Below are 57,671 nucleotides of genomic sequence, written 5' to 3' on the forward strand. Positions count from 1 at the left end.
CCGTGGTGTAGTTGGCCTAACATGCCTGCCTGTCACGCAGGAGATCGCGGGTTCGAATCCCGTCGGTTCCGCCACTTTTATGATTTTGCCGGTGTAGCTCAACTGGTAGAGCAACTGACTTGTAATCAGTAGGTTGGGGGTTCAAGTCCTCTCGCCGGCACCATGATTTTCTTTTAGCGGTTTGAATAGAACCGGGTCCGGTTGGACAAACTATAATGTTCCTACATTGCGTTGGAACAACGTATGGCGGTCGTGGCGAAGGGGTTAACGCACCGGATTGTGGCTCCGGCACTCGGGGGTTCAAGTCCCCTCGATCGCCCTTTATCTTAACTTTATAGGGGATTAGCCAAGCGGTAAGGCAACGGACTTTGACTCCGTCATGCATAGGTTCGAATCCTATATCCCCTGCCATTATTTTTTCGGTGAGAGCCATTAGCTCAGTTGGTAGAGCACCTGACTTTTAATCAGGGTGTCGAAGGTTCGAGTCCTTCATGGCTCACCAGTTATATTATGCGGTCGTGGCGGAATTGGCAGACGCGCACGGTTCAGGTCCGTGTGGGCTAACCCCCCGTGGAGGTTCGAGTCCTCTCGACCGCACCAATCATATGCGGACGTGGCTCAGCGGTAGAGCATCGCCTTGCCAAGGCGAGGGTCGCGGGTTCGATTCCCGTCGTCCGCTCCAAATATGCGCCCTTAGCTCAGCTGGATAGAGCGTTTGACTACGAATCAAAAGGTCGGGAGTTCGAATCTCTCAGGGCGCGCCATATTTACTCTCAAGTATCGGGATGTAGCTCAGCTTGGTAGAGCACCTGGTTTGGGACCAGGGGGTCGCATGTTCAAATCGTGTCATCCCGATTTTTTATAAGATGCGGGTGTAGTTCAATGGTAGAACTCCAGCCTTCCAAGCTGGTAGCGTGGGTTCGATTCCCATCACCCGCTTAACGAATCGCAAAATAGCTCTTGCCTTGTGCAGGGCTATTTTTTGTTTTGTATCGAAAATATATGGTCATCCGATCAACGATTTGAATTTGATAACAGACGTGATCTTTGATTAAATAAATGAAGTGAATTATGAACAACGATCAGGGGGGATTCGAAGGATGAAGCGGGCACTTGTTATTGGAGGACATGGAACATTGGGCAAGGCGGTTGTTGCCAAGCTGCAGGAATGGTCAGTGGAAGTTGTAACTGCAGGCAGAAATTCGGGGGATTATACCGTCGATATGACTTCAACCGATAGTATCAAGACGCTTTTTGAAACGGTTGCCAATATTGACTACGTCATTGTGACAGCAGGCCAGACTCATTATGCCAAGCTGGCTGACCTCACGCCCGAGAACAACATGATCAGCGTGCAGAGCAAGCTGCTTGGTCAAGTCAACATTGTGCTCATCGGTCAACACTACATTAACGATAAGGGAAGTTTTACACTGGTCAGCGGAATTATCAAGGACCATCCGATCGAACAGGGTGCTTCCAGCGCGATGGCGAACGGGGCTATTGATGCATTTGCCAAGGCGGCTGCTTATGAACTGCCAAGAGGTATCCGTTTGAACTCCGTCAGTCCGAATCTGTTTGTGGAATCGGCCGAGAAATACCGTGATTTCTTCATTGGGTTTAACCCGGTGCCCGTTGAGCGCGTCGCCAATACGTTCATTCAAAGCGCGCTTGGCATTGAAACAGGGCAAACATTCAAAGTGTATTGATACTGCCACATTTATATAGGAAAAAGAACATCTGAAAAGGATCGTTTATCTCACCGCAAAGTGCTAGTGGACAAATAAAGGCCTCATTTCATTGATCTTAAGGATCAGAAATGAGGCCTTTATTTCATGCTATTTTTACCAGCCAGCAGGGGGTAATCGTTCCGGCTGTTCTGTCAAAAGTGGAGATGTATCAGAAACGCGATGCTCAAACAACATACCCCGTAGATTCCATTAATAACGTTCCAAAATAAGTTGGGTTTTCAGGCCGTCTCCCGGAAGAAGCCAGTTTTCGTTCTCCAGCAGCTGCATCAGTTGGGCACGGAGGCCGGATACCGTAGACGCGTCGTCTGTCTTGAAGGAGACCTCCACGATGTTTTCAACCCCCGTGCCAGCTTCATTCAGAATCGGCCACACTTCAAGCGTCATTTCTTGACCGTTCCAAGTCCCTTCATAACGCTCGAACGTAATCGGGCCGTAGGCACGGGAAGCGGACAATTGTTGTTTGCCCCAGTTGGAAGCAGACCAGTTTTTCAGTTTGCCCGGCAGTTTGTCGAGCAGCATTTCCAAAGCCTTGCTATCGGAAGGAAGCTGCGCGCCGCTTGTTATGGCATCGACTTTTTTGGTATTGGAGAAGCTCAGGGTCTGTTTGCCGTAGCCCCAATCGATTTCAGCCTCGTAATTATCGTCAGATGCGTCAAATCCCTCCTGGTTAGCCAGCGTCAACGCTGCTTCGACATCACCATCAATGATCGGGTAGCGCTTTTTATAGGTCAGCTCGTAATTGTTTTTATCCTCCTTCTTGCGGAAGCGTACGTTCCAGCCCTGCTCGTCCAATCCAAGGGAATCGGTGTCAAAATATTCTACGCCAATGGCTCGTGGCGAGCTGTCCAATCCAAGCGTTTGCAGTACGTCGCTGTTTGGTTTGCCGTCGGCATTCAGCACGGCTTCCGGCTTGGCCAAAAACTTGACTTCATAAGCGGGTACCGCGTTGGCCGCAGCCGATGCCTGAGGAGTTTCGAGCACCGTCAGTCCACTTCCCAGCGTCATGATGCTCAGCATGATTGAAGCGGTGACCTTTTTCCATGTTTTCAAAACATTCACTCTCCCTAAACTTGGATTAACGTACAGAACCAATGTAGCGTTCTAATATCTTGAATCCATCAAATGGAGGGCCTGTTTGCGTTAATCCTGCATAGATTTGATGAATGGTCCCCGATAGTTTTTATTCATAAGATCAAAAACGGACAGGCGGAAAGTGGGTGCTCATCTCGCGCAGCATTTCCTTAAAACGGTTCACCTGCACGGAGGGATGGCGTTCTTTATTATGCACGGCATAGATATGGCGGGAGGCCTGTTCTCCTGGAATAGGGAGCACCTGGACAAGCCCTTGCCGTTCCTCCCACTGCACGGCCATCCGCGACATGAAGGACACATGCCCGCCGAGTAGAACCAATTGTTTGATCGCTTCGAGCGAATCCATCTCCACGGCAGTGCGCAGACGGACGGCATGCTGCTCCAGCCATTGGTTGGTCAAACGGCGCGTGCTGGATTCATCCCCATGCAGGGCAAAAGGAATCCGCGCAATATGCTCGGGCTGCAATTCTTCCAGCTGCGTTAACGGGTGCTGCGGGGCACAGATCAACACCAGGTCATCCGCACACAGTGGCTCTGCGTGCAGTAAAGGTCTCACGAACGTTTCGGAAGAGATGATGCCGAGATCGATCTGGTGCCCGATGAGCATGTCGCGGATGGCGGACGAAGGTTTGACCGACAGCACGATGCGAATGCCCGGGAATTCCTGCGAAAATGCATTGAGCATGGCCGGCAGCAAGTAGGTTGCAGGCACATAGCTTGCCCCAATATGCAGACTGCCCCGATACAGGCTGTCATATTCCCGTACGACGCGGCGGGCTTCCTGGGTAAGGGCATTGATTTTGACGGAATAGTGCAGCAGGGCCTGTCCTGCCTCGGTCAGAAAGGTTTTGCCATTGCGCGATTCAAAAAGCCGCACGCCCATTTCTTCCTCCAATGATTTCATATGAAACGTGACAGTGGGCTGTTTAATGCCCAGAACTTCGGCGACGCTCGTCATGTGGTGATGTTTGTCGATCAGTTCGACGATTTGCAGTTTGATCAGATTCAAGCGAAAAGCACTCCTTCCATATTACATATCTCCTCTATAGATTTAATCTATGAACATCAACAGAATTCATCTAAAAAGTTAATTCCAATTTTACATTCGGCTCATACAAACCGCGAAGGCAGGCGTTAGACTAAGATCAGAACAGAGGACAGGCAGGGGTGCTCATGAAACTAGAAATCAGAAACGTGCAAAAATCGTTTAACCGGACGCCGGCGCTGTTTCCCACCGATCTGACGCTGGAGCATGGTCAGTTCACAACACTGCTCGGCCCGTCCGGCTGCGGCAAAACGACGCTGCTGCGTATACTGGCCGGATTGGAGCAGCCGGATGCGGGAGAGATTTATGCCGACGGCGAGTGTATCTATTCCGCAGACAAGCGAATCGATGTGCCTACGCATAAGCGAAATCTCGGCATGGTGTTTCAGGATTTTGCCTTATGGCCCCATATGACGGTATATGAGAACGTAGCATTTGGACTGCGGGCCGGCAGGCAAAAGGGCGAACTGCATCAGAAGGTCACTGAAGCGTTGGAGATGGTACGTTTGCAAGGCATGGAGGATCGTTATCCTCACCAATTGTCGGGCGGACAGCAGCAACGGGTCGCTTTTGCCCGGGCGGTGGCAGTCAAACCAGGCGTCATTTTGTTCGATGAACCACTGAGTGCGTTGGATGCGGTACTACGGGAGGAAATGCGGCTGGAGATGATGGCCCTGGTACGCGACATGGGATTGACGGCGTTGTACGTCACTCACGATCAGGTCGAGGCGATGTCCATGTCGGATGAAATCGTTGTGATGCAAAAAGGGAGGATTATGCAAAAGGGCGCTCCTGAAACGATCTATTCCTCGCCAAGCAATGCATATGTCGCTTCGTTCATCGGCAAATCGAACTGGCTCACCACAGATCAATCCATGATTCGTCCGGAACATGTATTTTGGAGCAAGAGCGAGCATGATGACCTGTGCTATCAGGGCGAGGTGATCGATGTCAGTTATGTCGGTGAACGCTACGAAATTCGGGTACAGATCGACGGTCTTGGCATCTGGACGACCTACTCAAACAAAAGAGTGAAAGCCGGTGAGCGCGTCAAGCTGTATGTGTCGCCGGACCGGATTTGCCGTATGGGTGAAGAGCCTGCGGAGCGCAAGGTAGAACGCAGCGCTAGCGGGGCTAGCGCATAGAGCGACAGTACGGTAGCCATGCAATGTTACATTTTCGCTGAAATCGATAAAAACAAATTGAACAAAACCAAAGGAGAGGTATTGCAAATGATGAATGTTAAAAAACGCAAAAAAGGCGCCATGCTGCTGCTGACGGCAGTAATGAGCATCAGTTTGTTCGGCTGCAGCACGGGGAACGGGGCAACGGGCACAAGCGCACAGGGCTCTGGGGAGAGCAGCACGGCGGCGGCAGGGGCAGAGGCACCAGCCACATCGACTACCGGTGGGAAACTCGTATTGTACAGTGCCGGCCCGCAGAAACTGGCAGATAACATCATCCATGGTTTTACAGAGAAAACGGGCATTGAAGTCGAGATGTTCCAAGGAACGACAGGCAAAATTTTGATCACCGGTTATTTGAGCGCAAACGGGGATAAAGGCTGGGACTTGTTCAGCCAATACAAAGCGAACGGCGTTGCCATGGCTGGTGCCAACCAAGAGGCGCTTGATCCGGTCATCACCGGAGCGAAAAGCATCGTAGCGGCAGGCGTGGATTACATGGCGTATTCCTCCAAAGCGAAAGGCGAACCGCTGGATATCGTATACCCATCGGAAGGAACCGTGGTCAGCCCTAGACCGGCAGCGATCCTGAAATCGAGCAAAAACGTAGAGAACGCGAAAGCATTCATCGATTATTTGTTGTCCGACGAAGCACAGAAACTGGTTGCAGATGCTTACCTGATTCCAGGACGCGAAGATGTGGAAGCGACTAACCGTGCCAATCTGAAGGATATTCCTCAGCTTAAAGTCGACTGGAACTGGATGAGCGAGAATGGCGACGACACAGCGGCACGCTTCTCGGAGATTTTCAAATAAACGGCTTCGCGATCTGAGGTGAACAAGCAGTGAGACCTGTTGCAGTGGACAACAACCGTATTTTTCGGAGAGTGGGCGTCATTCTCGCCCTCTTTCTGCTAACCGTAAGCATTGGCGTGCCGCTGCTGCTGATTTTCTGGCAGAGCGTGTACGTGGACGGGCAGTGGGATTGGATGGCCCCGCTAAGAACTATTGCCGGACACCAATTGTCCGGGGTGCTGTTGAATTCTGTTTGGCTGGGCATATGTGTAGCGGCGGGTACGACGCTCTTGTCGCTGCCGCTGGCTTGGATGATGGCAAAGACGCGCATGGGACGGCATCGCTGGGTCGACGTCATATTGATGATTCCTTTCATGACCCCGCCGTATATCGGCTCCATGGGCTGGATTCTTTTCATGCAAAAAGGAGGCTATCTGCAGCAATGGTGGCCTTCGTCCGCAAGCTGGACCGAGCATTTCTTCAGCTTCTGGGGCATGGTGCTGATCATGAGCTTGCATCTGTTTCCTTTCTTGTACCTGCTGCTCAGGGATGCGCTGATCCGCATCGGCGGAAACCTGGAAGAAGCGGGAGCCGTGCATGGCGCGCCGGCAGGGTACCGGTTCAGACGCATTATTTTGCCGCTGCTGCTGTCATCTTACGGCATGGGGATCATGCTTGTGTTTGTCAAAACGATTGCGGAATTCGGAACGCCGGCGACGTTTGGCCGCAAGATCGGGTATTACGTCATGACTTCGGAGATCCACAAGTATATCTCCAGTTGGCCCATCGATTTCGGCAAGGCGACCTCGCTCGCTTCGATCCTTTTGTCGGTATGTCTCGTGATGTGGTATATGCAATCGGCCATGAGCCGTAAGTTCACGTACCGCTTGGTCGGAGGGAAAGGCCAGCGTTCCAAAACCTATTCCCTTCGCGGGGGTGCCGGCTGGTTGTGCGGTTTGTATATGGCGGCATTGCTCATATTGTCGGTCGGCATTCCCTATTTCTCGATCATTGCCGCTTCGACGATGAAACTGCGCGGCGCGGGGCTCTCCTTCAACAATCTCACGTTGGAGCATTACGGCACCCTGCTCACATGGGGTTCGGTCAGTATGAAAGCGATCCTGAACAGTCTGGGATTGTCGCTCGCGGCTTCTACGGTGGCCGTTATTTTCGGCACGGGTTTTGCGCTGGCCATTGGCCGCTCGTCAACGCGCATGCAGCGTGTCATCGACCTGTTCAGCTTGTTGCCCAACACGGTACCGGGCATCGTTATGGTGGTGGGACTTATCTTGTTGTGGAACGCACCGTGGATGCCGGTTAATCTGTACAACACGTACGGTATGGTGGTGCTAACCTATGTGGTATTGTTTCTACCCTATACGGTACAGTACGTCAAGTCGAGCTTTACCCAGATTGACGGCACATTGTTTCAGGCTGGTCAGGTGTTCGGCGGAAAGCCGCTATATATTTTGCGGCGGATTCTGGTTCCGCTCATCATTCCGGGCATGCTGGCCGGATGGATGATGACCTTTACGATCGCGGCGCGGGAGCTGGTTGCTTCGCTGCTGATCCTGCCACCTTCGATGCAGACGTCAGCTACCTATATTTTCGCTCAGTTCGAGCAGGGGCAAGTATCGCTTGGCATGGCGATGGCCGTTGTTTCGGTCGGCATGACGGTGTTGATGCTGCTGGGCATTGAGATTTTGAATTCAAAGAGAAAGTGGAATGCATCATGATGAAGTTGAAGGTATGGGGCGGAGCGGGCGAACATGGACGTTCTGCCTACCTCCTGAGCGGAAGCCATGTTCACCTTTTATTGGATTGCGGGGTGAAGAAGGAAGGAGCCGGGGAATACCCGCTGATCGATCCGGAAATGGTTCCGCAGCTTGGAACGGTATTGTTGTCCCATGCCCATGAGGACCATTCGGTGGCGATTCCCCTGTTGTACCGGATGGGTTATACGGGAGAAGTATGGACGACCCGGGAAACTCGTGAACAGCTGAAATCTTATTTTCAATCATGGCGAAATAACATGGAACGTGCGGGGAATGAGCTGCCTTATACCGAAGCCGATGAGCAGGCCATACGTTATCGTTACTTGGAAGACGAATCGGAGAGCGCGCAATGGTTCGAAATTCTTCCCGACGTTCAGGTCATGTGGGGAAAGAGCGGGCATCTGGCCGGTTCGGTATGGCTGGGCCTACGGATGGAGGGCAAACGTATTTTCTATTCGGGGGATTACACCTCCGAATCCATGTTGCTGCAGGATGACTGTCCGGCAGACACGTTACTTATGCATGATGATCAATGGATTCATGAGCAACGAACGGGTACAGAACATGGTGAACGTTTGGGCCGGGAAGGAGTCGCTGTATCGTCCAAGCATCGCCTCAAAACGCTGGAGCATGTCAAACCGTCGACGGAAATTGCGAGCTTATCGCACGAGGCATTTATCCCGCATGTCATGGATTTGACCATCATGGATGCCGCTTATGGGACCGATTCCGAAACGCAGCAGGACAAACTGATGCAGTTGCATGAGGCTTTGCGGCAAACGTTGGACCGCGGCGGCAAAGTGCTTCTCCCCATGCCTGCGGTAGGGCGCGGACAAGAGCTTGTGCTCTGGGCACGGCAGCAGTTTCCGGGCGTACCCCTAATTGTGGAACCGAAACTGGCTGCAGGCATGATGCAGTTACTCCACTCCCCATACTGGTTGAAGAAATCCGGGGACTTGGGGCCAGGAACGGCAGTGGATGTCATCAAAAGGTTCCTGAACGAAGGCGGCTGGAGCTCGCCAATCACGAATGAGGAGCGCCAGCAGCTGCTGGAACGGACAGGACCGTCCTTATGGTTCATCTCCGACGGCATGCTGCAGTCCACGCTGGCACGGTGGTATTACAAGCAGTTTGCCGATGACAGCAAAAATCTTGTGCTGATTACCGGGCATGCCGCGAAAGGGACTTTTGCCCACCGGTTGTTGGAAAACCCCAAGGGGTACGGTGCTTGCGAAGTGCGGAAAATACGCTACAAGGTGCATCAAGGCGTGCGAGATGTCAGAGATATGCTGAACCGGATCCCTGCCAAACACACGGTGCTTGTGCATGCGGATCGTGCCGAAACCGATCGGTTGAAGCAGACGCTGCTTAAAGAGCGTGACGGCTTGCAGCCGGAGAAGGGGCTTTTGCATTCATTGGGCCCTGGAGAAGAACTGATTCTATGAACCAATGATATGCTGTGAATGGAATGACCTGCTGGGTGCTGGATGCACCTAAGCGGGCATTTTGCGTTATGTGCGGTTCGCCATACTTTTTGGGCGTTTTATGATATTGCAGCACAAAAAAACAACCTACATACGACCATCCATTTAGGTAAACCAAAACATATCGCTGAAATGATCCATTATTTACAGAAGGATCAAGAGCTTTGGGTTAATGGAAAGCAGCATATGATAGACAATGCTTGGGAGCTGCTGCAAGTCATGGGTTACTCCGATATGGAACCAATTTGGATCAAGCAATGATAGTTGGAGTAAATCTAAGAACAATGCAGATTTGCCTCATTTTCGATGATAAGCGGTACATAAAGGAGTTGTTCCGATGTTTGGTATGAGTGTAATATAATTTCATAATATTATTGACTTGTGAAATTTTATATCATATACTGAGTAAAATTTGTTCGAGAAATCGGATTCAATCGGCTTGCGGGAGGTATGGGGGAATGGATCGTGGCAGTTTTCCGATGTGGGAACAGTATCGCAAGAAACGGGAACATGTGGTGATCGGCCTGATGTCGGGCACGTCACTGGATGGGACGGATGCGGCACTGGTGCGAATCCGGACGGATATAAGCGGTGCCTTGCAACAGATCGAGCTCGTTGATTTCATTTGCGTTCCGTATTCGGACACATTAAGAGAGCGGTTAATTCGGCTGTGTTCGCCCGAAACGGCCCGCATCGATGACCTTACGACCGCGCATTTTGGCGTTTCCGAGTGGTATGCGCACAGCGTGAGCGAGCTTATTCGTTCAGCAGGCATATCCCTTGCCGATGTCGACGTAATCAGCATGCATGGTCAGACGGTGTGGCACGCGCCGGAGGAAGCGGCTTTTCCCGGCCCGGCGGACACACTCCTTAACGTCAAATCGACTCTCCAGATCGGGGAGTGTGCCGTCGTTCGTGAACGGACCGGACTACCTGTCATCGGCAACCTGAGAGCCAGGGATATGGCTGCCGGAGGTGAAGGTGCGCCGCTGACGCCGTATGCGGATGCGCTGATGTTCCGAAGTCCAGCCGAAGGAAGGCTGGTACAGAACATCGGGGGAATCGGAAACGTAACTGTTTTGCCTCCGCTTTCTTCAATGGAAGAGGTATCGGCTTTTGATACGGGACCCGGAAATATGGTCATCGACGCGATTGTTCGACAAGCTACCGAAGGACGGCATCTTTATGACCCGGATGGCAGCATCGCTGCCAGAGGGAAGGTGGATACAATATTACTGGAGCAATGTCTGGACGATGAATATTTCCGCAAAATGCCTCCAAAGAGTACGGGCCGTGAAGTTTACGGGGCTGCTTACGCCGAACGTATCATGCAATGGGCACGGCAGCATTCATTATCGTTGGAGGACACACTAGCCACCACGACTTACCTTACCGCAGAGACCATTGTGCGGTCTGTGGAGAATTTCGTTCTGCCTAGAATGAACGTAGCTGCTATGCTGGCTTGTGGCGGGGGGACTTCCAACGCTACCCTGATGCGCATGATCCGCGAGCGCCTTCCCGCGAGTATTCGCCTTGAGCGTACAGCTGATCATGGCGTCCCGGATGACGCACGTGAGGCGATGGGTTTTGCGTTGCTAGGACATGAAGCGCTGATGGGAAGGACGAATACTCTTCCAGCTGTGACAGGAGCGTCAGCCCCCGTAATTTCGGGCATCCTGACGTTATGACTCAGGTGGAATTTTACTCTTTACACTCAGATTAGACTTTTAAGAAAGCATAAGACAAAATGAATGTACATGAATCAGTACGGAAGGGAGGCGCAGATGGAAGGCATGAAAGGCGGGCTTGTGCGTTTGCGCGCTATATTGGATGATTTGACCCCATCGGAACGGAAGATCGGGGCTTATATTTTGGAGCACCCTGAAGAAACGGTGCAGTCTTCGGTTGCGCAGCTGTCGGAGCGCAGCGGGGGCAGTCCGGCGGCGATCATCCGCCTGTGCAAATCGCTGGAGGTGACAGGCTTTCAGGAACTGAAGCTGAAGATTGCCGGGGATTTGCAGACAGGGGAGTCGTATGAATATACGGAGATACGTCCACAGGACTCCATGGAAAGCATCATTCAGCACGTCTCGGCGAACAACATTCAATCGATCAAGGACACGGTTCACATTTTGGATCCTCGCATGGTGGAGCAGGCAGTGGATGTGCTGCAGAAGGCAAACCGTATCTTTTTCTACGGCGTGGGAGCGTCCAATCTGATCGCTTTGGATGCACACTACAAATTTATGCGCATCAACCGTACGAGCTTTTCGTTCGCCGATCCGCACATGCAGATTTCATCCGCTACGACGCTCCGGGCAGACGACGCCGTCGTCTGCATCTCGTATTCGGGCGAAACGGGCAGCGTCGTGTCTTGCTTAAAGCATGCACGCGAAGGCGGAGCAGCAACGATCAGCATTACGAAATGGGGCAGCAATACGTTAAGTTCGCTTGCGGATGTTCCCCTGATGATTACCTCCATGGAGAGCAATATTCGCAGCGGAGCCACCTCTTCGCGCATTGCGCAGCTTAACGTGATCGATATCCTGTATCTGGCGGTCGCCAGCAGGGACTATAACCAATCGGTTCAGTATTTGGAGAAGAGCCGTCAGGCCATCCTGGAACACAAATAAGTTGCAGTCAACCGGACGCTTGATTCCTAGGGCAACAACACACTTCGGCAAGCCACGGCCAATAACCCTTTTCTAACGTCCGTACCGGCACGAACGCTAGAAAAGGTTTTTTTGTATTTTTGCCATATTGCGAAGCTGACCCATAGAGTTGAGTATTGGTCTACTCTATAAAAAAAGAGCCCGGACCATGCCGGACTCCAAGCTGCAAGCTTCATCCTTCAGCCTGCAGCTCGCATGCGTATAAACGATTGCATGCCCGCTTGCGGCACGCCGCGCGTTCTGTATTGCCGTCATGAAGAGCCGGCAATGGCGCTGCGGACAAACCCGCCAGCCGTATCCAGCCTTTTCACAGCTTCCGTCGCGTCCACATTGGCCATCAGCATGACGATGGCCGTTTTGACGTGTCCGTTTGCTTCAGCGAACGCCTGCTCCACTTGAGGTTCGCTGGCATCCGTTGCCAATCGGATCATACGCTTGGCCCGATGGACAAGCTTTTGGTTCGACGGGTTCAGGTCGACCATGAGATTGCGGTATACCTTGCCGAGCCGAATCATGGCGGTGGTGGTCAGCATATTCAAAATCATTTTTTGTGCCGTTCCAGCCTTCATGCGGGTAGAACCCATCACTACTTCCGGGCCGACAACAGCTTCGATGCTAATGTCCGCCAAGCTGGACATGGGGGAGCCTGCGTTATTGCTCAGGCTGATCACTCCGGCCCCCAATTCGCGCGCCCGTTTCATGGCACCCAGCACGTATGGCGTTCTGCCGCTGGCAGCGATGCCGACTACAACGTCATGATCATTCACGCCATGGTCATCGAGATCAGCCGCACCGGTTGATTCGCTATCTTCGGCCCCCTCGACCGGGTCCTTCACGGCACGGAAGCCTCCGGCAATAATACCTTGCACCATGCTGGGCGGCGTGCCATAAGTCGGCGGACATTCCGAAGCATCCAGAATGCCGAGCCTGCCGCTGGTGCCTGCGCCAACGTAGAACAGTCTGCCGCCGGAATGGAAAGCTTCGACGATGCGATCGGCCGCTTGGGCAATGACTGGAATAAGCGGCTGAATCAGCTCGGCAATGCGGCGATCCTCCCGATTGATCAGTTCAACGATCTCCGCAGAAGGCAGTACGTCGATCTGATCCGTTAGCGGATGGGGTTGTTCGGTCAGCAATGAGTTAAGCATGTGATTCATCAGTATGGCCTCCTTGTCTCTTCTATCTGGTATCGTGCAGGGAGCGATGGAACCGTGCCAAGCGTGCCGCGCCAATGGCCGGAGGTGGAGCATGCTCCGTCTGCACGTATTCGAGTCCTTCGTAGTACCGGGAAAGCTGCTGCATAAAGGCCTCTCGGTACAATGGAGAATGACGAAATAACGATCCGGACAATACGACGGGTGCTGCAGGGAACTCCGGGTCTCGGGCAATCAGCGCTCGTGCGGTCTCGGCGAGGTGCCTTGCCTCGTCAGTGACCAAGTCGCTCGCGACAGGGTCTCCCGCTTCAGCCGCCGCGATGGCGAGGCGGGCGAGCGAAGCGGTCTCCTTTTTTCCCCAACCGTTGTGATATACGCGATCCTTGAGCTCTGTTGGTTCCTTGAGCCCCAGTTCTTGCAAGAGAAGCGAAGTCAACCGGGTTGGTGGCAGAATGCCGTCATGGCTCTGCATGACCGATTGAAGTGCGCGCTGCCCGATGCGATAACCGCTGCCTTCGTCGCCCAGCAAATGTCCCCAACCACCCGTGCGATAACGGGTGCCTTCAGAGTTGAATCCATAGACGATGGACCCCGTGCCGGAGATGCAGAGAACGCCGCGCGTACTACCCAAAGAGGCCATAAGAGCCGTTTCTCCTTCAGTCACAATCCAGACAGGGCATGTGTTAAACGCTTCCGGTAAACGTCTTTTCATGTATTGAATCACGACATCACTGATCATCTGACGTTCTTGCATTTTGTCTATACCTGACATACCAAGACATATACCATCACATTTTGTCAAAAGCTCATGATTTGTGCCAAATAGTCGATCCAATACTCTTTCCAGCTCGGGAACGGCTTGCTCCAGCGACACGCTATATGGGTTGCTTGGTCCTCCGCTGACTTGAGCAACAATATCTCCCGTATCGGAAATCAGCGCTGCATCTGTATTGGTACCGCCTCCATCAATACCCGCATAGACACGCAAAGTGAATCACCTCGCTTGCTTCATTTTTCTTTGTTCATAGTATAGTGGCAGGGAACGAAAAAGTAAAATTAAATTTTATGATTAAAAATATTGTTGAATTTTTATTTCACAGCTCATATAATGAACTCAATCTACAATTTTGGAAGGAATTAATACTGTTAATGTCATCTAAATTGACGTTAAACTTTCATTAAAAAGATTTGATTAGCAAAGGGCGGGTCGAATCTGAAGGGGAGGATGCGGAGAGGTTTCAAAGGGTCAGCACACAGATTGGAATTGGCTCAGATATTTACCAAAGGTAGATGACATGCGAAGGAGATGAAAGCATGAAGAAGAGAAGTCTGGTTTGGTCCATGCTGTTAATGATGATTCTGGTAACGGCCTGTGGCAATGGGGGGAGCAGCGCGACGGAGAACGATCCTGACGCAAACGATACGGTGACGGTATGGACGTATCCGGTTCATGGCACTTACGAAGACGAGCTAAAGGATCTCATTGCAGATTTTAATAAAGAGCATCCGAATATCACGGTGAAGACCGAAGTGCTCTCATGGGCTGAGGGACCGAAAAAATTCGATGTTGCGCTGAACGCGGGGAATCCGCCTGATCTGTATTTCCACAGCGTGGACGGAACTTATGTGAATACCGGGCTTGCCCTGGAGTTGGACTCTTATCTGACGCCGGAGATCAAGGATGATTACCTGCCGGGAACGCTGGAGCTAGGCCAGATTCAAGGCAAGCAATATGGTCTCCCTTTATACCAATTCCAGTGGGCGTGGGGCGGAAACAAGCGCATTCTGGAGGAAGCGGGCATTGACTGGCAATCCATTCAGGCGAACGGCTGGACCTGGACCGAATTCAAGGAAGCCGCCGCGAAGTTGACCAAAACGTTGGATGGCGGCAAAGCTCAGTATGCTCTCGTTACCGATGGCACGTCGCTTGACTTCATTGAAATGTTGACGCGTAATAACGGCATGATCGACGTATTGGACAAAGACGGCGTGTTCCAGTGGAACGATGGCCGCATTCTGGATACGCTTGGTTTCGTCAAAGAACTGATGGATCAAGGTTACATGCCGAAGGAAACGGCCGCAATCGCTCCGGCGAAACGCACGGACATGTTCTATGCCGGCGAAGCGGCAATCATCTCCAAGGCGATTCCTTATTACGACGTGATGATCCAGAATCGCAGCAAAGACATCGATGCGGGCAACGTGCAAGGTGAAAAAATCGATTTCGTGTTGTTGCCTGTGCCTCACAATGACGACCAGCCGGCTCAGACGACGATGGGTGGCGAAGGTTATGTCGCGTTCAGACAGAAAAACGACAAAGGCGAGCAGCATGCCAAAAATACATTCCTGGTCATGGAGGCGCTTAGCGGCGCGAAGGCGGGCAATTCGGCCAATGAGTTGGCACTGCCGTTCGTAAGAAAGTCCCAGGCGGACCTCTTCAGAGGCAAGGAGCTGGGCAAACCGGAAAATATCGCTGCTGCCAACCTTATGGCTGAGAACATTGCAATGCCGGTTGTACTGGAACTGGATATCGACAAGGCTGCCCAAATGAAACAGTTTAAGGAGCAGGTTGTGAAACCGAATATTCAGGCTTTGTTCTCGGGGGAGAAAACGCCTGAGCAGATCGCTGAAGACTTCAAAGGCAAAGGCCAGCAAATGTTTGGCCAATAAGCATCCAGGCATCATCATCTCGGAGAGGAGGATTCGCCATGCAGACCGCCCTTGCGCCAAAGCCGTCCGCGGCCCGGACTTCCCGGTTCGCCCGGTTTTGGCGGGATTACGGGTGGGCGTATTTGTTTATTTTGGCGCCTGTCCTGCTGTTTCTTGTGTTCACGCTGTACCCGGTACTGTCGGCACTGGTCATGAGTTTCCAGAAGTACAATATTATGAATTCCACGTGGGTCGGGCTGGACAATTACGAGCGTTTGGTCAAGGACGATACGTTCTGGAAATCCATCCGCAACACGATCATTTTCACGGTGGGCACCGTGCCGGTCAACATTCTGATTACGTTTGTGCTGTCTTATTTCATCTTTCAAATGAAAAGCAAATGGCAGACCTTCTTCAAAGCTACGTTATATCTGCCTGCCGTGGCATCCGGAGTAACGATTTCCATCGTCTGGCTTGCCATTTTCGATCCCACCGACTCCGGTTTGCTGAACCGTTTCCTGAGCCTGTTCGGCCTGGACCCGGTCATCTGGCTGGGGCAGTCGGGAACGGCGTTATTTTCGCTTATTCTGATGAACTGGCTCGGTTCGCATGGCGCGGGCATCATCCTGTATTTGGCGGCGATGGGCGGCATCCCGAAGTCGCTGTATGAAGCGGCGGACATTGACCATGCCAGCGGCTGGACCCAATTCAGCAAAATCACGTGGCCGCTCCTCAAACCGACGACGCTCTATCTGCTTGTTACCGGAGTCATTACGTCTTTTCAGGTATTCATTTCGGTATATCTAATGACACAAGGCGGCCCGAACTTTGCCACAACGACGATTGCTTACCTGATTTATGAGACGGCCTTCAAGTTCTACGAATTCGGATTGGCGTCGGCGCAGTCGTTCGTGCTCGCGGTGATCATCATCGTCATCTCCGTGATTCAATTCAAGTACTTCTCGAGCGATATCGAGTATTAAGCAATCGGAGGTGAATTTCATCCATGAAAACATCACGCCATAAGCTGCTGCTGATCATAGCTGCCGTTCTGCTAAGCGTGTGGACGATCGTGACGGTCATCCCCATGTACTGGATGTTGGTAGGCTCGGTGCAGGATAGCGCAATGTCGGCATCCTTTCGGCCGCAGATGCTGCCGAATCAGCTGTCCTTGTCGCCGTATGAACGCTTTTTTGCCAAAACGGACGCCTGGCGCTGGCTCTATAACTCGCTGTTGATTTCGGCTATCCTGACCGTGACCAACGTATTCTTTGCTTCGCTGGCAGGGTATGCGTTTGCCAAACTGAAATTTCCGGGCAGTCAGGCTGTCTTCTGGACGCTGCTCGGCACGATGATGATTCCTGCTCAAGTTACGCTGATCCCGCTCTACATTTTGATGGTCAACGTGTTTAACCTCGGCGACACATACATCGCCATTATTCTGCCTGCCGCGGTAAGCGTAGGCAACATCTTTTTGATGAAACAGTTCATGTCCACGCTGCCAACCTCGCTGATCCATGCGGCGCGCATCGATGCATGCAGCGAATTCGGCATCTTCTGGAAGGTGATTCTGCCTATGGCGAAGCCGGGGATCGCGGTGCTTGCGATTTTTACCTTCGTCGCTTCGTGGAACGAATTTTTCTGGCCGTTTCTCATTACCAATTCCAACGAAATGCGCACCATTCAGGTGGGGCTTGCATCATTCGTCTTTGCCGAATCGACCGATTTCGGGGCGATGATGGCAGGAGCGACGATCGGCGCGCTGCCGATGATCATACTGTTCTTCTCGCTGCAGCGTTACTTCCTGCAGGGAATTACCATCGGCGCGGTTAAGGGATAACCCCTCTAATCGGGCTATAACACATGCGACAACGCAAAGGGGGATCTGCCAATGGCACGCGTGGAGTTTCGCCAAGTACGCAAAGAATTCAAAGATGATCATAAAGGAACGTTCACGGCTGTCGCCGGGTCGGACTTTGTCATAGAGGATAAAGAGTTCGTGGTGTTCGTCGGTCCGTCGGGATGCGGCAAAACCACGTCGCTGCGAATGATCGCCGGGCTGGAAAAACAAACGAGCGGAGATATCGTCATCGGCGACCGGATCGTGAACGAGCTGCATCCGAAGGATCGCGATATTGCGATGGTGTTCCAGGACTATGCGCTGTATCCACACATGACGATCCGGGAAAATTTATCCTTTGGACTGAAAAACTTGAAGAAACCGAAAGCTTACATTGATGAAAAGGTAAACCATGCCGCAGCCATCCTGGGGCTTGAGGCGATGCTGGAGCGCAAGCCGCGCGAGCTTTCCGGCGGCCAGCGTCAACGGGTTGCCGTGGGCCGCGCCATCGTGCGCGACCCGCAGGTATTCCTGTTCGACGAGCCTTTGTCGAACCTCGATGCCAAGCTGCGCGTGCAGATGCGTGTGGAACTGGGCGAGCTGCACAAGCGCTTGGGGGCGACGATCGTATACGTGACGCACGATCAGGTCGAAGCAATGACGCTGGGAGAGCGCATCGTGGTCATGAACCACGGCGACATTCAGCAGATCGCTTCGCCGAAGGAATTGTACGCAAGTCCGCGCAACATGTTCGTGGCCGGATTCATTGGCTCGCCGGCGATGAACTTTATCGATGCGCGGCTGGATGGTGCGCAGTTGGTTTTGGAGGGCACGTCGTTTGCTTTGCCGGAGGATGTGCTTGAGCGTTTGCGCGAGTATCAGGGCAAGCGGTTGATTCTCGGCATTCGGCCAGAGCATGTTTTTGGCGAGGATGTTGCGCCGAATATTCCGAGGGACCATATGCTGCAGGCAAGAGTGCAGGTCGTTGAGCATCTGGGCTCCGAAAATTTGATTTATTTTCCGTTGGGTAATCGTACCGTTACCGCCAAGGTGCACCCTGAGACGCATACGTATGTGGGTATGGATAAAGTGTTTGTGCTGGACCTGCGTAAGGCGCATTTCTTTGACCCGGAAACAGAGCTTGCAATTGGACGCGAATAAGTGGTGGAACAAGGAAGGTGCAGAGAAGTCGGAGTCATTTGTGGCAATAACCGCAAGGGAGGAGAGCTGAAATATGCGTAAGCTGAGCGAGGTGCTGGTAAAGACGGGAGTTGAAATCTATCAGGACATGATTCGGGTTGCCTTGTACAGTGTGGCCAGTTCGGTGGTGCTTGTGCCCATCCTGCTGTTTGCGCCGCTGCCCGTAGCGTTACTGCTGCTTGTGGTCGCATACATGCCTGTGCTGTTTGGAGCCTGCTTTGCGATGCATCATCGGCTGGAACGCAAGGAGCAGCGGAACGGCCTGAAGGATATGTGGACAGGGGCGTTAAAGGGAATCGTCCCCGGAGGGATGGTTGGCGTACTGTTTGCTGTGTTAAGCTTCATTCTTTGGTCGACATGGTGGTACTACGGCGGCCAGGGAAGCATGTTGGGCATGGCGGTGATCGCATTTCAGACCTGTTTTGTGCTGATGGCGGCGCTTTCCCAGTTCTATACGTGGCAACTGGTCATTCAGAAGGATATGGGGATCGTGCAAGCGATGGGAGAGAGCGTCAAGCTGTTCTTCCGATATCCGGGATACACCATTGCTGCCGCATTTCAGGCATTGTGTCTTGCTGCGCTGCTCCTGTTAACCGTTGTGGGATATGGCGCGCTGTTTGCGGGCATGTTTGCCGTTTATCAGCATAAGGTGGCGCGAAATGTACTGGAGCCGGAGGAAGAACCTGCCGTACTGCAGGGTAATGACCATCAACCGTCCACTTGGTTTGGCCAGAGTCAAGGGAGTGCGCGATGAACGGAAGTGAAGGACGGCGTAAGATTCCGAGAAAGGATGTGGTGAAGGGTTTAGGCTCGCGCCTTACAAAGGCAGGAGTGGTTAAGCCGATGTCTTCCAAGGTTCGGACAGGAGTTGATCTGCTGGCGGAAGGTCTTTCCCATCCATGGATTACCGGTTCGCGCATCGGGTTGATCACCAATCCGACGGGCATTACATCCCATTTCAGGTCTACCATTGAAGTATGCGCCGGGCTGAAGGATGCCGAATTGGTGGCGCTTTATGCATGCGAGCATGGACTGGACGGCGAGCTGCAGGCAGGCGTACGTTTCGGAGATACACTGCATCCGAAGCTTGGCATTCCCGTGTTCAGCTTGTACGGAGAACAGAAAAAGCCCACACCCGCGATAATGGCTGGTGTAGATACGGTATTGTTCGATATCCAGGATGTCGGCATTCGGTATTACACCTATGCATCGACGCTGTTTCAAATGATGGAGACGTGCGCGCAGGCGGGCAAGCGACTGCTTGTGCTGGATCGTCCCAATCCGTTGGGCGGATGCATCGTGGAAGGTGGCGTTTTAAACGCGGGGTATGAATCGCTTGTGGGTGCCTGGCGCATGCCGGTACGCCATGGTATGACGGTTGGTGAACTGGCGTTGCTCGTCAACAGTGAGCTGGAACATCCTTGCGAGTTGGACGTGATCGCCATGGAGGGCTGGCGGCGCAAGATGTCCTTTGCCGATTGCGGGCTGCCATGGATGATGCCATCGCCGAACATGCCTACGCTGGACACGGTGCGGGTATACGCCGGAAGCTGTTTGCTGGAAGGTACCAACGTATCGGAGGGCAGGGGCACGACCCGCCCGTTCGAGTGGATCGGCGCACCATGGGTCGATGGTGAGCGACTGGCCGAGCGCGTTCGTCAGCATGGGTTAGAGGGAGTCCATTTGCATCCCGTGTACATGTCGCCGACCTTTTCCAAACATGCGGGTGAGTTGTGCGGAGGCGTTCGTATTTTCGTGACAGATCCGGAGAAATTCCGCGCAGCGGACATGGGCTTGGTGCTTTTGCATGAGCTGATTTCGCCTGCGCAAAATGAGTTTCGATGGCTGGAGCCGCCAAAATCGGGTTCGCGGTACTTCATTGACTTGTTGACCGGAGGAAGCGTTGTCCGGGAAAACATTCATGATCCTGGAGTCCTGGAACGACTCAGACGGGAGTGGAAGATGCAGGCGATGGCTTGGAATGAGCGCCGGCAGCCGTTTTTGCTTGGTTATGAATGGGATTAATGCGGAAGGGGACGAAGAGATGATGGAGCAGAATCAAAGCAGTCGAAGCCTGCTGAAGCAGATGACGTTGCGCGAGAAAATCGGGCAGATGCTGCTGTGCGGTTTTCACGGCACGGAAGCTTCCGGAGATATTAAGCGCCTGCTGACGGATTTCCCGATCGGCGGCGTGATCTATTTCGCGCGCAATGTGGAATCGCCGGAGCAGGTGGAGCGACTGTCGAAAGGATTGCAGCACATTGCCAGGGGCAGAGGGAATTTGCCGCTCTGGATATCCATCGACCAGGAGGGCGGTATGGTAGCGCGAATTACCGAGGGCATTGCGCTGATGCCGGGACAGATGGCGATTGCGGCAGCAGGCTCGCTCGAGGATGCGTACGAAGCCGCGCGTATCAGCGGCCTGGAACTGAAATCCATGGGCATTAACATGAACTTCGCCCCGGTACTGGACATCAACAACAATCCGGCTAATCCCGTAATCGGCGTACGTTCCTTCGGGGAAGAACCCGAGGCTGTAGCCGAATTCGGTGTACATACGATAAGAGGGCTGCAGGATGCGAGCCTTGCTGCAACGGCGAAACATTTTCCCGGTCATGGGGACACGGACATAGACTCCCACCTGGATCTTCCCGTCATCGCGCATGGGCGCGAACGGGTAGAACGCGTGGAGCTTGTTCCGTTTCGTGCCGCCATAGCGGCCGGCGTGGACGCGATGATGTCGGCGCATATTTATTTTCCGGCGCTGGAGCCGCAGCGGCTGCCAGTCACGTTATCTCCTGCCGTGCTGAGCGGACTGCTGCGCAAAGAGTTGGGATATGAGGGACTGATCGTTACGGATTGTATGGAGATGGATGCCATTGCCGTTCATTATGGGACGGTGGAGGCTGCGGTCATGGCCGTTGAAGCCGGAGCGGACCTCGTGTTGATCAGCCATACGGCAAAATTGCAGAGGGAGTCCTTCGGTGCGCTGGTACAGGCGGTAGAGAGCGGGAGAATTAGCGAAAAGCGCATCGACGAATCGGTCTTGCGGCTGCTCACATACAAAGCGAAGCGTGGACTGCTGCGGATGGATGCCGACGAGCCGGCAGCAGTGGCTGGCCGCGAAAAGGATAATGCCATGTCACTAGCTGCAGCTGCGCCTGAACAAGCAGAGCGCGTAGAGCGGGGCGATCGCTCGCATCTGGATGTGGCAAGGCGGATTAGCGAGAACAGCATTACGCTGGTTCGCGATGAAGAAGGAATGCTGCCGCTCAAGCTTGAGCGAACGCTGGTCATTACGGTGGCGACGGAGGTAACGACAAATGCTGACGAGCAGCTCGTCCAGGCACCGACGCTTGGTTCGGCACTTGCCGACTGTGGCCTTGAAGTAGTGGATCTGACGGCATCACCGGAAGACGTGGCGTCCGATTCAGCGCGTCTGCTTCAAGCCGCCGAAGATGGGGGGGTCAAGCAGATTGTGGTGGGCACTTACAATGCCGTCAATCCCTCAGGCGACCCGCAGCGCAGATTAATCGGCCGGCTAAACAGACTGGGCAAGCCGGTAGCAGTGGTGGCGCTGCGCAGCCCTTACGATCTGCTGGCCATTCCCGATGCATCGGTATATGTGGCCGCGTACGAGAGCAGGCCGCTGGCTATGCAGAGCATTGCACGCGCGCTGACGGGGCAGATTCCTTTTGCAGGGAAACTTCCGGTGTCTTTGAAATAGCACGTCGCTCTAATCGAACCATTACTGCGCTGCGGGAATCGAAAGAAAAGCTCGTTGCCATAGGCACCGGGCTTTTCATCGCACATCCAGATCCAGGTTCCGCGTTGGTTTAGCGAACAACCACTCGAAAACCGCAGTTCCCGGACGAGCTGTCTGGCGTATTCCCGGTTCGCGCAGCTACACGATACCGATTGCAATATGAATGGTGGCACAAATAAGAGCCGCCGCGCATCGAAACCTTGTCCGACATTCCTGCAAACAACGGATTGCACGTTTCGGTGATTTCATGATACCTGGGCGTGAAACGGTCGAGGCACCATTCCCATACGTTCCCGGCCATATTGTACAGACCGTATCCGTTGGGACGGTAGGCATCAACGGGTGCGGTTCCCGCGTAACCGTCTTCTGCAGTATTTTCAGTCGGGAATCGCCCTTGCCAAATGTTGCATTGATGCTCTCCGTCAAGCAGCAATTCGTTGCCCCATACGTACGTTTTGCCTTCCAATCCGCCTCTCGCTGCATATTCCCACTGTGCCTCGGTCGGCAGGATGGTGCCGGACCACGAGCAGTATGCCAAAGCATCGTTCCAACTGATGTGTACGACCGGGTGGTTCTCCCTCCCCTCAATAGAAGAATCCCTCCCTTCGGGGCGGTGCCAGCACGCGCCTTCCACGACGAGCCACCATGGCACGCCGTAAGGCACGCGCTGCACTTCGTTTCGAACCTTCTCCGACGCGAGCAATTCGAAAACGTAAGACCAGCCGAATTGCTCCGCTTCGGTCATGTAACCCGTCTCCTTGACGAATTCCTTGAAATCCCGATTAGTCACTGCATAGGGTGACATAAGGAAGCTATCCACTTCCACAATTCTGGCCGGCCCTTCGCCGTCCGAGGCGAAACCGTTCAGATCATTGGTTCCCATGACAAAGGTGCCGCCTTCGATGCGGACCATACGTTCCAGCAGTTCGGGCCGCACAGTTTCGACGCTGGTCCCCAGATCTGCATGATGATTGGGGAGCTGCACGGTCGCTGCAATGGCGGAATTCCGTTTTACGGAGCAGCAGCATCCGTTTTTCGATGGTTTCATCCGTGTTCATGCTCCTTTCGTTCAAGATATAACTATCATTCCCGGCGTGCGCGCCGGTGCGGGACCACGTCGCAAGTGGATTGGTAAAAATCAAGCATGCGCTCCTTCAAACGTTGCAATTCTTGCGCAAGGGAAGGATCGCTGATCCGGTTGCGGGTCTCTCCCGGATCGAGAACGAGATCGTATAACTCGTCTTGCTCATCAAGTCTGCGCACATACTTGAACCGATCCGTGCGGATCATCGTGGCTTTGGTATGCTCCGGTCCCTCGCTGCGCTGCGTTTCGCCCCTTGGCCAATACAGGCTGTGGGGGTCTTCGTTAAACGGCGTGGATTCGTTGCAGTGCGATTCGCCATGCAGTCGGCCGCCCTCACTGAAAACGGCGTCACGGTGCTCCGTCAACTGCCCGCTGATTACGCCGCGAAGGGAACGGCCGAAATGGGTGTACCCCTCGTCAATGCCTGCATAATCGTATACCGTAGCGCACAGATCGACCAGCTCAATCATGGCGTCGGAGATGCCTGGCCGTACCGGAACGCCTGCAGGAGGTTTGACGATAAAGGGGACGCGGGTCAGGCAATCCTCAAACGTGTTTTGCGTTTTTTCCACCAGCCCGTAGTCCCCTGTGAAATCGCCGTGGTCCGAGAAAAAGAAAATGGCCGTATCCTCGTACATTCCCGTATCCTTCAGAGCCTGGACAAGCAGGCCGAACTGCTCGTCTACTCTGGCGCACATGGCGTAATACGTTGCTCGCAGCTCGTCCCAGCGCTGCTCGGTCCAACCGTGCAGCTGCATCCTCTCCCGCAGTCCGGTTAACATGGACGGTTTGCCTTCCCAGACCGGCTCGGCGACGCGGGGCGGCAGCAAGGAACGGTCAATCGAACCGTACCATGGCTCTTCTACGGCATAAGGAGGGTGCGGGTACAGGATCGGCAAATAAATGCATACAGGCTGATCCGACCGGGCTTCCCGAATCAGATTAATCGCTCCGTGGATATGAGCCCAATCCGAGTCGGGATAATAGTCTTCCCCGTCCCCTTTGTCGATGTTGCCGACGTAAAACGAATAGAACGTATCCTCTTCCGGTTTGCCGCGCCTCCAATCCGGTCCGAACATGCGTCTCGTTGTGTCGGGCGGAACATACTTGACGTCGCAATATTCGCCATAGCCCGATTCGGGATCGACCAGATCGTTTTTCCCACCCCACCATACGTAATAACCAGCCTCTTTCAGCTTTTGCAGCAGCATGGGTTCATCCGGCTTGAGCATATGGTACATGGTCCGATGGCCCCTGACGTGCGGATACCACCCCGTCATAAAGGAGCAGCGGCTTGGCGTGCAGACTGGGTTCTGACAAAAAGCGTGACTGAACGATACGGCATCTTCGGCTACGAAACGGTCCAAATGCGGCGTTCGTGCTGCCGGATTTCCGAGATGGCCGAGCACATCGCCCCGCCATTGGTCCGGATTGAACAGGATGATATGCGGACGCTTCGGTTTCGCGGTCATGGACGATGCTCCTTTTCGCCTTCGGAAGCCGATTCCCCGGAATACGGCACTTTTGCTTCGCGGCGTGCGTTCGGTTCGAGTCCCAATCGTTCATATTGCTCGATCGGCGCATCGTTCTCTTGCATAAGACGGATGAGCAAAGCAACCATTTTGGCCTCAAGTTGTGCATCCTCGATTGGATGCTCCTGTCGCGGGTCCGTTTCCAGGTCGAACAACAGCGAGCCGAACTGATGCAGCGTTCCCCGGCCTGCGCTCCTTATTTTCAAGACCTGTGCTCCTTTGGTAAACGGAAGTGGTCCGGCAAGCTCCATGTCCTGCAGCTCGGAAGGGGAGAAGCGGCTTCGCATATGCGTGGGCATCAGGGTGTAGTCGAACAGCGGCTGGTTGTCCTCGCTTGCGGCTGCTCTCATATATACGTAACGCCCGTCTGTAGCGCATACGTGGCCGCCATGCAATCCGAACAGCGCCGCTTCGCGCACAGGTTGATCGCTGGTTATGGTAGCGCGAAGGGATTGACCATGCATATCGGATGTAGGCTGCACGCCGAAATAATCGAGCAGCGTTACAGGCAGGTCGATGGTTTGAACAAGGCTGTTTCGCCGTTCCCCCTGAACGTTGCTGCGCGGGTCCCAGATAAACAGCGGCGTGTGGGCGACCTCGTTATAGAAGGGCTGCACGCATTTGGCCCAATGTCCGTGCTCGCCAAGCAAGAAGCCATGATCCGTATTCACGATAAGCAATGTATCTTTCCACAGATCCAGCTCGTCCATGACATCCAGCACTTTCCCAAGATGGTCATCACACATGGTGAGCAGGGCCGCATAACGATGCCGCATGCGCTCCACCTCGTCATCCGTTTCCTTCACGGGTCCGTAAGCCGGCCAATCGTTTCCACGATCCCCGATCAGCTTCGGATACAAGTTGCGGAACGATTCCGGACTGTAGAACGGTTCGTGCGGATCGAACGTCTCCAGCTGCAGGAACCAGCGTTCTTGACCAGCGTTGCGGCGGATGAAGTCGATACCCAGCTCAAAGGTCTGTGCCTGCGGAAATTGCTCCTCGGAAACGATGTGTTTGCGATTGATCCGGTCGTGATGAACAATTTTCTGGTACGTTAACGGGATGCCCGATCCCGCTCTTCCTTGGGTAGCCTCCTCGCTTACCTCACCTTTCCAAGGGTCTCCTTCCTGGCCGCGAACGAATTCAAAGCTCTCATATCTGGGGTGATATGTTCCTCCCCCGTCTTCCCAATAATGTTGGTGATCCGTGACCAAATGAGTGTACACTCCTGCTTGCCCAAGCAGCTCGATGGCGGAATCGTCGAACGGTTCCAGCGGGCCCCAGCTTCGGTGCAGGAAATTATGCCGAGCTGTGTGCAGTTCCCGGCGGGCCGGCATGCAGGGCATGCTGCCGATATAACTGTTCAGGAAAACGGCGCTGCGCCGGGCAAGCCTGTCGAAATGAGGCGTTTGTACCCAATCGGGCGCGCCGTAGGGGGAGAGCATATGCCGATTTAACGTGTCGAACATGACCATGATTGCTTTCATGCAAAAATCATCCTTTCACACCCGAGGATACCACGCTGCGGATGAATTGTTTTTGGAATAGGAAAAAGGCAACGACGATGGGCAAAGACACCATCAGTGTAGCGGCCATCAACAGGTTGTATTGCACCTGATATTCGCCCCGGAAAACTTGAAGGCCCAGCTGGATTGTTCGCATGGACGGGCTGCTGGTGTAGATGAGCGGGTGAAAGAAGTCGTTCCACACCGCAACGAATTTGAAAATGCCAAGTGTACCGAGCAGCGGCCCGCTCAGCGGGATATAGATGTAGAAAAACAATCTCAGAATACCGGCTCCGTCAATATATGCCGCTTCATCCAGCGCCTTCGGCACCTGCTGGAAAAATTGCCGTGCCATAAAGATGCCGAACGCTCCGGATAACTCGGGAATGATCAAGGCATAGTAGCTGTCCAGCCAGCCGGTCCCACCGCTTCCAAGCCAGTCGTTCCCGCCGAAGAATGGAACAGACTTCAGCAGCAGGAATTGGGGGATGACCGTGACTTGGGCCGGAATCATGAGGCCGAGCAGCAGCAGCAGGAACATGAACTGGCTTCCTCGGAAGCGGAGCCTGGCGAAAGCAAATCCGGCAAGGGTATTTAACAAAAGGCTGCCCCCTACAGCTGCAGCAGTAACGATAGCACTATTGCGGAAAAAGAGACCCCATTCCGCCATGCCCAACGCCCGGACGTAATTATCGAATTGCAAGCCGGAAGGCAAGATGGTCGTTCTGCCCAATCCAAACTCGTCATCCCCCTTCAAGGAGGTGAAGACAAGCACCAGGAGCGGCAGAATAGACAGCGCGGTGACGAAAGCGAGTGCGGCATAGGCTGAAATTCGTTCGAATGTTGTCGGTTTCATGTCATTCTCCTAATCTGAGGCAGAATTTCGTCCGCCCATCCAGTATTGCAGCAGCGTGACAGCCAGCGTGACCAGCAGCAAAAAGACGGCCATCGCCGAAGCGTATCCCATGCGGTATTCTTGGAAGCTGGCATTGACGATCTGGCTGACGATCGTTGTGCTCGAATTGGCAGGACCGCCGCCGGTCAGAATGTATACCAGATCGAAAACCTGAAACGACCGAATGGTTGCAATGATAAACAGGAACAACAGCATGGGCTTCAGAAGGGGAATCGTGATGTGAAAAAACTGACGTAATCCGGAAGCGCCATCGAGCGCGGCGGCTTCATACAGGCTGACCGATATGCCTTGAATACCGCCGAGCAGCACGATCATGCAAAATCCGATGCCTGTCCATATGCCAATCACGATGATGGAAGCAAGGGACGTATCCGGGCTATTCAGCCAGTTGCGTCCGGCAACGCCCATGAAAGAAAGCCAGCGGTTCACCGGCCCGCTGGACGGATCCAGCAGCCATAGCCATGTCATGGCAACGGCAACGGAAGACAATGTGCCGGGCAAGTAGATCAAAGCCCGGAAGAGGGGCAGCAGCTTTAGGCGCATGGACATGAGCACAGCCAGAACAAGGCCGATGGCCATCGAGGGCAATACGGTGCCGAGCCAGTACCATGCGGTGTTGCCCACCGATTTGGCGAACAGCGGATCTTGGAGCAGGCGTGCATAATTGTCGAGCCCTTTCCATACGGGAGGCTGCAGCATGGAGTAGTCAGTGAAGCTCAGGTAGACGATCCAGGCGATTGGAATCAGCCCAAACCATACGAATAGCAGCATGCTCGGAAAAACGAACAGATACGGGAAAACGCGATTCAAGCCTTTATTCATCGTTACACGTCCTTTGGGCCATGGAGATGCCCCTAATCCAGCCATGATACCGAATTAGGGTGCTCATGTTTACTTGATGGACTTGATTTCGTCCCGCGCAAGCTCGGCGTTGGCAGTCAAAGCATCTTCCGCCGATTTGGAGCCATTATAGGCTTCTTCGAGGGCCGTTCTCAGATATTTGATGTTTACTGACCAGTATTTGGAGGCGATATACCCTTGTGCATCGTTCATCGCTTCATAGATCACTTGATTTTGCGGGAAGTTCGTCAGATATTCGTCTCGAATGGATTGCAAAGGCGGAAGTGCTCCGGTCTTGGAAGTATAAGCCATTTGATTGTCCGGGCTGAACCAGAACTTGATGAAAGTCCAAGCTTCCTCCGGATGTTTGGAAGCCTTGGCTGCTGTCAGGAACGTGCCCAGCATCAGCGATGTGCGTTCTCCGTTCGGTCCTGCTGGCGGAAGCGCCCACTCCACCTGCTCCTTTCCGATGGATTGAATCAAGGATGCGGTATTGGAAGGAGAGACGAATGCCATCGCGGCCTGACCTTGAGCGAAAGGTGTCCCTCCGGTCTGCTGCTGATTGCTTGCCGTGAATACACCCGCTTTGTATAGCTCGACCAGTTTCTCAACCAGAGCGATGGAGGTTTCCGAATCAAAGGTCGGATTGCCTTCCTTGTCGTAAAAATTCTCTCCGTATAGGAGCAGGAGGGATAGATAGGATTGCTCTCCGTTGCTCGTCTGAATATCCAAGCCGGAGCGTACCGTCTGGCCGTTTTGCACGACTTTCAACCGAACGGCGTACTGGAACAGCTCATCGAGGGTTTGCGGCGGAGATTCCGGATCCAGGCCGGCTTCGGCCAAATAATCTTTACGCCATGCCAGTGGGCGCAGATCCGGTATCAACAGCCCGTATTGTCCATTCTCCCACTGGCCTGCTTTGAGGATATCGGGGTAGAAGTCGGTTGTCCCTTCCCACTGGTCTTTGTCGATGTATGGCTGCAGGTTCAGATATTTGCCCTGATCTACCGTGGAAATGAGCTGACCGAAGCCGAGACCATGCACATCCGGTTGCGTTCCACCGGAGTACGCGACGGCAAGTTTCTGGAAATATTGGTCCCAAGGGACAGAGGTTAGATTTACCTTAATATTTGGGTTCTGCTCCTCGAACGTTTCGATAGACGCCTTTACAGCGTTTACAGTCACCTGATCCGTCCCCGGAAACCAGAAGCTCAGTGAAATTTGTCCAGCGTTCTCTACCTTATCGGTGCTGGAAGCGTTAGGTTGGCCACTGCTCGTCAGACCGCATCCGGCAAGCAGCAGACTTAAGGCGGTCATTGTCAGGATGGCGCGAATGAGTGAATTTGCTTTCAACATGTTTCCCCCCAGATATGTTCGTCATCGTCGTTTACAGTCTGCGTGCTTCTCCGTACGTACGGTCAAAACACATATCAAGTATTCCGACTGAAATACTTGATTTTTGAATATTTAATGCCTATGATTATAGCATTCAGAGGTACAAGCGTATGTACTCAAAAAACGTAAATCGTTACCCATTATGCAGATTTGCACAATTAAGAATAGGGAGGGAGGATGTTGCAGAGAACCGTCCCTGCTGTCGATTCCATCTCAAAGGACCGGATTGACCGCTGGCATTCCCAGACCCGCCAGAGTCTTGAATTCGAGACTCGAAACTTGCTGGAACAGCTTTCCATCCAGATCCGATGGCTCAAGGAGTGGGATGTGCGGGAAGGCCATTCCGGCCGGTTTGTTTTCCCGTATACCGCCATTTGGCTGGTTACCGGAGGAAAAGCAACCATCCTGTACGATCAAACCCCTTACATCATCGGAAAAGGGGACATTGTATGCATTCCTCCTCAAACTTGCCAGTCGTGGCAGAGCATTGATGATTCGGAACCTTTTCATTATTATGCGTTTGCTTTGGAGGCCAAGATCGGGCTTCTGGATTTCATTCGCCTGTACCGTTTTCCAAGGGTAGCGTCTGCGGTTGATCCGTCCGCCTTCGGCAAACTGCTGCAATCATGGCACAACGTCGCCGATCAATGCATGTCGTACACCGAAACGATAAAGGAAGAGCGGGTGAACGGATTGCAGCAAGCGAGGTTGGACACGAACCAGGCCATCCAGTATTTGAAGATGCAAACGCTGGGCTTGTCGTGGCTGCTCCAACTGTTCGAGACGCTGCGTTCCTTTTTGCCTGAACGACCTGTAATGTACGACCACCGGATTTTCCAAATATGCAATTACGTCGCGGCGCATTTGTCCGATCCGATGACGCTGGATGATCTGGCGGAGCGTGCCGCTCTCGGCAAGGAGCAATTCAGGTCCCTGTTCCAGCAGACGCTCGGGACGTCGCCCATGAAATATGTGCAATTGATGCGCATGCAGCGAGCCAAGGAGCTGCTTTCGTTGACCGTCTATCCGATCAAGGATATCTCGGCGCAGGTCGGGTTCGAGAGCCAACACCATTTCTCGCGTGCCTTTCGCAAACATGCAGGCATATCACCGCTGGAGTATCGCAGGCATCATACGGAGTAGCATGAACGCAAAAAAGACGATCCCCGGGAGGATCGTCTTTTTTGCGTTCATGCTGATTATTGGGAATCGGTATTATTGCAATTGCAGAGCTTGGGCCGTTCGGGATTCCACCTCGTCCATCAAGGCAGTCATGTCCATGCCTGCATGGTTGCCCAGCAGAATGATAGTCACATCATCGGACAAGTTGCGCGAGAGGGCTGTGGAGAAACCGCCGCCGCTACCGTTATGAAAGACCGTTCTTTTGTCGCCGTTCTCCTTGAGGATCCAGGCGTAACCGTAGTTTTTGTCCGAGTACGGTTCGTACATCGTTTCGATCGTATCCTGGCTCAGGATCTGGTCTGTATACAGTGCGCGGTCCCATTTCAGCAGGTCGTCTACGGTGGAATAGATCGTGCCCGAACCCGACTGGGATACGTAATAAGGGGCCTCGACCCATTCTCCGCCGTCCTGCACGAACCCGCTGATCGTATTCACTTTAGGGGATGCTTCGCCGGAGTTTTTCATGTCCAGCGGTTTCAAAATCGTTTGCTGCACGTAATGGGCATAGCTCATGCCGGATACTTGTTCAATAACATAGGCGAGCAGTACGTATCCGCTGTTGCTGTACAAATAGGCAGAGCCCGGTTCGAATTTCAGCGTTTTATGGCGAATTTCTTCCACAGTCTCTTCAAGGGTGGTGCCTTCGCCACGGCCGAAAGCGGATGGCAGGCCTGACGTTTGGGATAACAGCATATGGAGGGTGATTTTGTCTCCCTCCGGTATGCTGGAAATATATTTGGAGATCGGGTCCTGCACATCCAGCTTTCCTTTTTCCGCCAAACTGAGAATGGAGGCTGCCGTAAACGATTTGCTCAGGGAAGCGATGCGCGTTTTCCGGTCAGGACGATTCAGCGTGTGCGCATCGGCAAGACCATATCCCTGCCGAAGCAATACTTCGCCTTTATGAGCAATGAGCGCGATGCCGGGAAACTGGATTTCGCGCAAGTAGTCGTCCACGCCGGCGACTTCGCTGTGAAGCAGGCTGACTTGGTCCGATCTGATGCTGACTCGCATTTGTCCCCCATCCGTACGCCCTACGTGAATATCTGCCTTGAGCGCATTCGCCATCATGCGTACAGGCAGCATCAACGTTCCGTTCAGGTTGCGGGAGTGAGTGGCAGCCTTCATCTGTAAGCCATTGACCTCGATCACATCGGTCCCTGCCTTGTGGACCAGCGTGTCCCGGCCTGAGGTGATGGTGGCCGACTGGGTCCGTTGATCCCATTTCAAAGAACCTTGTAACGATTGAACGACATCGCGCAATGGAACAAACGTCGTGCCTTGAATGATAAGCGGTTTGTTTTTCCAAAGCTGCTGAATGCCATCGACCTCAATGTAAACATCCTTTGTGCTTTGCGCGGCCGCTGCTGGCGAAGTCTGACCGATCCATGCCGGGGAAGCGACCAGAACAAAGGCGAGCAGGATGCGCAATACGGGCGAAAATACAGAAATAACGCCGTCCTGCACCTGAAGCTTGCGTAAAATTCGAATCCTCTCCTTCCAAACGTTTCATGTTTGTCCAACTTTAAGGGTTATTGTAAACGATCTTGGAAAGGGGGTCAAAAAAGCGGTCACAATCTGCAAAGTGGGGCGGGCAACTCATCTATTGGATTACTTGCTGAAAGGGCATGCCGATATTTCATGAAACCATTTTGCTGCATCCATAATGTTTTCATGGAAACTGTCCGATAAATGAAAGGTGAAGCTAAACGATGGAGGCTATTTTATAATGAAGAAAAAGATACAAGGCTGGCTGAGGCCAACCGTAAAAAAACGGCTAGTCGCCGTATTGCTCCTATTTCTGATCGTGCCCAGCGTAACGGTGGGGTGGTTATCCTATCTGAAAGCGGCGGAAAGGGTTCATGAGGAACTTGTATCCACGGCACATGCCAAAGCGGAAATGTTGAACTTTCAAATTACCCAAATGCTGGACATGGAGAAACAAAACGCGGCGCAGCTTGCTGCCGGGGTATCTTCGAAAGACGTTATCGATAAATCGCCTGCCCTTCAACGAAAGATGGACCAGATGTCCGCTGCCCATGAGGAGCTTGGCGTATTGACAATTGGGGCAGAAGACGGCAGCTGGATGAAATCCCCGGACCCGGGCAGTCAGGTTTATGATCCACGCGAACGCAGCTGGTACAAAATGGCGATGGCGAGCGATGAACCGATCATCTCGGATACGTTTCAATCTGTAACGACTGGAGAGTGGGTAGTAACCGCAGCAGTCAAGCTGCCTGACGGAAAAGGCGCGTTCGGGGCCAACGTCAGTCTCAATCATTTGAAAGCCTCGGTCGAAGAGGTGCACATCGGTAAAGCGGGCAAGCTGTACATGCTGGATAATGGCGGAAAATTCCTGTTCCATTATGATATTGAATCAGGAAGTCAGTCCGACCAGAGCTACATCAATGAAATGTACACCCAGGAACGCGGAACCGTGAGTTATACGTATAACGGGCAGGACATGATCGCCGTGTACGATACCAATCCGGTGACAGGGTGGAAAATCGTTGGTGAGCTGGTCGCTTCCGAAGCGCAAGAGGCCGTAAGGCCGATTATGATTCGTACGTATACACTGGTCGGAAGTGCCCTGATCATTGGCCTTGTTGTGCTTGTTTTCGTGATTCGCAGCATCCATAGACCTTTGGCACAACTGACGGAGGCGGCATCCAAAGTAAGCTCCGGCGACTTAACCGTGCAGGTAGGGTTGAAGCGCAAGGACGAGTTCGGCAAGCTTGGAGACAGCTTCGATGCGATGACCTCATCGCTGCGCGGCGTACTGGGCGAAGTGCATGATACGTCAAGCCAGTTGGCGGCGTCATCCGAACAGTTGATGGCGAGTTCCGAGCAAACCTCCAGGGCTACCGAGCAGGTTGCCGAACTGATGCAGGATGCCGCGACGGGAACGGGGAAACAAAATGACAGTCTCGCGGCTACGGGACAGCTTGTGGAAGAAATGTCCCATGGCGTCAAAGAGATTTCGGCAAGCGCGGAGGATGCGGCACGGATCGCCGGGGAAGCTTCAGCGAAATCGGAAGCAGGCATGGTTACGGTGGAAGAGGCCGTGGCGCATATCCGGCAGGTGAATGGCGAAAGCGAAGCCGTATCGGCGGTGATTGAGGATCTGCGTTCCAAAAACGATGAGATCGTCGCGATCGTTGCCGATATTACGGCGATTGCGAAGCAGACGAACATTCTGGCGCTTAATGCGTCGATCGAAGCCGCACGAGCCGGCGAGCATGGCCGGGGATTTGCGGTTGTTGCCGAAGAAGTGAAGTCCTTGGCCCAACATTCCGGCCGTTCCGCCGGACGCATCAGCGAACTGATGCGTGAGATGCATGAAAAAACGGATGCGGTGCATTCGGCTTTTGCCCGGACAGGAGAAGGCATGCTTAAGGGTTCCGCTTTGATCACGGAAGCGGGCGAAGCTTTCCACACTATCCGAAGCGCCGTGCAGCAAGTTGCCGCGCAGGTCCAGGAGGTATCCACGGCGTCCCGAGCCATTGATGGGGGAATGGGCCATGTGACCAAAGCCGTCAACGATACGATTCAGCTGTCAGACCAGATCGCTGCCGGTACAGAGGATGGATCTGCCGCCGCCCAGCAGCAATTGGCCACGATGGAAGAGGTGGCAGCCTCTTCGGCTGCGTTGTCCAAGATGGCGGAAGATTTGCAAGAGATGATTGAACGATTCAAGTTGTAGCAAACATGGCGCAAGTCGTCGCAAAAACATGACAGAACCGCAGGGAGCAGAAATCCCTGCGGTTTTTTCGATTTGAGCTTTGGGGAAACCATGATCCGAGTGATGCGTCTTGCGTGAGTTGGAATTGGGATACAGCTTGTTTTTGGAGTTGTGTTTGACAATTAATAAACAAAACAATAAAATGTCTATAAATAAACAAACGATTAGGCGGTTATTTTATGGAAAATATAGAATCTTTGCTGCAGGCCGCTTCCCTGGAAGAGATTAAGCGGGGATATCGACAGCAGGGAGAAGTTTTTGTATGCGTCTGCTGCGGCTACCAAACCGAGTCGGGAATTGTTTACCCGGAAGACGGGGTGCTCTATGAATCGGAACGATATATGCGTGTGCACATCGAGAAAGTCCATGGGTCGGTATTTGAGTATTTGCTGGGGCTGGACAAAAGCGTCAACGGACTTTCCGACGTGCAGCGCGGCCTGCTTGGTCAGTTTTATGAGGGAAAAAAGGATGCCGAGGTGCAAGCGGCCCTCGGGATCGGCAGTGCATCGACCATACGCAATCATCGGTTTACGCTGAGGGAAAAGGAACGGCAGGCCAAAATTTTTTTGGCTCTTATGGAACTGCTTCGAAGCAAGGATACCCACAAGCCTGCTGAGCTGGCGCAGCCCGTTACACGCAAGATGAGCATGATTGACGCGTCTTTGTTCGACATTTCCGAGCAGGATCGGGAAAAGGTGCTTCTCAAATATTTTCCGGAAGGTACGGACGGTCCGCTGGCCAGCTTTCACATGCAGCAGAAACATAAATACATTGTGCTTTGCGAAATCGCGAGGCGTTTTGAACCCGGAAGGACGTATACCGAGAAACAGGTGAATGAACTGTTGGGACGGGTGTACCCCGATTACGCGGAGATCAGGAGATATCTGGTCGACTACGCGCTGTTGGATCGCAAGCAGGATGGCAGCGAATATTGGTTGCGTGACTTGGGGGAAAGTTCACAAAATAACGTCAAAGCGGCGAAAGGTGCAGCGAAAGGAGAGAAAAAAGGAATGAATCGACGCAAAGAACTGCAGGAGCAGGCCAAAGAAGTCAAAATCGAAGCAGGTATATATTGTATCCGCAATGAACGTAACGGGAAGGTGTTCGTAGACAGCACGCCGAATCTGAAAACGATAAACGGACAGAAATTCATGCTCCAGATGGGCACACACCTCAATCGCCAGCTTCAGGCCGAATGGAAGGAGTACGGCGAGCAGGCATTTACGATCGAAGTACTCGAGGTGTTAAAAAAAGAAGATAACCCGTATTTCGATGCCAAGGATGCTCTTGCCAAATTGCTGAAACGTTGGATGGAACAGCTCGAGCCTTACGGCGACAAGGGATACCATAGTTGACTTGGGCAAGCAAAAGGGTAAAACGTACAAAAGGTCTTAACCGGCAATCGCGGTTAGGACCTTTTGTATTTCGTGGCAATTCGGCTTACAGCTTGAACTGCTCAACCAGCTTTTGCAGCTTATGCGCCAGATGGGCCAGCGAATCGGCCGAAGAGGAGATTTCCTGCATGGAGGCGACCTGCTCCTCCGTTGCTGCCGAAATGTTTTCGGTGCCATCGGCATTTTGTTCAGAAATTCCCTGAATGTGGTCGATCGAATTCACGACTTCAGCCGTGCTCGCAGACATTTGCTCGGAAGCGGCTGCGATGTTTTCGAGCTGTGTATTTACGCTGTTGATCGCTTGATGGATCTGAGAGAACGCTTCATCCGCAAAGCGGACGGATTGCATGCCGCTGCTCACCTCGCGTTTGCCGTTCTGTGCTTCTTCGTTTGCTTGCACGATTTCCTTCTGAATGGCTGCGACGAGTTCGACGATATGTTGGCCGGATTGACTGGATTGCTCGGCCAATTTGCGGACTTCGCTGGCGACGACCGCGAATCCCCGGCCGTGTTCTCCTGCCCGCGCAGCTTCGATGGATGCGTTCAGGGCGAGCAAATTGGTCTGCGCCGCGATGCCGGTGATTGCAGACACCATCTCGCCAATGGCCGCCGAATGCCGGCCGAGCCGTTCCGAGGTTTGGGCCATGTTGTCCACCAACAGGCTTACCGCACCCATCTCGGCAACGGCACTCTGCATGGTTGCATTGCCCTGTTGGGCAAGTTCGCTGGCATGCATGACCGCTTCGGACACTTGCTGCGTGCTACCGGTGACCTGGCCTACGCCTTGCGCAAGCTCGTTCATTTGATGTGCCGTATGCTTGAGGCTGCTCGCCTGTTTCTCGATGCCGGCGGCGGATTGCTCCGTAATCAGGGCGACTTGTTCCGTGGCTCTCGTCGTTTCCGAGGAATTGACGGCCAGCTGGGCGGAAGAAGCTGTTAGTTCTTCGGCCGTATGCCGTACATCCTGAATGACTCCGCGGAGGGATTCGCTCATTTTGTTAAAGCTGGCGCTAAGCATACCGAGTTCATCGTTGCCTTGAACAGGCACCTCGATGGCCAAGTTGCCTTCGCTGATTTCGTTCGTGGCCTGGACCAGACGGTTCAACGGCCGGGTGACCGATCGCACGATCCAAAAAATGATGCCGACGCTTACAACGATCGCAATCGCAATAACAACCAGGGTGGTGTACAAAATCGGACGTACCGATGCCGTGACTTCACTGTCATCGATAACACCGACAACGGTCCAGCCTGTCGTAGCGTTTGTTTCAAAGAAGGCATGCTCCGCATTTCCGTTCAGGGTGTAGGAGATGTTTCCGTTCTTTTGCTCGTAAATATCTTTATACGGTGACATCGTGCCTTCGGTACCGGGTTTCTCGGTGGGATGCACGATGATCTTATTTTGATCGTCAATGATGTAGAAATAACCCTTTTCTCCAAGTTTCGTACCGTTCACGGTTTTGGCAAGGCCTTCTAACGATAGACTGACCGAAACAACGCCGTGACCGTCATCCGTCGTTTGGGCTATTGCGGCAACGACATTATTCGTGATACTTGAGATGTATGGAGTGATGACTGTGGGGTTGTCCTTGTTGGCTATGGCGGCTTGATACCACGGGCGTTCCCGGGGGTCGTATCCAGCCTTGTTGACCGCGGTAACCGGAGAATTGACATAAACGCCCTTATCCGTGCCGATTGAGGCAAGTTCCGCATCGTTGTGGCTTTCTTTGTATGCATCCAGAAGCGTTCGGATCGTGTCCGTCTCATCGCCCTGCTTAGGGCCGACGTTGCCTGGGTCCAGCTGACTTGCCAGCAGATCGACGTTTTTCTGAGTTGCGCCGATAATCTGGTCAATAGTCTGGTTGAGTACCTTGACGCTGCTCATCGCACTATCGAACATCTTTTGTTCCACTTTGGCCTCCGCCGTTTGGAAGGAGATGATGCCCAGGCTGATTGTTGGGATCAACAGTACCAGCGTAAACGATAAAATCAGTTTTTCTCTCATTTTCAGTGCTTTGGCCGTCCTGTGCTTCTTTCCTTGTTTCATCCGATTTCCCCCTCGGTGGCATGGCATTTCCGCATGCCCCTAAATGTGATCATCATCTCCATATGTAAGGCCAAGTCATTTCTACATCTGGAAAAACATGCATTTTCAGATGGTTCTGGTGCTATAGTATGACATATTTCGAGTTTATTCAACATAATTTTAAATGGCTTTGCATGAAAGTTGCTATGGATTAGTTCTTATGGATCATATCTGTTCTGTATATGGCATATCTGTCTCTTTCGAAACCGCCAACTTGTGGTATATTTCTGGAATTAAGCAGCCTCATCATAATTTGATTCGATGAAGACATCGGAAAGGAGTTGCATTACTTGAATAAAACGGTACCGGGAATGGACGCTAATGGAACGTACCGTGCTGAAACTTTGGACGAGGCCTCCTTCATGCAGGGCGTGAAGGATTGCGTTCCAACCCTTCTCGGATATTTGAGCATCGGCTTCGCCGCAGGAGTCATTGAAATGACGGCCGGGCTTAGCCTGGCGGAAACGGCGTTAATTAGCCTTATTCTGTATGCCGGTTCCGCGCAGTTCATCGCGGCGGGCATGCTGGCCTCCAACGGGTCGGCGGCAGCGATCATATTTACGATCTTTTTCGTCAATCTGCGCCACCTGCTGCTCAGCGCGGCAATCTCGCCGTATTTCCGCCACCTGACGCCGCTCAAAAACATGTGGATCGGCTCGCTGCTCACGGACGAGTCGTTCGGCGTGGCGATGACGCGGGCCATCGGACGCACGTCGCTGAGCCAGCGGTGGATGCATGGTCTGAACATTACAGCCTATCTGAATTGGTTTGCCGCCAATATGGCAGGAGCCTATTTCGGAAGATGGATTGCTAACCCCGAAAGATTGGGGCTTGATTTTGCGCTGCCTGCCATGTTTATCGGCCTGATCGTGCTTCAACTCGCCCAGCGGAAAAACAGAAGATTGCATATCAGCGTGGCGGTGATTGCCGTAGTCTGCGTCGTTGGGGCAAGCATGGCATCGCTGGGCAGCATGAGCATTATTGTGGCGGCGGTCATCGCTGCAACGATGGGGGTGCTAATGGAACGATGGAAATAAGATGGGACGTATTCTGGATCATTATGGGGGCGGCGCTGCTGACCTTCCTGCCGCGTGTGCTGCCGCTCATGCTCTTCAGCCGCATACCGATTCCGGGTTGGCTTCTACGCTGGTTGGAGTATGTGCCCGTAGCGGTCATGGCGGCACTCATCGGTCAGGAATTGTTTATGTCGGGTAACCAGCTTATCCCTATTACGCAAAATGCTGCGTTGTGGGCAGCGCTCCCTACGTTTGCCGTGGCCATCTGGACGCGCAGTCTGCTCGGAACGGTGCTTGTCGGCATTGTTGCCATGATGGTTTTGCGCTACTGGTTAGGGTAAATGCAGCATTGAGCGGGTTGCAGGCGCTTCGCAACCAATGAAAAGCGGCTCGGGGCAGCGTGCGAAAATGTGGCAGACGGACAGATGCCGATCATTCATCTAAGCCTACGGGTAATTCCCTCTTTTCTTCGGTTAATAATGAAACATATGGCGTACCTGACCATTGGGTTTAACGTCTGACTTCACCAGGGAAGGGAGCAAGAGAGATGGAGTTACCAAGGCGAAAATTGTTGATCACCGGCGCAGCCGGCGTTATTGGACGCGCATTGCTGGATGGGTTGCAGGCATTGGACAGGTATGAAATCGTGGCGGCCGATCTGCGGCCGGATCATGATGCAGGCATCGTTGCGCTGGACGTGACGGATGCCTCGCGTTTGCGGGAATTGACCGAAGGTGTACACACGGTGCTGCACATTGCGTGGGCGAAGGACGAGGAGGACTTTTTGGGCAAGGTGCTGCCGATTAACGTGACCGGAGCCTACCATTTATATGAAGCAGCCCGGCTGAACGGAGTGAAACGCGTTATATTTGCCAGCTCCAATCATGCGACGGGCTTCTACAAAACAGGCGAGGCGATCGAGGCAGATGACCCGTACCGTCCGGACAGCTTCTATGGGCTCAGCAAATGTTACATTGAGCTGCTCGGCAGGTATTATGCCGACAAATACGGTCTGTCCTCCTTCAATATCCGTATAGGCAACTTTTCCGGAGACAATCACCCGCATTCCGAGCGAGCTTCGCATATTTGGATTTCGCCCAGAGACATGGTGCAGCTGGCTTCATGCTGCATCGAAGCGGACGAGTCCATGAGATTCTTCAATCTGTACGGAACCTCGGCCAATGCCGACAACTATTACGATATCAGCGATTTGGCGGACAGCATCGGATATCGCCCCGAGGATGACGCTTCGGTGCTATGGGAAGAGGCAAAACGCAGGGGAGAACCGGATAAGCAGGACGAGACGCCGTATCAGGGCGGGGGATATGTGGCCAAGGATCCACCGAAACGGTAATGGCCCCTTTGTCAAAGGAGAGTAACAGGAATTCGTTTGAACGTCGGAACTTTCGGAGAACCATGATATCGGCCTCGGCAAATGAATATGAAAACGCTATTTTCTATTGGACGGGAAAGGTCTACAATGGAAACAGGGCGTTATCGAAGTTCATTTTACATAGCGAGGAAGGAAAGAACATATCATGGTGAAAAGTCCGTCCGTTATTTTGTTTCAGGGAGATTCGATTACCGATGGAGGCCGCTCGCGCAATGACGATCCGAACCATTTCCTGGGCCACGGTTATGCGTACCTCATCTCCAGCAAGCTGGGCATGGAATTGGCAGGCAAGCAGCCGATTTTCTATAACAGGGGCATTAGCGGGGATCGCGCTTCCGATCTGTACGCACGTTGGAACGAGGATACGATCAGCCTGAAGCCGGAGCTCCTGAGTATTTTGATCGGCGTAAACGATCTTTGGCGCACGATGAACGGGGAAGCGAGCGGCATTACGGATCGTTTCGAACGCGCTTATCGCCATCTGCTCGAAGAGACGCGTGAAGTGCTGCCGGATACCGGTCTGGTTTTGATGGAGCCGTTCATCCTGAACACGGGCGCGCCAGCGGAACAATGGGACGTCTGGGAGAGGAAAATGGCTGCTTACAAGCGAATCGTTGCCGGGCTGGCGGAGGAATTCGGGGCCGTGTTCGTGCCGCTGCAGCAGGTGTTCGACGATGCTCTGAAGCAGGCCGACGCCGCATACTGGCTCTGGGATGGCGTTCATCCGACGGCAGCAGGACACGAGCTGATGGCACGGCAGTGGCTGAAGATCGTGCAGGAAAGTCCGTTGAAAATCCAATAGCAAGGCAGGCGAGCAGAGAGGCATATGACATGCCCTCTGCTTTTTAATTGTTTTCAACTATTAAAACCATTTTTAGAAATAAAATGTTTAAATAACAATAGGAGGGGTAAATAAAAATCGTAGCACATTATATTCAATACCCGATAAGGAGTGAATTCAAATGGCACAAAACAATCAAAACGGAAAAATGAGCCGTGAAGAAGCAGGACGTAAGGGTGGAGAAGCAACCTCAAGAAACCATGACCGCGAGTTTTATCAAGAAATCGGCAGCAAAGGCGGAGAGGCGACGTCCAATTCGCATGATCGCGAGTTTTACCAAGAGATCGGCAGTAAAGGCGGAGAAGCGACTTCCAACAACCATGGCAGAGAGTTTTACCAGGAGATCGGCCGTGAAGGCGGTCGTGCGAGCGGAAACAACCAGGACAATGACGATGGCAAAATGAGTCGCGAGGAAGCCGGGCGCAAAGGCGGACAGGCCCGAGCCCGTAATCGAAACGATTAAAGACCTGGTCAGGACATGAACGGCCCTGACTAAAAAATAAACAAGGCCGGACTTCAACCCGAACGAACGGGGTGAAATCCGGCCTTGTTCATTTGGCGGTATTTCAAACGGCATCCATGAAAGTGACGGAAGCCATACTCAGGCAATATGCTGCTCCACAGCTTGGCGATGGCTGAACAAGGACTCGTCAACGATGGTGCGCAGAAATATCGGATCGATATCCGGGAGCAGTGCTTCCGCATATCTCCACGCGTTTTCTTCGATGTGCAGCATCACTCTGAACCGATCCGCAGGAGCAGACGACGTATCGAGAAGTCCTGACAGATACTCCAGCTCGTTGTCCTCGGCATGCCCCAGTTCATGAGCCAGGATGACGCGTATATAGGATCTCAAAGGTTCGAGCGAACCGAAAAGCAGCTTGCATTGCTCTATGATTTCTTCTACGTAAAGAAAAACCGTATGGCTGGCAGCATGGTATTTGCCGCCGACTAGACGTCCATCCGGAAAACATGGTTCGATGCGGACATGAACCCGGCTTCCGGAGCGCTGTACAAGATCGTCTGCCGCTTGGCGGAAAAATTCATGATACAGTGTTGTTCACCTATCCTTATAAAATGAATAAAAAGGCACGATCTGATGCTGATCGACAATGACATGTACGAGGTAGCGGGTCAAAAGGTTGCACCTTTTTTCCTATTCCAGCCATAAAATTTCCAGTGTCATTGTCTCCCTGTGTCGTTGGGGAAACATCGGACGAATTCGATCCGTCTGTGTAGGAGTTGCAGGAAATATGATTATTTTACGCAGTTTTATCAATAAATATCTGGTTTCGGAAATCCCCTTCATTTTTGCGACGTGATGGGCTAGAATGAAATCGGTTACATAAAACGGGGAGGGATGGCGATGACTGTTCATCCAGGCTTCGCTTGGCCGACGGATCAGATGAAACAAGCGCTTCGCACCGCAAGACCGGCTGCGTTGAAGAGCGTGCAGAGTTGGAGGGAACGGGTGGCTGATACGCTCCATAGCGCGGCTTTTTCTGATTTTCGCGCAGACCTGCTGGCGTATGAACAAAAGGCTCGCGAAGAGGCGATGCCTGAGCTAAGCTTTTCCCTTTATCGCGAATTCAGGGATACGGGTGAGCGCAAGGCATACGAGCAAGCGTATTTCGAACGGCGGGGGAGAGTTGTCGCGACCGGTCTGCTGGCTGCATTTTCACCGGAGCCGGAAAGGCTGGCTTTGCTGGAAGATCTGATCTGGAACGTGTGCCAGGAGCTGACCTGGTGTTTGCCGGCCCATGTCGGTGCCGGTGAGGAGGCGCGGTCGGGGATACAGATCGACCTGTTCGCCGCTGAAACGGCCCAAATGCTGGCGGAAATGGTCGTCATGCTGGGCGATGAGCTGGATGAACGCGTCGGCAGGCTTGTACGCGGGGAGATTGATCGGCGCATATTCGCTCCGTTGTACCGGGACAATGCCCCATTCGGTTGGGAGAGTGCGGACCATAACTGGTCGGCGGTATGCAGCGGGGGATGCGGTATTGCGGCATTGCTGCTTGTGGAAGACGAGGAGCTGCTTGCAGCGGCAGTCCGGAGAACGCTTGGTTCCATGGAGGCTTTTCTGAGCGGCTACGGCATGGATGGCGGATGTGCGGAAGGCATCGGCTATTGGGTGTACGGTTTCGGATTTTATACGTATTATGCCGACATGCTTCATTTGTTCAGCGGGGGAGAACTTGATCTGCTGTCCGGTCCGAAAATCGAAGCCATTGCCGCTTATCCTCGCCGTATTCATTTATCGGAGGGCATCTTCGTCAACTATTCGGATAGCCGGGAACGGGAGGTGCTCCCATCAGGCTTGTTGTCCTATTGGGCTTCCCATACCGGCAAGCCGGCAAGTCTCCCTTTTGAGCTGCCGCTGCTGACGGGCGATCCTTGCCGCCGCTGGGCACATACCATGCGCAACGTGCTGTGGAGCGATCCGGTTTGGTTTGCGGCAGAAGGCCAACCTGCGAACCAGGCGACAACGGTCCATTTGGAAAACTTGTCATGGACGATTTCCCGAGGGACGGTGCAGGCAGAGAATGGCGCAAGTTGGACAGCTGCTTTTTCGGTCAAGGGCGGGCACAATGATGAGCCTCATAACCATAATGATCTGGGGCACTTTCTTCTGCATGCAGGCGGAGAAACGATTCTCTGCGATCCGGGTTCGGGAGAGTACACCAAAGCTTATTTTTCGCCGGGACGCGAATCGATCATGCAGATCGGCTCGCAGGGGCACAGCGTTCCGGTCATCGAAGGCACCTATCAGGTGTCGGGACGGAATGCAGCCGCGCATACGCTGGCGGCGGATGTAACTTCGCCGGGAAGGGCGGAGATCGCCTTCGACCTAACGTCGGCCTACGGGGAAGCGAATAACCTTGCAGCCTGCTTCCGTCATTTGAAGTGGAACGGTCCAAGAGGAAGCGAGGATGCGGAATTGGTTGTGGAAGATCGATTCGTATGGAAGAACGCAATCGATGAGAACACTGGCGGGAAACGTCAGGCGCTTCCTTTCGTGGTTGAACACCTGATTAGCAGATTCGAGCCGGTATCGGAGCGTGGACGGATTCGATGGGCGGGCCGACGCGCTGCCGTGACCTTGCATTACGACGCTGCTTGTTGGGATGCAAAGGTTGAGGTATTGGATGCCGTGGATCATGATCACCGCCCGTTGAGATTGTATCGAACGGCATTGTCTTTGAGCCGGGCGGGGTCGATGCCTGAATCCGGGCAAGGAGCTGGCCCCGGCTCGCCGGTCACCGAATGCAAGATGAGATTTGTCGTATCCCCGCGAGGTGAAGGCGGCAAAGGATAGCGATGGGGTTGTGCGAGTTGTGACAGCAAAAGGGAAAATCCGATCTTAAGGAGGTCTGTCTCTTGTTAACGTATACAGCTGGGACTTCTTATCCTTGGAAGCGGGAGCTGGAGGAGTTTCGGGCATTGTCGGCGCAGGCGGATGGGATTGAACCGACCGGATGGAATCGCAAGCGGAAATTGGCGCTCATTGAACAAATTGTGCGTGCGTACAGGGTTTATCAACAGGAAAATGGGGCGATCGAAGACCCATACTCAGGCAGGGAGCGGTATTACTCAACCCCGGCTTATGCGATGGCGGCGGCCGTGTTGGTTAAGGAAGGCCATGCGGATCTGCTGCCCTCAGCGTCGGCCGCCCTCACGCGAAGCATATCGGCCGTCGTGCAAGGGGAAGCTCCGGATTCCCATCCGGATTTTTTTCCAGTCTTGATGATGCGCGCTTATATGCTGCTCAAACCCTTCTTGCCTGAGCAAGCGGAGGTTTGGGCCGGGATGTTAAGACAGATTGAGCCGGAACGGGACTATGTATTTACGATGAGCAAAATGAACAATCCGAACCGTATGATCAATTGGAATGCCATCATGATTTCGGGCGAGGTTCTGCGTTGGAAGGAAGGACTGGCCGGGGAAGGGACCGAATGGATGGACCGTTATTTAAGCGCGTATCATCTGACGCGGTTCACGCCGCTCGGCCTTTATCAGGACGGCCCGCTCGATCGTCCGAATTGCCCGCTCGCCTATGACATCGCTACGCGTTACCATCTGGGCATCATGATTGATGCCGGATATGAGGGGGAGTGCGCCCCTGCACTTGCCGAATGTCTGCGGCACGGTGCCTTTTCCTCGCTGCTTACGCTCTCGCCGCTCGGAGAGATTCCCCCGCGGGGACGCAGTTCCCAGCATCAGTGGAACGAAGCGGCTGCCGCGTCCGTGTTTGCGAGCCAGGCTTCGGCTGCATTGAAGGCCAGGGATCGCGGAATGGCCGGCATTTTTGCCCGCGCCGCCAACTTGTGCTTCGATGCCGTGGCCCGCTGGAGCATGGAAGACGGACGCTTGCATATCGTTCGAAATTTCTACCCTCCGGAGAAACGACACGGATATGAGGTATATACGAATCATACCTGCTATAACTTGTGGACGGTGGCGGCATTAGCCAATGCATATCTATGTGATCCGGGGGACGGGCTGAAGGAGCGGCCGATCCCTTCCGAGGTTGGCGCACGCGTGCTTCAGATGGACGGCTGGTTCGAGATGATTTCCGCTTCAGTACCGGGTCAGCAGATCATCCTGCATACCGCGCTAAATGATCCCTACACGGTGCCGGGCCTGGTTCGCATTCATCAACAGGGGTTGCCTGGAGGCATCGGTCCCGCAGCGGCTGGACATGCGAATGCGGGATTCACCGAGTTCGGCGAAGGGGAGACGCTGCCGTTAAGTTATTGCCCGGCTTGGCAGACGCCTGACGGACAGTGGCATACGCTGGCAGAGGGAATTTCGTCCGGCGCGGAATACGACAGGGATGCAGGCATCGATCCGGCACTCGGTGGAGGCTCGGTCAAGCTGGAGGTGGAATCGGAAGCATTCCATGGCGAGCGGGCTCGGGAACATTTTTGCCGTAATTCATTCACGCTGGAGTGGCATGGCCCGCTGCAAGGATTGCAAGAACTGCGTATGCATGTCTTGCAGCAGCAGGGACTGCTGCAGATCACCTACGAGTTCGAGGGGCAGATTCAGGCGGCGGGTGCTGTCATTCCGCTCATGTTCGGCGACGGTGAGCAGCAGGCAGAGATCACTTGTTCCGCCAATCGTGTGCGTACCGAATTCCGCGGGGCCTATGCAGAATCGAAATTGGTGGACAGCATCGGGCGAGTGCATGTTCAGGACGGCACGGTGGCCTCGCGGAATGGCCTTCTGCGATTCGCCAGAATGGAAGTGCCGGGGAGCCGCACGTTGACGTTTACGGTGGAACTGGGCGCGTTAACAGGGAAGGCATGATGGGGTGCTTCTCTTTCAGGGGAATGCAGGTGCTTAATGAGCGGCTTGGTGATGTTGTCAAGTGGTAGCACGTAAAGAAAAGGTAAAGGGGGAGTATTACAATGGCAGCTATGGCAGAAGAAACGAATTGGGCAGAAGAGGCATGGCAGCAGGGAGCGCTTAAAACCGTCAGAAACGCGCAGCGGATCAAGGATACGTTCCCGCATACCTCGATTCAGGGGGAATATGACCAGAACGCGCCGGAGTGGTGGACGGCAGGGTTCTGGCCGGGACTGTTGTGGCTTGTGCAGAGGGAAGCGGGAACGGCTCAGGAAGCCGATTCATTGTACCGGATCGCGTTGAGTTGCGAAGAACAGCTGGAGGTCTGTTTGCGTGATCCGGATCTGGTGGATCACGACCTTGGCTTCGTCTGGCTGCTTAGCGGCGTTGCCCATTACCGCCAAACCGGAAACGCGGACGGACGGAGGCGCGGGCTGCTTGCGGCCAACCTGCTCGCCGCCCGCTTCCATGTGCGGGGACGGTTCATCCGTGCCTGGAATTTCGATTCGGCGGCCATGGATACGCGCGGCGTGGCGATCATCGACAGCATGATGAACCTGCCGCTGCTCTACTGGGCATCCGAGGAGAGCGGCGACCCGCGCTTCCGCTGGCTGGCCGAAGCGCATGCCGATACCGTCGCGCGCGAATTCGTCCGCGGCGACGGGTCCATCTGCCACGTGGTGGAATTCGATCCGACCACGGGGCAGAAGGTACGGGAGCATGGCGGGCAGGGCCATGCTCCGGGTTCCGCCTGGGCGCGGGGCAACGCCTGGGCGCTGTATGGGTTTGCGCTGTCTTTCCGGTACACGGGCGAAGCCCGCTATCTGGAGACAGCGGAGCGCGCGGCCGATGTCTTCCTCGCCATGCTCGGGGAAGACATCGTGCCGCCATGGGATTTTCGCGCACCTGCCGAGCATCAGGTGGCGTGGGACTCGTCCGCTGCGGCCATCGCTGCCAGCGGACTGTTGGAGCTGGCGAGGCTGTCGCCGCGAGGCGAGGCATATGCCGCAGCCGGAGAGCGCATCGCGCGCGGCTTATACGAGCGCTACAGCTCCGGGGCCTCGTCCGCGGAGGAGGGGCTGATCCTGCAGGGAACCGTGCATTACCCTGAACGGCGCGGCCTGAACGTGCCGATTATCTATGGCGACTACTTCTATATGGAAACGCTGGCGAAGCTGCGCGGGCGGGAAGGATGGTTCTAAATTCCCGGGGTTCATGGTTGTTCAGCCGAAGGGTGAATGCATGCAACCGTCAGGAGCGAGCGAGGCATCCCCATGTCGCATGGCCTGTTTTTAATATGTTCTGTAGGGGGAGCTGTCTTTCGGGACGGCTCTTTCGCTTGGGCCAAACTTGCGGTATTTCCGGATCAGATATGCGCGGATCACAGGCATGCTGGGCATACATGCGGTTCCCTTAAGAAGACGGTGCTTTTCGTGTTGTTTTCCTAAAAATCCACCGAAAGTCTAAACATCTGGAAAGTTCATGCCGACATTAAAGATATGGAAAAAAATGATCGCATTCAGGGGGGAAATGATGTTTAAGCCAAGATGGACCAAGTACATGGTGTTGATGCTGGTAATGATTTTGAGTATTTCCAACGTAGGCATGGTCGCTGCGGCAGACAAAGAGTTGTCCAAAATCGTCTTATCCAAGAATGAGCTGTCTCTTGAAGTGGGTGACTCCGGTTCAGTGACGGTGACGGGTGTATATAGCGATAATTCGTCGGCAAGCGTAACGCTCGGCTCCGATTGGAGCAGTAATTCGGATGCTATTGCTTCCGTGTATAGCGGGACGATTACAGCCAAAAAAGAAGGAGAAGCTACAATTACGGCTACGTATCAAGGTAAAAGCCAAACGTTGACCGTGCATGTCACGAAAAAGGTCAAAGCACTGTCCAAGAACGTGCAGACCCTTGATTTGCGGACCGGCGACACCAAAGAGATCGCCCTGACGGCAACGTACAGCGACAATTCGACAGATACCGAAGCTTCCAAAATTGCGGAATGGTCTTCCGACAACGAGAAGGTTGCTACGGTCGTCAACGGCAAAGTTACCGGACAAAGCGCCGGTACGGCAGTAATTACGGGTAAAGTCGGTAAACAAAGCGTCACCGTGGATGTCAACGTCGAGGTTGTTAAACGTGTCGATGTGGACAAAAAGAAAATCAGCTTGCTGTTGGACAAAAGTGAAGATGTCAAACTGACAGCGACCTATCCGGACGGTTCCACCAAAGACGTTACGACGCTGGCCGAGTGGACCTCCAGCAATGAGAAAGTGGCTGACGCCATTCAAGGCAAAATCACCGGTTATGCTGCCGGTTCTGCGAAAATTACGGCAAGCTATGGTACCAAATCGGTAACGATCGATGTAGACGTAGACCTGACAAGCAAGATCAGCGTGGAGAAACAAAGCATTTTCTTCCGCCTGGCCGATACCAATAAAACGGCAAGCATGACTCTGACCGCTTCGTATCCAAACAGTGCGGATGTAGACGTGACCACTCAAGCCGAGTGGACTTCCAGCAACGAGAAAGTAGCCACCGTGTACCAAGGCAAAATTACGGCGGTGGGTGCAGGATCGACTACAATTAAAGCAAAATACGGGGATAAATCGGTGGAAATCGCCGTAGACGTGGATACGGCACGATATCTCGACATTAAAGGCGTAGAAGAAAAATTGACAATGAGTCTCGGGGATTCCACCAAAACCAAGACGCTTGAAGCCAAAGCGGAATATATCGATGGCAGCACAGAGGACGTGACTAAAAAAGCAACCTGGACATCCAGCGATGCGGACGTAGTTTACGTTTCCGAAGGCGACTTGATCGCTTACAAATCCGGTACGGCAACAATTACCGTGGCATACGGCGGCAAAACATCCAAATTCACCGTGAATGTGGACGTTCCGGACAAGTATCAAATGGAACAGAAAAAGGCTTCCGTTTCCGTTGGCGGCAAATTTAACGCCAAAGTACTTGCCGTCTACGGCGAAACGTCCAAGGATGTGTCCGAGGAGGCGGAGTGGAGCAGCAGCAGCGAGAAAATCGCTGAGGTCGACAGCAAAGGTGTCGTTACCGGTGTTGCAGTAGGTAAAGCAACCATCACCGCCAAAATCGGCGGAAAATCCCTTACGCTGCCGGTTGAAGTTGGCATGGCCAGCGGACTTGAAGCAGATTTGAACTATGTGGTGATGTCCGCCAAAGAAACCCAGCAAATCGTGTTGACGGCAACGGACGAGAATGGATTGACGCAGGTGGTAACGACGGAAGCCACTTGGAAATCGAGCAACTCCCGCGTTGCTGACGTCAAGAAAGGCGTTATTACGGCTAACGCGAGCGGTAAAGCGAACATCACGGCTGAATACGGCTCACAAAAAGTGACGATTCAAGTAGAAGTGGACGTGATTACCCGCCTCGTGGCTTCCGTTCCGGCATTGTCCATGAAATCCGGAGATTCGGGAGAGATCACCGTGACCGCAATCCTGGGCGATGGCACCGAGCGGGATGTAACCGACAAAGCCGACTGGAAGACAAATAGTTACAAGGTTGCTCAAGTAAGCAAAGGCAAAGTAAAGGCCGTCGGTTACGGCAAAGCGAAAGTAACCGCCAAATACGGCAGCAAATCGGTGAGCGTCGCCGTTGACGTAGATACGCTCAAGTATTTGCAAACCGATAAAGTAACGCTTACGATGAAACCGGGCGACAAAGTGACGGTAGTAGCTACCGCAACTTATGCGGACGGATCGGAAGCCGACGTATCCAAGCCGGCCCTATGGACGTCTTCCAAGATTGCCGCCGCAACCGTGAAGGATGGCGTCATTCAAGCAAACGGCAAAGGGAAAGCGACCATTACCGTGAGCTTTGCCGGCAAAAAAACCAAAGTGACGGTTATTGTGGAAGCGAAGTAATGCGAGCATTACCCGCATTCACATGCACCGACTAGAAAAGATAAAGAAAAAGGGTACTCGCATTAGGCGGGTACCCCTTTTTGTATTGGAACGTATGCAGCAACTTATAACTACATCGTATGGGACAAAACCAAGGCGCCGTATGCAAAAGCAATAACGATGAGAATGGCGGGATGCAGCTTGGTTTTGGTCATGACCCATAGCGAAATGCCTGAAATGATTAACGTTTGCCAGATGCCGATCGAATTCGCGGATACTTGCCCGAACTCCCAGGTGAGCAGGATCATAAGCACGGCAATGACTGGCTGCACGAGCAAGGTCATGCCTTTTACTTTGGGCGAGGTCCGGTATTTGTTGAGCAGTCTGAGCAGCAAAATCAAAGCGGCTGCCGACGGCACGATCGTGGCAAAGCTGGCAATGATTGTTCCGAACCAGCCTGCCACCTGATAGCCGACAAAGGCGGCGATTTTGGTAGCGATCGGACCGGGGAGCGCATTGCCGATGGCGAGCACGTCACCGAACTGTTCGCTGGTCATCCAGCCATAATGGTTGACGACCTCTTCCTGCATCAAAGGGATGGAAGCCGGGCCGCCCCCGTAACCGAGCACGTTGGCTACAAAAAATCCCCAAAACAATTCCCACCAAGTCTGAATCATCGGTTAGGACACCTCCTTGTCGGAGCTGCGCTTTGCTTTGTAGCGCTGAACGAGATCGAGATGGAAGACGCCATACCCGAGAAATACCGCCACGACGATGCCTGGATGAATGTCGAGCAGCTGCAGCAGCACGAAGGCAATGACGCCGAACAGGATGGCGAATATTTTGCCAAGGCCTGACCATGCCTTTTTAGCAAATTCGTAGGCCATCATGCCGAGCATGACGAAAATGACCGGGCGAACCGCCGCAACCATGCCGGCGACCACTTTGGATTCACGCAGGGCATACATGGAGCCGAGCAGGGCGATGATAGCGATGCTCGTAGGCAGAACATGTGCCAACACGGAGACGATAGCGCCTAAGACGCCTTGTTTTTTATATCCCAGATAAGCAGCCATCTTCGTGGCGATCGGTCCGGGGAGGGCATTCGCAATGGCCAGAATCTCGCCGAATTCGTCGTCGCTAACCCATTTGTATCTGACGACCGCTTCATAACGAATTAACGGAATAACCGATGGCCCCCCGCCGTAACCAAGAATGCCGGTCCTAACCATGCCTGCGATGAGACCGCTGTAAACCTTCCAACTCATGCTGTTATCCTCCTACAGTCTCATGCCCATTCGGCTTTTGTAACGCTTCAGAAGCAATTGGGATTCTACTTTGACGATGCCGGGCATCTTATACAGCTTCTCCAGCAAAAACTGCTCCATCTCTTCCATGTCGGCGAAAATGCCATGCATATGCAGCGTGCTGGGCCCGGTCATATGATACAGGCTGGTCACCGCCGGCTCTTCATCAAGCTTTTCGGCGACTTCGTCGAGAAACGGAGGCTCTACGTCTACATTGAAAAAAGCCGAGACCTGCATTCCGACCTTGACGGGATTGATCACGACAGTAAAGCGTTCGATGATGCCTTTTTCGGATAAAGCATTAATGCGGGCTTGGACGGCTACGCGCGACAAACCGATTTGTTGCCCCAGGTCCGTATACGAAATCCGGCTGTTCTGATGGAGGGCGGCCAGTATTTTTCGATCCATGGCATCCAGGTTGTGCATGAGCGGAATTTCTCTTCCTTCCGAAGAGCGCTTGTTAGTCATCAACGATCCTTCTTTCTCTGTCATTTTGTTGCGTTATATTTGAAAATCAACAAATGGAAAGACATTTTGCATGCAGCATCCATATTTTACTGACGAATCGTAATGCCAGTCAATTCATTTATTGAAAATGTGAATTTATTCCGAATTCCGGTTTGCAATTTGTAACCTATACCAAAGTAAAAAAACCGCCTGCGGTTCCATGCCGCAAGCAGCTCATTCCGTTAGAAGAACATGCTCTATTCCGTCTTTTTGGGGAGATAAAGGGTTACGGTGGTACCTTCCCCCGGATCGGAAGTCACCTTTAATGTGCCTCCTGCTCCGCGTGCCCGTTCCTCCATGCTGAACAGTCCGACGCCGTTGCCGGCCGTCGATGCGCTGAACCCTGCGCCGTGGTCGGCAATGGTAGCGACGATGGCCTCTGCAGTATCCTCCACGCTAACTGCCGCTTCCGAGACATCCGCGTATTTCGCGATATTGGTCAATGCCTCCTGGATAATGCGGTACATCGCTATTTCGCGGCTCGTCTCCAGCCGACCGCGCAAATTGCAATCCAACTGAACGTTAATGCCATAATGGCGGGTGTAATTTTCAACATAAGTGCGGATTGCAGGAACGACGCCGAGATCATCGAGCACGGAGGGCCGCAGTTCCCAGGCCATGCCGCGAACGTCTTCCATGATGTCGGTAACCTGTTTTCTCAGCGCTTCCACGCCTGGATGAGGCTGGTCGGCCAGCAGTCGATCCATTTGGATGACGAGGGAGAACAGGCTTTGGCCGATGCCGTCATGCAGTTCCCTCGAAATGCGAAGGCGTTCTTCCTCTTGAATGTTCATGACCTGGGTCATCATTTGCTGCAGTTCGGCTTCCACCGTTTTCAGTTTGGTGACCTCGCTGCGCACGGCGAGATATTGATAAGGCTTTCCTTCGTTGTCCAGAAAAGGCACGATGGTTGTGTTTACCCAATAATAGCTGCCGTCCTTGGCCCGGTTGCGTATTTCGCCATTCCATACCTGCCCGGAAGAGATCGTTTCCCACAGATTTTTCATAAAAAGTTTGCCGTGATAACCGGAATTGATGATCCGGTGATCCTGGCCGATCAGCTCTTCCCGCCGATACTGCGAAATCTCGCAGAACTTGTCGTTAACGTACTGGATTTTGCCCTGGCTGTTTGTCAGTGCCACGATGGACGATTCATCCAACGCAAACTTCAAGTCGCTGAGTTGATGCAGGGAACCCTTCAGCCTGCTGCGGAATTCAGGATCGGCAATGTGGTTGTCGATCACTTCAAGCAGCTCGCGAACCGGTTGATCGGCCAGATTGCTGAGTCGGTTTGGACGCGCACTACTCAAAGTTCAACAGCCCCTTTTTCATTGCAAATTTGACGAGTTCCGGCCTGGTGCGCAATCCGAGTTTCTCCATTAAATTGCTTTTGTGCGTTTCGACCGTTTTGACGCTGATCACCAGATGCTCGGCAATTTCCTTGTTGGCGTAACCTTTGGCGATCCACGACAAAATCTCTTTCTCCCGTTCGGACAGCGTGTCGTACGGCCCGGCGTTCTCCTGCTTGGCTTTATCGAGGTATTCGCTCATCAGCCGTTTGGTTGCGCTTGGATACAGATAGGCGCTTCCTTCTGCAACCGAGCGTATAGCAGCTAACAGCTCCTCGTGCGGAGCGCTTTTGAGTATGTATCCGGATGCTCCGGCATGGATGGCACGGAACAGATATTCTTCGTCATCATGCATGGTCAGTATTAGAATGGACAGATCCGGCATGATTTTTTTCAGCTCGGCGGTTGCCGTCAATCCATCTTTGCCCGGCGGCATGCTGAAATCCATCAACACCACGTCGGGTTTCAATTCCTGAGCCTTTGAGATGGCTTCGTCACCGTCTGCTGCATCGCCAACGATGCGTATGTCATTTTTTCCGTCAAGCAGCGCGATCAGACCTGAGCGTACAACAACGTGGTCGTCTACGACCAACAAACGAATCACATCAATTCCTCCTGTTCCTTTGCATATTGCTGTCCTTATCATACCAAAAAAGCGAGGTACCCAGAGTTTGATTCTTCGAATCTTTCATCTAAAAAGCCTCGTTATCCCTTAGCGGGATAACGAGGCTTGGTTGGCAACCGACGTCTTCAGGCATACATTAGCGTTTGCAATTCCCTGCTTGCCTGCTCGGTCAGTTGAATAACATCCGGCGAAAAGCTGCAGGGCTGTCTGTTTCCGAGAAGAATGACGGCATCCGGGACGCTGCTCTTCTCAAAAATAGGTACGACGACCGCGCTGACCAGCCGCTCGGCAAGCATCAATGGGCAGCGCCCGGGAAGACGGTCGCCTGAAGTCCGTCCATCGGAGATGGCGGTACGTCCGGTCCGAAGCGCCGTGCCCACGAGATCCTGGCCTGGCCGCATGTGCATCCGCTTCACGCGTTCATTGCTTGCGCCCGACGTGAACTTCCAATGAAGCATTGCTCCGGACAAGCAAGCCAATCCACAGAAGTCGCTGGATGTATGCTCGCGCAAATGATCGACGATCTCCTGAATGTCGAATGAAAACTCATCATGCATGAGAAGACACTTCCTTTTTGAAATGCTACCTTCGATGGTTCCTTACTATATATTGTAGGCAATTCGGAAGGCCTTGTAATTCAGGGAAAACCCCTATTTAAATCTGCGTATTTACCGATTATGGCATTGAAAAGACAGAGAAGCCGCATTCTACGCGAAGATGCAGACACCCTTGCCAATGCGGACCATTAACCGATGTGACATTTCTCACAGCAAATTCAGGGAATTTATCGCAGAGGTTCAGGTAATCCCCTGATAACCAATCCTGTATTTTCGCGGTATGATGGAATCATAAGGAAACACGAGGAGGAACAGTCATGAGTACGGTATTCGTGGAAAGAGGAACCCGAGCTACGGGACAGGAACCAACGGAGGGGAACAAAATGGTGCGGGAGACAGGTGGGATACTTTCGTTTGTTACAGCCGAGCAGTGGTCGTGGATTGAGGCGAAAATGCAATCCAAACGGGTTAAGGCCGGTTATAGCCTCTTTCTGGAAGGTGATGAAGCCGGATATCTGTACTACCTCCGCTCAGGCCGGGTGAAAATGACCAAATCGACGGAAGACGGGAAAGAAATCATTTTGTCGATCCAGCAGAAAGGTGATTTGATCGGGGAATTCGGCGGCATCGGTGGTCAAACGCATAGCTATAGCGCGGAAATGACGGAAAAAGGGGAATTGGCGATCATTTCGCTCGGCGACCTGGAAGGCGTTCTTAGCAAACATGGCGATCTCGCGCTGAAGTTTTTGCAATGGATGGCACTTTCGCAACGAATCACCCAGTCGCGTTTTCGCGACCTGCTCTTGTACGGCAAGGCGGGTGCGCTTGCTTCGACACTGATCCGTGCCAGCAACTCGTATGGTCGATTTACGCCGGAGGGAATTGTGCTGGACATGAAACTGAACCATACCGAGTTGGCCGAAATGATCGGCGCTACGCGGGAAAGCGTCACACGTATGCTTGGTGCATGGAAGGAGCAGGGGACGCTGGATACGCAGGACGGAAAGTTAATGATCCGCGATCTTGGAGCTCTGCGCAGCATGTGCGGATGCCCGACGTTTCCGAGCTGTCCGGAAGAGATGTGTCGCTTGTAACAGGAAATAGATTGGATGTATCTGCTTTGTTTTGATGGCGATTGGGGTCGCATCGGATAAATTGGAGGAGGGCTGATATTCGCGTGAGCGGGTGTCAGCCCTTTTCTGGATTGGTTTTATTCGACAGGGCTTCGACCATACTCACTGGCGAGAATCGAATACAGCAAAGAATCATGATAGGCGCCTTTGAAATGCCAATGTTCCCGAAGCAGGCCTTCGCGCTGCATGCCGATTCTCTTCATAACCTGCTCGGACGCTCTGTTGGCTGGGCGGCAGGTAGCGAAAACACGGTGAACGCCCAGTGTATTGAATCCATAATCGAGAAGAGCCATAGCGGCTTCGGTAGCGTACCCTTTTCCGTGATGCTCAGGGTGAAGCACGTAACCCAGCTCGGCATTTGTTTTCTCGATAAAAATGGCCACCGAGCCGATCATCAGATCCTGATCTTTTATACAAACGGCGAGCTCGTATGCATTCCTTGGTGATTGCTGCTGCTGAGTTAGAACATGATGGATGTATTGATGGGTGTCTTCTTCCGTGTTCGGTCCCCAGGAGGCATATTTGGCAACTTCGGGCAAGGATGAATACGAATGCACATGTTCCCAATCGGACTGGAGCATATCGCGGATGACCAAACGTTCGGTTTCAAGCTTCATGTCAATCTCCTTTCTTACATATAATGATATAAAAATAACCCATGAATCGATTCGGGTAAAGAATCGTTCATGGGTAGGTGTGCAAGAGTAAAACTATCTCATGGTTTTGCATTGATCGGCAGGATACTTGTAGGCAAGCTTGCGGGTGATTTCTTTTTGCCATCTCGTATCCCCAAGCTGGATTGCCAGATTCAGAAGGTCGAGATAATCATCAAGCTGCAGCGTGGCTTTTTGCATGTCGGTATTCATTCGATATTCGTACCCCTTTATCTATGTGTTCAGAAATCATATGCATGATTAATAAGTAACAGACTGGCTATAATAATGATAATCATTATCAAACTATATGTCTATTATGCAATGAACGGCTACAAAAAGCAATGGAGATCAGTAAAAATGGATGCATTTTTTTGAGGAGATCATCCATTATCTTTGTGAGCCGGTTGATCGTAGGCACATCCAGATGAGGTAAGGGGCGTAAACGCCGAGATAGGCTGCGGGAAAGAGAAACCACCCGTCTAGCAATAAATGATGAATATCAGTCGTAAAGGTAGTGTTGTGGGCATTGGTAGCATAAACGTCTCCGGCAATGACTGCAGCCATACTATAGAAGGATAACAGAGCGAGAACGTGAAATAAGCGTTCCAGGAATGCGATTCGGCGAGCTAGCCAAAACATCAAAATAGGAACGATGACGATTAATAGTAAAAAAACGAGTTTCATAGGCAGCATCTCCTTAAATATAGTGGGGGAGGGGTTGCATATTATCCAGTATCGACAAGAAAAGATAGAGCATACATGGTCTATTTTAAATCGTTGTTAGAAAATGACAGGTGAAAAATATTATTTAAGTATTGCAATCATTCTCACAGCATGGTATATTCTATTTCCGGCCAAGAAAACACCGAGAAACATGGTGGGCAAGCAAAGCAAATAAGCTTCGAAAAAAGAAACTTAAAAAAAGTGCTTGCAAAGTTGGTTCGGATGTGATAAGATATAAGAGTTGCTA

General features: G+C 53.0%; 50 protein-coding genes and 9 tRNA genes. 37 read left to right on the top strand and 22 right to left on the bottom strand.

The genetic code is table 11. The annotated features are described in order from the left end of the window. Positions 1-87 precede the first annotated feature (87 nt). The 10 genes from RSX24_RS30975 to RSX24_RS31020 all read left to right on the top strand — a co-directional run bounded on the left by RSX24_RS30975 (position 88) and on the right by RSX24_RS31020 (position 1,706). Positions 88-163: transfer RNA gene (locus RSX24_RS30975), tRNA-Thr, on the top strand. Positions 164-246: 83 nt separating this feature from the next. After that, positions 247-319, top strand: a tRNA-His gene (locus RSX24_RS30980). Positions 320-336: 17 nt separating this feature from the next. Continuing rightward, positions 337-411: transfer RNA gene (locus RSX24_RS30985), tRNA-Gln, on the top strand. A gap of 15 nt (positions 412-426) precedes the next feature. Then, positions 427-502: transfer RNA gene (locus RSX24_RS30990), tRNA-Lys, on the top strand. 10 nt (positions 503-512) lie between these two features. Beyond that, positions 513-600 (top strand) — tRNA-Leu (locus RSX24_RS30995). A gap of 7 nt (positions 601-607) precedes the next feature. Further along, positions 608-682, top strand: a tRNA-Gly gene (locus RSX24_RS31000). A 5-nt stretch (positions 683-687) separates the two neighbouring features. Further along, positions 688-764, top strand: a tRNA-Arg gene (locus tag RSX24_RS31005). 17 nt (positions 765-781) lie between these two features. Then, positions 782-855, top strand: a tRNA-Pro gene (locus RSX24_RS31010). A gap of 13 nt (positions 856-868) precedes the next feature. Further along, positions 869-939: transfer RNA gene (locus tag RSX24_RS31015), tRNA-Gly, on the top strand. A gap of 161 nt (positions 940-1,100) precedes the next feature. Continuing rightward, a complete protein-coding gene (locus RSX24_RS31020; RefSeq protein ID WP_236421468.1) occupies positions 1,101-1,706 on the top strand; it encodes a short chain dehydrogenase in 606 nt (201 codons plus the stop codon). Between the two features lie 231 nt (positions 1,707-1,937). Here RSX24_RS31020 and RSX24_RS31025 read toward each other — a convergent pair whose 3' ends face one another. Both RSX24_RS31025 and RSX24_RS31030 read right to left on the bottom strand, forming a co-directional pair. Continuing rightward, on the bottom strand, positions 1,938-2,798 hold the full coding sequence (locus tag RSX24_RS31025; protein ID WP_438286909.1) for a CYTH domain-containing protein: 861 nt from the start codon (positions 2,796-2,798) through the stop codon (positions 1,938-1,940). Between the two features lie 142 nt (positions 2,799-2,940). Further along, entirely contained in the window at positions 2,941-3,849 is a 909-nt protein-coding gene (locus RSX24_RS31030; RefSeq protein ID WP_343262757.1) for a LysR substrate-binding domain-containing protein, read from the bottom strand. Between the two features lie 164 nt (positions 3,850-4,013). Here RSX24_RS31030 and RSX24_RS31035 point away from each other — a divergent pair, with 164 nt between their 5' ends. From RSX24_RS31035 to RSX24_RS31065, 7 genes are all read left to right on the top strand, one after another. Continuing rightward, the gene (locus tag RSX24_RS31035; protein WP_343262758.1) at positions 4,014-5,030 is read left to right on the top strand and encodes an ABC transporter ATP-binding protein; all 1,017 of its coding nucleotides are present in this window, start codon (positions 4,014-4,016) and stop codon (positions 5,028-5,030) included. A gap of 87 nt (positions 5,031-5,117) precedes the next feature. Beyond that, positions 5,118-5,885, top strand: coding sequence for an extracellular solute-binding protein (locus RSX24_RS31040; RefSeq protein WP_343262759.1), 768 nt, complete (start codon positions 5,118-5,120; stop codon positions 5,883-5,885). Between the two features lie 29 nt (positions 5,886-5,914). Further along, positions 5,915-7,600: an ABC transporter permease gene (locus tag RSX24_RS31045; RefSeq protein ID WP_343262760.1), complete on the top strand. Its 1,686-nt coding sequence runs from the start codon at positions 5,915-5,917 to the stop codon at positions 7,598-7,600. Then, complete coding sequence (locus RSX24_RS31050; protein WP_343262761.1) at positions 7,597-9,084, top strand: MBL fold metallo-hydrolase; 1,488 nt, start codon at positions 7,597-7,599, stop codon at positions 9,082-9,084. The genes RSX24_RS31045 and RSX24_RS31050 overlap by 4 nt, the downstream gene beginning before the upstream one ends. Before the next feature lie 42 nt (positions 9,085-9,126). Beyond that, positions 9,127-9,384, top strand: coding sequence for a hypothetical protein (locus RSX24_RS31055; protein WP_343262762.1), 258 nt, complete (start codon positions 9,127-9,129; stop codon positions 9,382-9,384). A 197-nt stretch (positions 9,385-9,581) separates the two neighbouring features. Then, positions 9,582-10,811: an anhydro-N-acetylmuramic acid kinase gene (locus RSX24_RS31060; RefSeq protein WP_343262763.1), complete on the top strand. Its 1,230-nt coding sequence runs from the start codon at positions 9,582-9,584 to the stop codon at positions 10,809-10,811. A gap of 105 nt (positions 10,812-10,916) precedes the next feature. Then, positions 10,917-11,756, top strand: a complete 840-nt coding sequence (locus RSX24_RS31065; protein WP_236421472.1) for a MurR/RpiR family transcriptional regulator — start codon at positions 10,917-10,919, stop codon at positions 11,754-11,756. A 290-nt stretch (positions 11,757-12,046) separates the two neighbouring features. Here RSX24_RS31065 and murQ read toward each other — a convergent pair whose 3' ends face one another. After that, a complete protein-coding gene (gene murQ / locus RSX24_RS31070; protein WP_339275675.1) occupies positions 12,047-12,952 on the bottom strand; it encodes an N-acetylmuramic acid 6-phosphate etherase in 906 nt (301 codons plus the stop codon). Between the two features lie 22 nt (positions 12,953-12,974). Continuing rightward, the gene (locus tag RSX24_RS31075) at positions 12,975-13,937 is read right to left on the bottom strand and encodes an N-acetylglucosamine kinase (protein WP_236421459.1); all 963 of its coding nucleotides are present in this window, start codon (positions 13,935-13,937) and stop codon (positions 12,975-12,977) included. A 326-nt stretch (positions 13,938-14,263) separates the two neighbouring features. Here RSX24_RS31075 and RSX24_RS31080 point away from each other — a divergent pair, with 326 nt between their 5' ends. The 7 genes from RSX24_RS31080 (at position 14,264) to nagZ (ending at position 22,365) form a co-directional block, all read left to right on the top strand. Beyond that, the gene (locus RSX24_RS31080) at positions 14,264-15,619 is read left to right on the top strand and encodes an ABC transporter substrate-binding protein (protein ID WP_236421458.1); all 1,356 of its coding nucleotides are present in this window, start codon (positions 14,264-14,266) and stop codon (positions 15,617-15,619) included. Between the two features lie 38 nt (positions 15,620-15,657). Next, positions 15,658-16,581 carry a carbohydrate ABC transporter permease gene (locus RSX24_RS31085; protein WP_236421457.1) on the top strand — a complete coding sequence of 308 codons (924 nt, stop codon included), beginning with the start codon at positions 15,658-15,660 and terminating at the stop codon, positions 16,579-16,581. Between the two features lie 23 nt (positions 16,582-16,604). Beyond that, positions 16,605-17,438 (top strand): carbohydrate ABC transporter permease, encoded by an 834-nt coding sequence (locus tag RSX24_RS31090; protein WP_236421456.1) that lies wholly within the window; start codon positions 16,605-16,607, stop codon positions 17,436-17,438. A gap of 51 nt (positions 17,439-17,489) precedes the next feature. After that, positions 17,490-18,599 carry an ABC transporter ATP-binding protein gene (locus RSX24_RS31095; protein ID WP_236421455.1) on the top strand — a complete coding sequence of 370 codons (1,110 nt, stop codon included), beginning with the start codon at positions 17,490-17,492 and terminating at the stop codon, positions 18,597-18,599. Positions 18,600-18,672: 73 nt separating this feature from the next. Next, a complete protein-coding gene (locus RSX24_RS31100) occupies positions 18,673-19,392 on the top strand; it encodes a hypothetical protein (protein WP_343262764.1) in 720 nt (239 codons plus the stop codon). 89 nt (positions 19,393-19,481) lie between these two features. Next, positions 19,482-20,663 (top strand): exo-beta-N-acetylmuramidase NamZ family protein, encoded by a 1,182-nt coding sequence (locus RSX24_RS31105; RefSeq protein WP_343262765.1) that lies wholly within the window; start codon positions 19,482-19,484, stop codon positions 20,661-20,663. A 19-nt stretch (positions 20,664-20,682) separates the two neighbouring features. Beyond that, the gene (nagZ, locus tag RSX24_RS31110) at positions 20,683-22,365 is read left to right on the top strand and encodes a beta-N-acetylhexosaminidase (protein WP_343262766.1); all 1,683 of its coding nucleotides are present in this window, start codon (positions 20,683-20,685) and stop codon (positions 22,363-22,365) included. A 109-nt stretch (positions 22,366-22,474) separates the two neighbouring features. Here nagZ and RSX24_RS31115 read toward each other — a convergent pair whose 3' ends face one another. From RSX24_RS31115 to RSX24_RS31140, 6 genes are all read right to left on the bottom strand, one after another. Next, positions 22,475-23,452, bottom strand: a complete 978-nt coding sequence (locus tag RSX24_RS31115) for a formylglycine-generating enzyme family protein (protein ID WP_343262767.1) — start codon at positions 23,450-23,452, stop codon at positions 22,475-22,477. A gap of 35 nt (positions 23,453-23,487) precedes the next feature. Then, the gene (locus RSX24_RS31120; protein WP_343262768.1) at positions 23,488-24,960 is read right to left on the bottom strand and encodes a sulfatase family protein; all 1,473 of its coding nucleotides are present in this window, start codon (positions 24,958-24,960) and stop codon (positions 23,488-23,490) included. Next, positions 24,957-26,507: a sulfatase gene (locus RSX24_RS31125; RefSeq protein ID WP_343262769.1), complete on the bottom strand. Its 1,551-nt coding sequence runs from the start codon at positions 26,505-26,507 to the stop codon at positions 24,957-24,959. Before RSX24_RS31125 ends, RSX24_RS31120 begins: the two co-directional genes overlap by 4 nt. Positions 26,508-26,514: 7 nt before the next feature. Continuing rightward, positions 26,515-27,381, bottom strand: a complete 867-nt coding sequence (locus RSX24_RS31130; RefSeq protein ID WP_343262770.1) for a carbohydrate ABC transporter permease — start codon at positions 27,379-27,381, stop codon at positions 26,515-26,517. Positions 27,382-27,390: 9 nt separating this feature from the next. Continuing rightward, positions 27,391-28,263 (bottom strand): carbohydrate ABC transporter permease, encoded by an 873-nt coding sequence (locus tag RSX24_RS31135; protein ID WP_236421448.1) that lies wholly within the window; start codon positions 28,261-28,263, stop codon positions 27,391-27,393. 69 nt (positions 28,264-28,332) lie between these two features. Next, positions 28,333-29,637 (bottom strand): ABC transporter substrate-binding protein, encoded by a 1,305-nt coding sequence (locus RSX24_RS31140; RefSeq protein ID WP_343262771.1) that lies wholly within the window; start codon positions 29,635-29,637, stop codon positions 28,333-28,335. Between the two features lie 216 nt (positions 29,638-29,853). Between RSX24_RS31140 and RSX24_RS31145 the strand changes: the two genes are divergently transcribed. After that, entirely contained in the window at positions 29,854-30,819 is a 966-nt protein-coding gene (locus RSX24_RS31145) for an AraC family transcriptional regulator (RefSeq protein WP_236421446.1), read from the top strand. Positions 30,820-30,891: 72 nt separating this feature from the next. Here the strand turns inward: RSX24_RS31145 and RSX24_RS31150 are convergent, their stop codons facing one another. Beyond that, on the bottom strand, positions 30,892-32,325 hold the full coding sequence (locus RSX24_RS31150; protein WP_343262772.1) for a serine hydrolase domain-containing protein: 1,434 nt from the start codon (positions 32,323-32,325) through the stop codon (positions 30,892-30,894). Positions 32,326-32,587: 262 nt separating this feature from the next. On the opposite strand from RSX24_RS31150, the gene RSX24_RS31155 reads away from it, so the two are divergent. Beyond that, positions 32,588-34,561 (top strand): methyl-accepting chemotaxis protein, encoded by a 1,974-nt coding sequence (locus RSX24_RS31155; protein ID WP_343262773.1) that lies wholly within the window; start codon positions 32,588-32,590, stop codon positions 34,559-34,561. A gap of 218 nt (positions 34,562-34,779) precedes the next feature. Beyond that, a complete protein-coding gene (locus RSX24_RS31160; RefSeq protein ID WP_343262774.1) occupies positions 34,780-35,955 on the top strand; it encodes a DUF2087 domain-containing protein in 1,176 nt (391 codons plus the stop codon). Between the two features lie 85 nt (positions 35,956-36,040). Here the strand turns inward: RSX24_RS31160 and RSX24_RS31165 are convergent, their stop codons facing one another. Continuing rightward, positions 36,041-38,041, bottom strand: a complete 2,001-nt coding sequence (locus RSX24_RS31165; protein ID WP_343262775.1) for a methyl-accepting chemotaxis protein — start codon at positions 38,039-38,041, stop codon at positions 36,041-36,043. A gap of 350 nt (positions 38,042-38,391) precedes the next feature. Here RSX24_RS31165 and RSX24_RS31170 point away from each other — a divergent pair, with 350 nt between their 5' ends. The 5 genes from RSX24_RS31170 (at position 38,392) to RSX24_RS31190 (ending at position 41,793) form a co-directional block, all read left to right on the top strand. Further along, positions 38,392-39,117: an AzlC family ABC transporter permease gene (locus RSX24_RS31170; RefSeq protein WP_236421470.1), complete on the top strand. Its 726-nt coding sequence runs from the start codon at positions 38,392-38,394 to the stop codon at positions 39,115-39,117. After that, the gene (locus RSX24_RS31175) at positions 39,108-39,437 is read left to right on the top strand and encodes an AzlD domain-containing protein (RefSeq protein ID WP_236421441.1); all 330 of its coding nucleotides are present in this window, start codon (positions 39,108-39,110) and stop codon (positions 39,435-39,437) included. The genes RSX24_RS31170 and RSX24_RS31175 overlap by 10 nt, the downstream gene beginning before the upstream one ends. 206 nt (positions 39,438-39,643) lie before the next feature. After that, positions 39,644-40,450 carry an NAD-dependent epimerase/dehydratase family protein gene (locus RSX24_RS31180; protein WP_343262776.1) on the top strand — a complete coding sequence of 269 codons (807 nt, stop codon included), beginning with the start codon at positions 39,644-39,646 and terminating at the stop codon, positions 40,448-40,450. 184 nt (positions 40,451-40,634) lie between these two features. Further along, positions 40,635-41,291 carry an SGNH/GDSL hydrolase family protein gene (locus RSX24_RS31185; RefSeq protein WP_343262777.1) on the top strand — a complete coding sequence of 219 codons (657 nt, stop codon included), beginning with the start codon at positions 40,635-40,637 and terminating at the stop codon, positions 41,289-41,291. Between the two features lie 160 nt (positions 41,292-41,451). After that, on the top strand, positions 41,452-41,793 hold the full coding sequence (locus RSX24_RS31190; protein ID WP_339275700.1) for a KGG domain-containing protein: 342 nt from the start codon (positions 41,452-41,454) through the stop codon (positions 41,791-41,793). Between the two features lie 138 nt (positions 41,794-41,931). On the opposite strand, the gene RSX24_RS31195 is transcribed toward RSX24_RS31190, so the two are convergent. Next, on the bottom strand, positions 41,932-42,186 hold the full coding sequence (locus RSX24_RS31195; protein WP_236421437.1) for a hypothetical protein: 255 nt from the start codon (positions 42,184-42,186) through the stop codon (positions 41,932-41,934). 510 nt (positions 42,187-42,696) lie between these two features. Here RSX24_RS31195 and RSX24_RS31200 point away from each other — a divergent pair. The 4 genes from RSX24_RS31200 to RSX24_RS31215 all read left to right on the top strand — a co-directional run bounded on the left by RSX24_RS31200 (position 42,697) and on the right by RSX24_RS31215 (position 50,588). After that, on the top strand, positions 42,697-44,649 hold the full coding sequence (locus tag RSX24_RS31200) for a heparinase II/III family protein (RefSeq protein WP_343262778.1): 1,953 nt from the start codon (positions 42,697-42,699) through the stop codon (positions 44,647-44,649). A 62-nt stretch (positions 44,650-44,711) separates the two neighbouring features. After that, entirely contained in the window at positions 44,712-46,643 is a 1,932-nt protein-coding gene (locus RSX24_RS31205) for a glycosyl hydrolase (RefSeq protein WP_343262779.1), read from the top strand. A gap of 110 nt (positions 46,644-46,753) precedes the next feature. After that, the gene (locus RSX24_RS31210; protein WP_343262784.1) at positions 46,754-47,884 is read left to right on the top strand and encodes a glycoside hydrolase family protein; all 1,131 of its coding nucleotides are present in this window, start codon (positions 46,754-46,756) and stop codon (positions 47,882-47,884) included. 331 nt (positions 47,885-48,215) lie between these two features. Then, positions 48,216-50,588, top strand: a complete 2,373-nt coding sequence (locus tag RSX24_RS31215; protein ID WP_339275703.1) for an Ig-like domain-containing protein — start codon at positions 48,216-48,218, stop codon at positions 50,586-50,588. Positions 50,589-50,698: 110 nt separating this feature from the next. Here the strand turns inward: RSX24_RS31215 and chrA are convergent, their stop codons facing one another. The 6 genes from chrA to RSX24_RS31245 form a co-directional block, all read right to left on the bottom strand. Next, on the bottom strand, positions 50,699-51,244 hold the full coding sequence (chrA, locus tag RSX24_RS31220; protein ID WP_343262780.1) for a chromate efflux transporter ChrA: 546 nt from the start codon (positions 51,242-51,244) through the stop codon (positions 50,699-50,701). 3 nt (positions 51,245-51,247) lie between these two features. Next, positions 51,248-51,835, bottom strand: a complete 588-nt coding sequence (gene chrB, locus RSX24_RS31225; RefSeq protein WP_236421542.1) for a chromate efflux transporter ChrB — start codon at positions 51,833-51,835, stop codon at positions 51,248-51,250. Between the two features lie 12 nt (positions 51,836-51,847). Further along, on the bottom strand, positions 51,848-52,342 hold the full coding sequence (gene chrS, locus RSX24_RS31230) for a chromate efflux transcriptional regulator ChrS (RefSeq protein ID WP_236421541.1): 495 nt from the start codon (positions 52,340-52,342) through the stop codon (positions 51,848-51,850). A 236-nt stretch (positions 52,343-52,578) separates the two neighbouring features. Continuing rightward, positions 52,579-53,691, bottom strand: a complete 1,113-nt coding sequence (locus RSX24_RS31235) for a PAS domain-containing sensor histidine kinase (RefSeq protein WP_343262781.1) — start codon at positions 53,689-53,691, stop codon at positions 52,579-52,581. After that, the gene (locus tag RSX24_RS31240; RefSeq protein ID WP_236421539.1) at positions 53,684-54,334 is read right to left on the bottom strand and encodes a response regulator; all 651 of its coding nucleotides are present in this window, start codon (positions 54,332-54,334) and stop codon (positions 53,684-53,686) included. Before RSX24_RS31240 ends, RSX24_RS31235 begins: the two co-directional genes overlap by 8 nt. A 146-nt stretch (positions 54,335-54,480) precedes the next feature. Continuing rightward, positions 54,481-54,912, bottom strand: a complete 432-nt coding sequence (locus RSX24_RS31245) for a GAF domain-containing protein (RefSeq protein ID WP_236421538.1) — start codon at positions 54,910-54,912, stop codon at positions 54,481-54,483. Positions 54,913-55,229: 317 nt separating this feature from the next. On the opposite strand from RSX24_RS31245, the gene RSX24_RS31250 reads away from it, so the two are divergent. Continuing rightward, positions 55,230-56,006, top strand: coding sequence for a Crp/Fnr family transcriptional regulator (locus RSX24_RS31250; protein WP_236421537.1), 777 nt, complete (start codon positions 55,230-55,232; stop codon positions 56,004-56,006). A gap of 116 nt (positions 56,007-56,122) precedes the next feature. Here the strand turns inward: RSX24_RS31250 and RSX24_RS31255 are convergent, their stop codons facing one another. The 3 genes from RSX24_RS31255 to RSX24_RS31265 form a co-directional block, all read right to left on the bottom strand. Further along, positions 56,123-56,662: a GNAT family N-acetyltransferase gene (locus tag RSX24_RS31255; RefSeq protein WP_236421536.1), complete on the bottom strand. Its 540-nt coding sequence runs from the start codon at positions 56,660-56,662 to the stop codon at positions 56,123-56,125. A 93-nt stretch (positions 56,663-56,755) separates the two neighbouring features. Continuing rightward, positions 56,756-56,911 carry a hypothetical protein gene (locus RSX24_RS31260; protein WP_343262782.1) on the bottom strand — a complete coding sequence of 52 codons (156 nt, stop codon included), beginning with the start codon at positions 56,909-56,911 and terminating at the stop codon, positions 56,756-56,758. A gap of 177 nt (positions 56,912-57,088) precedes the next feature. Next, positions 57,089-57,385, bottom strand: coding sequence for a hypothetical protein (locus RSX24_RS31265; RefSeq protein WP_343262783.1), 297 nt, complete (start codon positions 57,383-57,385; stop codon positions 57,089-57,091). Between the last annotated feature and the right edge of the window lie 286 nt (positions 57,386-57,671).

The organism is Paenibacillus hubeiensis, from assembly GCF_032334105.1.
GTDB classification, from domain to species: domain Bacteria; phylum Bacillota; class Bacilli; order Paenibacillales; family Paenibacillaceae; genus Paenibacillus; species Paenibacillus hubeiensis.

Bases quoted from the DNA above. Each gene is read 5' to 3' on its own strand.
- RSX24_RS31020 (WP_236421468.1), top strand. From the start codon at position 1,101: ATGAAGCGGGCACTTGTTATTGGAGGACATGGAACATTGGGCAAGGCG.
- RSX24_RS31035 (WP_343262758.1), top strand. From the start codon at position 4,014: ATGAAACTAGAAATCAGAAACGTGCAAAAATCGTTTAACCGGACGCCG.
- RSX24_RS31040 (WP_343262759.1), top strand. From the start codon at position 5,118: ATGATGAATGTTAAAAAACGCAAAAAAGGCGCCATGCTGCTGCTGACG.
- RSX24_RS31050 (WP_343262761.1), top strand. From the start codon at position 7,597: ATGATGAAGTTGAAGGTATGGGGCGGAGCGGGCGAACATGGACGTTCT.
- RSX24_RS31055 (WP_343262762.1), top strand. From the start codon at position 9,127: ATGCACCTAAGCGGGCATTTTGCGTTATGTGCGGTTCGCCATACTTTT.
- RSX24_RS31060 (WP_343262763.1), top strand. From the start codon at position 9,582: ATGGATCGTGGCAGTTTTCCGATGTGGGAACAGTATCGCAAGAAACGG.
- RSX24_RS31065 (WP_236421472.1), top strand. From the start codon at position 10,917: ATGAAAGGCGGGCTTGTGCGTTTGCGCGCTATATTGGATGATTTGACC.
- murQ (WP_339275675.1), bottom strand. From the start codon at position 12,952: ATGAATCACATGCTTAACTCATTGCTGACCGAACAACCCCATCCGCTA.
- RSX24_RS31080 (WP_236421458.1), top strand. From the start codon at position 14,264: ATGAAGAAGAGAAGTCTGGTTTGGTCCATGCTGTTAATGATGATTCTG.
- RSX24_RS31085 (WP_236421457.1), top strand. From the start codon at position 15,658: ATGCAGACCGCCCTTGCGCCAAAGCCGTCCGCGGCCCGGACTTCCCGG.
- RSX24_RS31090 (WP_236421456.1), top strand. From the start codon at position 16,605: ATGAAAACATCACGCCATAAGCTGCTGCTGATCATAGCTGCCGTTCTG.
- RSX24_RS31095 (WP_236421455.1), top strand. From the start codon at position 17,490: ATGGCACGCGTGGAGTTTCGCCAAGTACGCAAAGAATTCAAAGATGAT.
- RSX24_RS31100 (WP_343262764.1), top strand. From the start codon at position 18,673: ATGCGTAAGCTGAGCGAGGTGCTGGTAAAGACGGGAGTTGAAATCTAT.
- RSX24_RS31105 (WP_343262765.1), top strand. From the start codon at position 19,482: ATGTCTTCCAAGGTTCGGACAGGAGTTGATCTGCTGGCGGAAGGTCTT.
- nagZ (WP_343262766.1), top strand. From the start codon at position 20,683: ATGATGGAGCAGAATCAAAGCAGTCGAAGCCTGCTGAAGCAGATGACG.
- RSX24_RS31115 (WP_343262767.1), bottom strand. From the start codon at position 23,452: ATGAAACCATCGAAAAACGGATGCTGCTGCTCCGTAAAACGGAATTCC.
- RSX24_RS31120 (WP_343262768.1), bottom strand. From the start codon at position 24,960: ATGACCGCGAAACCGAAGCGTCCGCATATCATCCTGTTCAATCCGGAC.
- RSX24_RS31125 (WP_343262769.1), bottom strand. From the start codon at position 26,507: ATGAAAGCAATCATGGTCATGTTCGACACGTTAAATCGGCATATGCTC.
- RSX24_RS31130 (WP_343262770.1), bottom strand. From the start codon at position 27,381: ATGAAACCGACAACATTCGAACGAATTTCAGCCTATGCCGCACTCGCT.
- RSX24_RS31135 (WP_236421448.1), bottom strand. From the start codon at position 28,263: ATGAATAAAGGCTTGAATCGCGTTTTCCCGTATCTGTTCGTTTTTCCG.
- RSX24_RS31140 (WP_343262771.1), bottom strand. From the start codon at position 29,637: ATGTTGAAAGCAAATTCACTCATTCGCGCCATCCTGACAATGACCGCC.
- RSX24_RS31145 (WP_236421446.1), top strand. From the start codon at position 29,854: ATGTTGCAGAGAACCGTCCCTGCTGTCGATTCCATCTCAAAGGACCGG.
- RSX24_RS31155 (WP_343262773.1), top strand. From the start codon at position 32,588: ATGAAGAAAAAGATACAAGGCTGGCTGAGGCCAACCGTAAAAAAACGG.
- RSX24_RS31160 (WP_343262774.1), top strand. From the start codon at position 34,780: ATGGAAAATATAGAATCTTTGCTGCAGGCCGCTTCCCTGGAAGAGATT.
- RSX24_RS31165 (WP_343262775.1), bottom strand. From the start codon at position 38,041: ATGAAACAAGGAAAGAAGCACAGGACGGCCAAAGCACTGAAAATGAGA.
- RSX24_RS31170 (WP_236421470.1), top strand. From the start codon at position 38,392: ATGGACGCTAATGGAACGTACCGTGCTGAAACTTTGGACGAGGCCTCC.
- RSX24_RS31175 (WP_236421441.1), top strand. From the start codon at position 39,108: ATGGAAATAAGATGGGACGTATTCTGGATCATTATGGGGGCGGCGCTG.
- RSX24_RS31180 (WP_343262776.1), top strand. From the start codon at position 39,644: ATGGAGTTACCAAGGCGAAAATTGTTGATCACCGGCGCAGCCGGCGTT.
- RSX24_RS31185 (WP_343262777.1), top strand. From the start codon at position 40,635: ATGGTGAAAAGTCCGTCCGTTATTTTGTTTCAGGGAGATTCGATTACC.
- RSX24_RS31190 (WP_339275700.1), top strand. From the start codon at position 41,452: ATGGCACAAAACAATCAAAACGGAAAAATGAGCCGTGAAGAAGCAGGA.
- RSX24_RS31200 (WP_343262778.1), top strand. From the start codon at position 42,697: ATGACTGTTCATCCAGGCTTCGCTTGGCCGACGGATCAGATGAAACAA.
- RSX24_RS31210 (WP_343262784.1), top strand. From the start codon at position 46,754: ATGGCAGAAGAAACGAATTGGGCAGAAGAGGCATGGCAGCAGGGAGCG.
- RSX24_RS31215 (WP_339275703.1), top strand. From the start codon at position 48,216: ATGTTTAAGCCAAGATGGACCAAGTACATGGTGTTGATGCTGGTAATG.
- chrA (WP_343262780.1), bottom strand. From the start codon at position 51,244: ATGATTCAGACTTGGTGGGAATTGTTTTGGGGATTTTTTGTAGCCAAC.
- chrB (WP_236421542.1), bottom strand. From the start codon at position 51,835: ATGAGTTGGAAGGTTTACAGCGGTCTCATCGCAGGCATGGTTAGGACC.
- chrS (WP_236421541.1), bottom strand. From the start codon at position 52,342: ATGACTAACAAGCGCTCTTCGGAAGGAAGAGAAATTCCGCTCATGCAC.
- RSX24_RS31245 (WP_236421538.1), bottom strand. From the start codon at position 54,912: ATGCATGATGAGTTTTCATTCGACATTCAGGAGATCGTCGATCATTTG.
- RSX24_RS31250 (WP_236421537.1), top strand. From the start codon at position 55,230: ATGAGTACGGTATTCGTGGAAAGAGGAACCCGAGCTACGGGACAGGAA.
- RSX24_RS31255 (WP_236421536.1), bottom strand. From the start codon at position 56,662: ATGAAGCTTGAAACCGAACGTTTGGTCATCCGCGATATGCTCCAGTCC.
- RSX24_RS31260 (WP_343262782.1), bottom strand. From the start codon at position 56,911: ATGAATACCGACATGCAAAAAGCCACGCTGCAGCTTGATGATTATCTC.
- RSX24_RS31265 (WP_343262783.1), bottom strand. From the start codon at position 57,385: ATGAAACTCGTTTTTTTACTATTAATCGTCATCGTTCCTATTTTGATG.